Here is a 57,671-nt window from a genome sequence, read left to right on the forward strand (position 1 = left end):
GCCTTCAACCGTCACTATCTGACGCTGCTCACCTGCGGGGTGCTGCTGGCCTCGCTCGCCAATACCGCCATGCCGCAGCTTTTTGCGCTCGCCCGTGAGTACGCGGACAGCTCGGCGCGGGAAGTGGTGATGTTCAGCTCGGTGATGCGTGCACAGCTCTCCCTGGCGTGGGTGATCGGCCCGCCGCTGGCCTTTATGCTGGCGCTGAATTACGGCTTTACGGTGATGTTCTCCATTGCGGCCGGGATTTTTGCCATCAGCCTGGCGCTGATCGCCTTTGTGCTGCCGTCGGTCGCCCGGGTGGAGCAGGCGGCGGATACGCCCGTCACCCAGGTGAGCGGCTGGCACAATAAAAACGTGCGCATGCTGTTTATTGCCTCGACGCTGATGTGGACCTGCAACACCATGTATATCATCGATATGCCCCTGTGGATCAGCAGCGATCTGGGGCTGCCGGATAAGCTCGCCGGGATCTTAATGGGTACCGCCGCCGGGCTGGAAATCCCGGCAATGATCCTCGCGGGCTTTTACGTGAAGCGCTTTGGCAAACGCCGGATGATGGTGGTTGCGGTGGCGGCTGGCGTCCTGTTTTACCTGGGATTAATCCTGTTTCACAGTCGCGAAGCGCTGCTGGCGTTGCAGCTTTTTAACGCGATTTTTATCGGCATTGTCGCCGGGATTGGGATGCTGTGGTTCCAGGATCTGATGCCCGGGCGGGCAGGATCTGCCACGACGTTATTCACCAACAGTATTTCGACAGGGGTGATTCTGGCGGGGGTGATTCAGGGAGCGCTGGCGCAAAGCTATGGTCACTTTGCCGTGTATTGGGTGATTGCGGGGATCTCGCTGGTGACGCTGGCGCTGACGCTTCGCGTCAAAGAGAGTTAAACAAAAAGGCCCGCTTGCGCGGGCCTTTTTCGTTAGCGCATAAACGCCGGTTGTTTGTTTTCGTAGGCCGCAATGGACGCTTCGTGCTGCAGGGTCAAACCAATGCTGTCGAGGCCGTTGATCATGCAGTGACGGCGGAAGTCGTCGATTTTAAAGCTGTAAGTTTTGTCACCCGCTTTCACCACCTGCGCTTCCAGATCCACTTCGAACGAAATGCCCGGATTCGCCTTCACCAGCGCGAACAGTTCATCGACCTGTTCGTCGGTCAGCGTCACCGGCAGCAACTGATTGTTGAAGCTGTTGCCGTAAAAGATGTCGGCAAAGCTCGGGGCGATCACCACTTTAAAACCGTAGTCCGTCAGCGCCCACGGGGCGTGTTCTCGGGACGAGCCACAGCCAAAGTTTTCGCGGGCTAACAGGATCGAAGCGCCTTTAAATTCCGGGAAGTTCAGAACGAACTCGGGATTCGGCTGCTGGCCCTGATCGTCGAGAAAACGCCAGTCGTTAAACAGGTGCGCGCCAAAGCCAGTGCGGGTCACTTTCTGTAAGAACTGCTTGGGAATGATGGCGTCCGTATCAACATTCGCCGCATCCAGCGGGACAACCAGACCCGTATGTTGGGTAAATTTCTCTGCCATGATTGTCTCCTTATTTCAAACCACGAATATCAGCAAAATGGCCGGTCACAGCGGCAGCTGCTGCCATTGCCGGGCTGACCAGATGGGTACGTCCACCGCGGCCCTGACGGCCTTCAAAGTTACGGTTGCTGGTAGAGGCGCAGCGCTCGCCCGGGTTCAGACGGTCGTTGTTCATGGCCAGACACATGGAGCAGCCCGGTAAGCGCCACTCAAAACCGGCTTCGATAAAGATCTTATCCAGCCCTTCAGCTTCAGCCTGGGCTTTTACCGGGCCAGAGCCTGGCACGACCAGCGCCTGCACGCCGGGCGCGACTTTACGGCCTTTGGCAATTTCTGCCGCTGCACGCAAATCTTCGATGCGAGAGTTGGTGCAGGAGCCGATAAACACTTTGTCGATTGCCACGTCGGTCAGCGGAATGCCCGGTTTCAGGCCCATGTACGCCAGCGCTTTTTCGGCGCTTGCGCGTTCCACCGGATCGGCAAAGGAGGCCGGATCGGGAATGTTGTCGTTAACGGAAATCACCTGGCCTGGGTTGGTACCCCAGGTAACTTGCGGTGCGATATCTTCTGCCTGCAGGGTGACAACGGTATCGAATGTCGCGCCGTCGTCGGTTTGCAGGGTTTTCCAGTATTCCACCGCCTCGTCAAAATCGTTGCCTTTCGGCGCGTGCAGACGGCCTTTTACATAGTTGAACGTGGTCTCGTCCGGTGCGACCAGACCGGCTTTAGCACCCATCTCGATCGCCATGTTGCACAGGGTCATACGGCCTTCCATGCTCAATGCACGGATAGCATCGCCGCAAAACTCCACCACGTGACCGGTTCCGCCTGCGCTGCCGGTTTTACCGATAATCGCCAGCACGATGTCTTTCGCGGTGATACCTGCCGCCGCCTGACCTTTGACTTCGATTTTCATGGTTTTCGCGCGGCCCTGTTTCAGGGTTTGCGTCGCCAGAACGTGCTCGACTTCGGAGGTTCCGATACCAAACGCCAGCGCACCGAACGCGCCGTGCGTGGCGGTATGGGAGTCGCCGCAGACGATGGTCATTCCCGGCAGAGTGATGCCCTGCTCAGGACCCATTACGTGGACGATGCCCTGATACGGGTGGTTCAAATCGTACAGCTCAACGCCGAAGGCGTTGCAGTTCTTAATCAGCTCCTGCATCTGGATACGCGCCATCTCGCCCGACGCGTTGATGTCTTTGGTCTGAGTCGACACGTTGTGATCCATCGTGGCGAAGGTTTTACCCGGCTGGCGAACGGGACGATTGTGCGCGCGCAGACCGTCAAAGGCCTGCGGTGACGTCACTTCGTGCACCAGATGACGGTCAATGTACAGCAGCGGGGTTTCGTTTGGTGCCGAGTAAACTACGTGCGCATCAAACAATTTTTCGTATAACGTCTTCGCCATGATTACACCCCTTCAGCGACATAGCGGGCAATGATATCGCCCATTTCATCGGTACTGACGGCCGCCGCGCCGCGCGCTAAATCGCCCGTGCGGATACCTTCTTCTAATGCGCGGTTAATGGCGCTTTCGATTGCATCGGCTGCGTCGTTCGCGTCCAGGCTGTAGCGCAGCAGCAGGGCCAGGGAGAGGATCTGTGCAATCGGGTTCGCGATATTTTTACCGGCGATATCCGGCGCGGAACCGCCCGCAGGCTCGTACAGGCCAAAGCCCTCTTCGTTCAGGCTGGCGGAGGGCAGCATGCCCATGGAGCCGGTGATCATCGCACATTCATCGGACAAAATATCGCCGAACAGGTTGGAACACAGCAGCACGTCGAACTGCGACGGGTCTTTGATCAGCTGCATGGTGGCGTTGTCGATGTACATGTGCGCCAGCTCCACATCCGGGTACTCTTTGGCGATTTCGTTGACGATTTCGCGCCACAGAATCGAGGATTGCAGGACGTTAGCTTTATCAATAGAGGTCACTTTGTGACGACGTTTGCGCGCAGATTCAAACGCGATGCGGGCAATACGTTCGATTTCAAAACGGTGATAAACCTCGGTATCGAACGCTTTCTCGTGCTGACCGCTGCCTTCGCGGCCCTTCGGCTGGCCGAAGTAGATCCCGCCGGTTAATTCACGCACGCACAGAATGTCGAAGCCGTTGGCGGCAATGTCGGCACGCAGCGGGCAAAACTCTTCCAGCCCCTGATACAGTTTCGCCGGACGCAGGTTGCTGAACAGTTTGAAATGCTTACGCAGCGGCAGCAGCGCGCCGCGCTCAGGTTGTTCTGCGGGTGGCAGATGTTCCCATTTCGGGCCGCCGACGGAGCCAAACAGGACCGCATCGGCGTTTTCGCAGCCTTCAACGGTGGCTTTCGGCAGCGGGGTGCCGTGGTTATCAATCGCAATACCGCCCACATCGTAGTGGCTGGTGGTGATTTTCATCGCGAAACGGGCGCGGATTGCTTCCAGGACTTTCAGGGCTTGTGTCATCACTTCCGGGCCAATGCCATCGCCCGGCAACACAGCAATATGGTAATTCTTCGACATTACACGGTTTCCTTATTGTTCTCTTTATTCTGAGCTTTGCGTTGTAACTCTTTTTCGACTTCTGCGGCGCGCCAGATATTGTTCAGGACATGCACCATGGCTTTGGCTGAGGATTCGACGATATCTGTCGCCAGGCCAACGCCGTGGAAACGACGGCCGTTATAGGTGACAACAATGTCGACCTGACCCAGCGCATCTTTGCCGTGACCTTTGGCGCTCAAATCGTATTTGACCAGCTCGATGTTGTAGTCGGTGATGCGGTTGATCGCCTGATAAATCGCATCTACCGGGCCGTTACCGTTGGCGGCTTCGGCTTTAACTTCATCGCCGCAGGCCAGTTTGACCGAGGCGGTCGCGATATCGCTGGAGCCGGACTGCACGCTGAAGTAGTCCAGACGGAAGTGCTCTGGCTCTTCCTGCTGTTTATTAATGAAGGCTAATGCTTCCAGGTCGTAGTCGAAGACCTGGCCTTTTTTATCGGCCAGTTTCAGGAACGCGTCGTACAGGTGATCCATGTTGTAGTCGCTTTCCTTGTAACCCATCTCTTCCATGCGGTGTTTCACCGCCGCACGGCCAGAGCGGGAGGTCAGATTCAACTGCACCTGATTCAGACCGATGGATTCCGGAGTCATGATTTCGTAGTTTTCACGGTTCTTCAGCACGCCGTCCTGATGAATACCGGAGGAGTGGGCGAAGGCGCCAGTGCCGACAATCGCTTTGTTCGCCGGGATAGGCATATTGCAAATCTGGCTGACGGTCTGGCTGGTGCGCCAGATTTCGTTGTGATTAATGCGGGTCTGCACATTCATGATATCTTTGCGCACTTTGATCGCCATGATCACCTCTTCCAGTGAACAGTTACCGGCACGTTCACCGATGCCGTTCATGGCGCCTTCCACCTGGCGAGCCCCGGCGTGGACTGCGGCAATGGCGTTGCCCACGGCCAGGCCCAAATCGTCGTGGGTATGGACAGAAATAATGGCTTTATCAATGTTCGGCACATGTTCATACAGGCCGGTGATGATGTTGGAGAACTCGAACGGCATGGTGTAGCCGACGGTGTCCGGGATGTTGATAGTAGTGGCACCCGCGTTAATCGCGGCTTCTACTACGCGGGCCAGATCGGCAATCGGCGTGCGGCCAGCATCTTCGCAGGAGAATTCGACGTCGTCGGTGTAGTTACGGGCGCGTTTCACCATGTACACCGCGCGTTCGATCACTTCATCCAGGGTGCTACGCAGTTTGGTTGCGATGTGCATCGGGGAGGTGGCAATAAAGGTGTGAATTCGGAAGGCTTCAGCCACTTTCAAGGATTCGGCGGCCACGTCGATATCTTTCTCGACACAGCGGGCCAGACCACACACGCGGCTGTTTTTGATGGTGCGCGCAATGGTCTGGACGGATTCAAAGTCACCCGGTGAAGAGACCGGGAAGCCCACTTCCATTACGTCGACACCCATACGTTCCAGGGCCAGCGCAATCTGCAGTTTCTCTTTCACACTCAGGCTTGCCTGTAACGCCTGTTCACCGTCACGTAAAGTTGTATCGAAAATAACGACTTGCTGGCTCATGGGTTTGGTCCTTGTCTGTCCTGGGGCGCCTTGCTACGAGCATAAAAAAACCCGCGCAATGGCGCGGGTTTTTTGTTTACCGGAGACGATTCAACGTTGAATTTCGCCCGCCAGCCTACCGCGCACAGTGGATGCGTTTAGTAGTAGTAGGCTGAGGAAACGAACGGTACGAATCATGAATCAGGCTCCAGATGAATGCGTTATGCTTTTAGTGGTACTGGATATGCGGAATCAAGTCAACCCCTGAGGCGAAAAACGTCCGCGATCCATGATAACTGTGGTCCTGGTTCTTTAGCGTATTGTGCTAGGTTTTCCCTAAGGCGTTATTTAAATTGTCTAATTTTGGACTTTAAAACCGTTTCCGGAATAAATTTAATATAATTGGTTTCAATTAATTATTTTCTGAAAATTAAAGGGCGTGGTTATTAAATCCATTAAAATCATTAGGTTGGATTCTGTCTGGTTGCGGTAATGGTGAATGAAGATCAAGCAATGATAATGACATGTTAACGGACAACCGTTGAGAGGATGGATTAGTTTAAGAAAACTTAAATAATTGTTTACCTGTAGGCTTGTTGTTTATTCATTGGATTTATGGTTTCATTCCATTCCTAATGTTTTAGTTATTACTTTTAAATTTTTAACGCTTGAGCTTGTGTATACCTGCACCTGTTATTTGGCGTGAATGTTTATATATTCCGAATTTTAAACTTTTCTCTTTGTCTGGTTTTATCTGCATGATAAATAATATTTTTAAAAGTTATTATTGCGCCAAGTCAAAGGGAGTTTAGCGTGACAGTGGAGTTAGATATGTTAGAAAAAACAAATGAACGGCCTCACGCCATTGAAGCAAACAGGCCTCAGCTACGTACGGTGGATCTTAACTTATTAACCGTTTTTGATGCTGTTATGCAGGAACAAAATATTACCAGAGCCGCACAGGCGTTGGGAATGTCCCAGCCTGCAGTGAGTAATGCCGTCGCCAGGCTGAAGCTAATGTTTAACGACGAGCTATTCGTGCGATATGGCCGCGGCATCCAGCCTACGGCAAGGGCTTATCAGCTTTTTGCGTCTGTTCGCCAGGCGTTGCAACTGGTGCAGAATGAGCTGCCGGGGTCCGGTTTCGAACCTTTAAGCAGTGAGCGCGTTTTTCATCTCTGCGTGTGCAGTCCGTTGGATAATTATCTGACTTCCGTTATCTATAATAAAGTGGAAGAAATAGCCCCAAATATTCATCTCATATTTAAGTCCTCCTTAAACCACAATACTGAACATCAGTTACGCTATCAGGAAACGGAATTTGTTCTGGGTTACGAAGAGTTTCGCCGTCCGGAGTTTTCTTGTGTGCCGCTGTTTAACGATGAAATGGTGTTAGTCGCCAGTAAATCTCACCCGCGCATCAACGGGCCATTACTGGAAAATGATGTTTATAATGAGCAGCACGCGGTTGTGGCACTCGACAGATATGCTTCATTTAGCCAGCCGTGGTATGACACACCGGATAAACAAGCCTGCGTGGCGTATCAGGGGATGGCCATGGTGAGCGTATTAAATATTGTTTCGCAGACTCAACTTGTTGCTATTGCTCCGCGCTGGCTGGCGGAAGAATTCTCTGCCCAGCTTAATCTGCAAATATTATCGCTGCCGCTGAAGCTCAATAGCCGAACGTGTTATCTTTCGTGGCACGAAGCGGCCGGGCGAGATAAAGGCCATCAGTGGATGGAAGAGCTGTTAGTCAGTGTTTGTCGGCGCTAATCCACATCAGGATAAATCGGTGCAATGCATCCGGTTTATCCTGTTATTTTTTTAATGGGTAGTATTTTATTCTGAATTGAATTTTTCCTTTCGCTTTTTTCCATGCAAAAATAGATGAATTACTGATTCCCCGCCTATTTAAGCGATGAACCATCATCACAAAAGTGTATTCCAGTGGAATTCACCATATCTTGTCATAATGCCTGTGTATTCTGCTTTTACGCCTCTTTTCGCGCCTCCGTTTGCTGATTGCCTGCCTCATGGGGAGCGGTTAAGGTGAAGGTCACTCTGCAAAAATGAAAGACAGGGGAAACCCTGGAAAGCAAGACGGCGAGGAAATGAGTTCCTCTGTTCGTCTATAACAAGAAGCCTGGAGGCAAACCATGGAGATGTTGTCTGGCGCCGAAATGGTCGTCCGGTCACTTATCGATCAGGGCGTCAAGCAAGTATTCGGTTATCCCGGAGGCGCAGTCCTCGATATTTACGATGCGTTACACACCGTCGGCGGTATCGATCATGTGCTGGTGCGTCATGAGCAAGCCGCTGTGCATATGGCTGATGGTCTGGCACGTGCCACCGGAGAGGTGGGCGTGGTGCTCGTCACCTCAGGGCCTGGGGCAACCAACGCCATTACCGGCATTGCCACCGCCTACATGGATTCCATCCCACTGGTCATTTTATCCGGACAGGTTGCCACCTCGCTGATTGGTTACGACGCCTTTCAGGAGTGCGACATGGTGGGGATCTCCCGCCCGGTGGTGAAGCACAGCTTCCTGGTCAAACAAACGGAAGACATTCCAGGGGTGCTGAAAAAAGCCTTCTGGTTGGCGGCCAGTGGACGTCCAGGCCCGGTGGTGGTTGATTTACCAAAAGATATTTTGAATCCGGCCAATAAACTGCCTTACGTCTGGCCCGATTCCGTGAGCATGCGCTCCTATAATCCAACGACCCAGGGGCATAAAGGCCAAATCAAACGCGCGCTGCAAACGCTGATTGCGGCGAAAAAACCGGTGGTCTATGTCGGCGGTGGTGCTGTGAATGCCCACTGCCATACGCAGCTGTGCGAATTAATCGAAAAATTAAACTTGCCTGTGGCTTCATCGTTGATGGGGCTGGGTGCTTTTCCGGCCACGCATCGTCAGGCGCTGGGTATGTTGGGTATGCATGGCACCTATGAAGCCAATATGACCATGCACAATTCCGATGTGATTTTTGCCGTCGGCGTGCGCTTTGACGATCGCACCACCAACAATCTGGCGAAGTACTGTCCGAATGCGACGGTGCTGCACATTGATATCGACCCGACCTCGATTTCCAAAACGGTTCCTGCCGATGTGCCGATTGTCGGCGATGCGCTGCAGGTGCTGGAACAGATGCTGGATCTGCTGGCGCAAGAGCCTGCCGCGCAGCCGCTGGACGATATTCGCGACTGGTGGCAGCAGATTGAGCAGTGGCGTGGACGTCAATGCCTGAAATATGACACGCAAAGCGAACACATTAAGCCGCAGGCGGTGATCGAAACGATCTGGCGACTGACAAAAGGGGATGCCTACGTCACCTCGGATGTGGGCCAGCATCAGATGTTTGCCGCCCTCTACTACCCGTTTGATAAACCGCGCCATTGGATAAATTCCGGCGGTCTGGGCACCATGGGGTTCGGGCTGCCTGCTGCATTAGGCGTCAAACTGGCGCTCCCGGATGAGATCGTCGTATGCGTGACCGGCGATGGCAGTATCCAGATGAACATTCAGGAGCTTTCTACCGCCTTGCAGTACGATCTCCCGGTGCTGGTCCTGAATCTGAATAACGGCTACCTGGGCATGGTGAAGCAGTGGCAGGACATGATCTATTCCGGTCGTCACTCCCAGTCGTATATGAAATCGCTGCCGGACTTTGTGCGCGTGGCGGAGGCCTATGGCCACGTCGGCATGCGTGTCAGCGATCCGAATGAACTGGAAGCGAAGCTCGGCGAAGCGCTGGAGCACGTCAGGAACAACCGCCTGGTCTTTGTGGATGTGATCGTCGATGGGACGGAGCACGTCTACCCGATGCATATTCGTGGCGGCGGTATGGATGAAATGTGGTTGAGCAAAACGGAGAGAACCTGATGCGCCGGATATTATCTGTACTTCTGGAAAACGAATCGGGCGCGTTATCGCGCGTCATTGGGCTTTTCGCCCAGCGCGGTTACAACATTGAAAGCCTGACCGTGGCACCGACGGACGATCCGACGCTGTCGCGGATGACTATTCAGACCGTGGGTGATGCGAAAGTCCTTGAGCAAATTGAAAAGCAGCTGCATAAATTAGTGGATGTGCTGCGAGTGAGTGAATTAGGGCAGGGGGCGTACGTTGAGCGCGAAGTGATGTTGGTCAAAATTCAGGCCAGCGGATATGGACGCGAAGAGGTCAAACGCAACGCGGATATCTTCCGTGGGCAGATCATCGACGTGACGCCTTCTATCTATACTGTTCAGCTTGCCGGAACCAGCGATAAACTCGATGCGTTTCTGGCCTCCGTGCGTGATGTCGCCAAAATTGTTGAGGTGGCGCGCTCGGGTGTCGTGGGCTTGTCTCGCGGCGATAAAATTATGCGTTAGTCGTCAAAAAAGTTCGCCTCTTTCGACCCGGTCTGCAAAGCCGGGTTTTTTTTTGCCTAAACGGACCCTAAGGGAGAGAAAAGCGGTTGCCGCAACTTCTATTCTGCGTTTAGATGTTAAAAGATATAACCATAAACCTGACAAGGCCATGGACTCTTTTATTTCGTTTAAGGGGCAATTGTGAAACTGGATGAAATCGCCCGGCTAGCCGGCGTGTCACGAACTACGGCGAGCTATGTGATTAACGGTAAAGCAAAGCAGTACCGTGTTAGCGACAAAACCGTTGAAAAAGTCATGGCGGTGGTTCGTGAGCATAACTACCATCCGAATGCTGTTGCGGCCGGGCTACGTGCCGGGCGCACCCGATCTATTGGTCTGGTTATTCCGGATCTGGAAAACACCAGCTACACCCGTATTGCGAACTACCTCGAACGTCAGGCGCGCCAGCGTGGCTATCAACTGCTGATCGCCTGCTCGGAAGATCAGCCCGATAACGAGATGCGCTGCATTGAGCATCTGCTCCAGCGTCAGGTCGACGCGATCATTGTTTCCACCTCTCTGCCACCAGAGCACCCTTTCTACCAGCGCTGGGCGAATGGCTCGTTCCCGATCGTCGCGCTGGATCGTGCGCTGGATCGCGAGCACTTCACCAGCGTCGTGGGCGCCGATCAGGATGATGCCGAGATGCTGGCCGCCGAGCTGCGTACCTTCCCGGCAGAAACCGTGCTCTATCTTGGCGCATTGCCGGAGCTGTCCGTCAGCTTCCTGCGCGAGCAAGGGTTCCGTACTGCCTGGAAAGACGATCCGCGTGAAGTGCACTACCTCTACGCTAACAGCTACGAGCGCGAAGCCGCGGCGCAGCTGTTTGAGAAATGGCTGGAGACGCACCCGATGCCGCAGGCGCTGTTTACCACCTCTTTCGCGCTATTACAGGGCGTGATGGACGTGACGCTTCGTCGCGAAGGGAAACTCCCTTCTGAGCTGGCTATTGCGACCTTTGGGGATAACGAACTGCTCGATTTCCTGCAGTGTCCGGTGCTGGCCGTAGCCCAGCGTCATCGTGACGTGGCTGAGCGCGTATTGGAGATTGTGCTGGCGAGTCTGGATGAACCGCGCAAGCCAAAACCAGGGCTGACGCGTATCAAACGTAATCTCTATCGACGCGGTGTATTGAATCGTCGTTAATTATCATTTTAGGGCAGGTCAACTGCCCTGATTGTTTCTCATTATCACGGCAAATAATATCCGGACTAAAATTAGGATAATTCTCTAAGATTCATAGCCTGCTATTCTTATTAATTCATATTGCTTTCATCGGGGGCTTTTTAAGGTTATTTCGGCAACAGTAAGCGCTCTTTTTTGTATTGTTTTGTTACAAAGCCTCTTCTCATGCTGAATTATCAGCCATTTTTTCTTCTTTGATGCCCACCTGCGTGCCAGGTCTTGTGTATTCACGCTTCTCCGGTGAATCTGGCGCTGTTATCCCCGTGCGTAATGTCTTAAAATGCCGCCCGCGTCGCAAACTGACACTTTATATTTGCCCGTGGTGGTATGGAGTGATTTTTAACATTCGAATGCATATCTGTTTTTTTTCTTACAAATATTCATGACGTTAATTTTGCCTCGCCAGTTGTGCAGTAATTAATCAAGTTGGGTTATGTCCGTAAATAGGGGGCTTTCCGTCCTGTATCGCGGTAGTCCTGGCTTGACAAGCTTTTCCTTCGCTCCGTAAACTCCTTTATGTGGGAATTTGTGGGTTAAAGTGGTGATAAGGGGTGAGGCTGGCATGTTCCGTGGGGCGGCGTTGGTCAATCTCGACAGCAAAGGGCGTTTATCGGTACCAACCCGATATCGCGATCAGCTGATCGAAAACGCGTCTGGTCAAATGGTTTGCACCATTGACATCAACCACCCCTGCCTGCTGCTTTACACCTTGCCCGAATGGGAAATTATTGAGCAAAAGCTGTCGCGACTGTCGAGCATGAATCCGCAGGAACGCCGCGTACAGCGGTTGTTATTGGGACATGCCAGTGAATGTCAGATGGATAACGCAGGGCGATTATTGATAGCGCCTGTGTTGCGCCAGCATGCGGGTCTGACAAAAGAAGTGATGCTGGTCGGGCAGTTCAACAAGTTTGAACTGTGGGATGAAACGACCTGGTATCAACAGGTCAAGGAAGATATCGACGCTGAGCAGTCTGATTCCGCAGTGTTGTCGGATCGATTGCAGGACTTGTCTCTATAAATATGATGGAAAATTATAAACATACAACGGTGCTACTGGATGAGGCTGTCAACGGCCTGAATATTCATCCTGATGGCATCTATATCGATGGAACCTTTGGTCGCGGTGGTCACTCGCGTCTGATCCTCTCCCAACTGGGAGCGGAAGGCCGCTTACTGGCAATCGATCGCGATCCGCAGGCAATTGCCGTGGCGAAGACCATCGATGATCCACGCTTTTCCATCGTCCATGGACCTTTCTCTGCGTTGGCGGACTATGTCGCCGAGCGCGGCCTGACGGGCAAGATCGACGGCATTCTTCTCGATCTTGGCGTCTCTTCACCACAGCTTGATGATGCAGAACGCGGTTTTTCCTTTATGCGTGACGGGCCGCTGGATATGCGTATGGACCCGACTCGCGGTCAGTCTGCGGCGGAATGGCTGCAAACGGCCGACGAAGCTGACATCGCCTGGGTGATCAAAACCTTCGGCGAAGAGCGTTTCGGCAAGCGTATCGCGCGCGGCATCGTGGAGCGTAACCGCATCGAGCCGATGACGCGTACCAAAGAGCTGGCAGAGGTTGTGACCGCGGCAACGCCGGTCAAAGACAAATTCAAACATCCCGCGACCCGTACCTTCCAGGCGGTGCGCATCTGGGTAAACAGTGAACTGGAGGAGATAGAGCAGGCGCTAAAAAGCTCGCTCGGCGTGCTGGCCCCAGGTGGGCGGCTATCCATCATCAGCTTCCACTCGCTGGAAGACCGTATTGTGAAGCGCTTTATGCGTGAACAAAGCCGCGGTCCTCAGGTGCCCGCTGGACTGCCGATGACGGAAGAGCAACTCAGGAAGCTGGGTGGCCGTCAGTTGCGAGTAGTAGGCAAGTTGATGCCGGGCGAAGAAGAGGTGGCAGAGAATCCACGTGCCCGTAGTTCAGTGCTGCGCATTGCAGAGAGGACGAACGCATGATCAGCAGAGTGACAGAGACCTTAAGCAAGGTTAAAGGATCGTTAGGAAGCAACGAGCGCCATGCCTTGCCTGGCGTGATCGGCGACGATCTCTTGCGGTTTGGGAAGCTGCCACTCTGCCTGTTCATTTGCATCATTGTGACGGCTGTGACGGTGGTGACCACCGCGCACCATACCCGTTTATTGACTGCGCAACGCGAGCAGATGGTGCTGGAACGCGATGCGCTGGATATCGAATGGCGAAACCTGATTCTTGAAGAAAACGCGCTCGGCGATCACAGCCGGGTTGAACGGATCGCAACGGAAAAGCTGCAGCTGCAGCATGTTGATCCTTCGCAGGAAAATATTGTAGTACAAAAATAAGGGAACACGCGACGCATGAGAGCAGCGGCGAAAACGCAAAAACCGAAACGTCAGGAAGAACAGGCCAACTTTGTGAGTTGGCGTTTTGCGTTGCTTTGTGGCTGTATTTTACTGGCGCTGGTGTTCCTGCTGGGCCGTGCGGCGTGGTTGCAGATCATTGCACCGGACATGCTGGTGCGTCAGGGCGACATGCGATCCCTGCGCGTGCAGGAGGTCTCCACTTCGCGCGGGCTGATCACTGACCGTTCCGGTCGTCCGCTGGCGGTCAGTGTGCCGGTGAAAGCGATCTGGGCCGATCCGAAAGAGCTGCATGACGCCGGGGGCGTGACCCTCGATAACCGCTGGAAGGCGCTGGCCGATGCGCTGAAAATGCCGCTTGATCAGATGGCGGCCCGCGTTAACGCAAACCCGAAAGGGCGCTTTATTTATCTGGCGCGTCAGGTGAACCCTGATATGGCCGATTACATCAAAAAACTGAAACTGCCGGGCATCCATCTGCGCGAAGAATCACGCCGTTATTACCCGTCGGGAGAAGTGACCGCTCACCTCATTGGCTTCACCAACGTTGATAGCCAGGGGATCGAAGGGGTCGAAAAGAGCTTTGATAAATGGCTGACGGGTCAGCCGGGTGAGCGCGTGGTGCGTAAAGATCGCTATGGCCGCGTGATTGAGGATATCTCCTCAACCGACAGCCAGGCCGCGCACAACCTGGCCCTGAGTATCGATGAACGCCTGCAGGCGCTGGTTTACCGCGAGCTGAACAACGCCGTGGCGTTCAACAAAGCCGAATCCGGCAGCGCCGTGCTGGTGGATGTCAGCACCGGTGAAGTGCTGGCGATGGCCAACAGCCCGTCCTATAACCCAAATAACCTGACGGGGACGCAAAAAGATGTGATGCGTAACCGTACCATCACTGACGTCTTCGAGCCCGGTTCGACCGTCAAACCGATGGTGGTGATGACTGCGCTTCAGCGTGGCATTGTCAACGAAAATACCGTTCTGAATACGATCCCTTACCGAATTAACGGTCACGAAATCAAAGACGTGGCGCGTTACAGCGAATTGACCCTGACCGGGGTTTTACAGAAGTCGAGTAACGTCGGTGTTTCAAAGCTGGCGTTAGCGATGCCGTCCTCAGCGTTAGTAGAGACTTACTCACGTTTTGGGCTAGGAAAGGCGACCAATTTGGGGTTGGTCGGAGAACGCAGTGGCTTATATCCTCAAAAACAACGGTGGTCTGACATAGAGAGGGCCACCTTCTCTTTCGGCTACGGGCTAATGGTAACGCCGTTACAGTTAGCGCGAGTCTACGCAACGATTGGCAGCTACGGGGTCTATCGCCCGCTGTCAATTACCAAAGTTGATCCACCGGTTCCCGGCGAGCGTATCTTCCCGGAAGCTACCGTGCGTACCGTCGTGCACATGATGGAGAGCGTCGCCCTGCCGGGCGGCGGTGGCGTAAAAGCCGCCATCAAGGGCTATCGCATCGCGATTAAAACCGGTACCGCGAAAAAAGTGGGGCCGGACGGCCGCTACATCAACAAATACATTGCTTACACCGCAGGCGTCGCGCCTGCCAGCAATCCGCGTTTTGCGCTGGTGGTCGTCATTAACGATCCACAGGCGGGTAAATACTACGGCGGCGCCGTCTCCGCGCCAGTGTTCGGTGCCATCATGGGCGGTGTGTTACGCACCATGAACATCGAGCCTGATGCGCTGGCCACGGGCGATAAAAATGAATTTGTAACTAATCAAGGCGAGGGAACAGGTGGCAGATCGTAATTTGCGCGACCTTCTTGCTCCGTGGGTGCAAACGCTGCCCGCGCGAGAACTGCGGGAGATGGTACTCGACAGCCGTATGGCTGCGTCGGGCGATCTTTTTGTAGCAGTAGTCGGTCATCAGGCGGACGGGCGTCGGTATATCCCGCAGGCGATAGCGCAAGGTGTAGCTGCCATTATTGCTGAGGCAAAAGATGAGGCAACCGACGGCGAAGTCCGTGAAATGCACGGCGTACCGGTCATCTATCTCAGCCAGTTAAACGAGCGTCTCTCGGCCCTTGCGGGACGTTTTTATGATGAGCCGTCCGATCGGCTGCGTCTGGTTGGCGTCACGGGCACCAACGGTAAAACCACCACCACGCAGCTGATGGCGCAGTGGGCCGAGCTGCTGGGTGAAACCAGTGCAGTGATGGGTACCGTCGGCAACGGTCTGTTGGGAAAAGTGAACCCGACGGAAAACACCACCGGTTCTGCGGTAGACGTGCAGCATGTGCTTGCCGGTCTGGCAGGGCAGGGCGCGACCTTCGCTGCGATGGAAGTCTCTTCTCACGGTCTGGTCCAGCACCGCGTGGCCGCCCTGAAATTTGCGGCATCGGTCTTTACCAACCTGAGCCGCGATCACCTTGATTATCACGGCGACATGGAAAGCTACGAAGCTGCGAAATGGCTGCTTTATTCCACGCACCACTGCGGTCAGGCGATTGTTAACGCTGACGATGAAGTGGGCCGCCGCTGGCTGGCTAAGCTGCCGGATGCGGTGGCTGTGTCGATGGAAGACCACATTAATCCGAACTGTCATGGCCGCTGGCTGAAAGCGACGGACGTGAAGTATCACGATAGCGGCGCAACGATTCGCTTTGACTCCACCTGGGGCGAAGGCGAAATCGAAAGCCGCCTGATGGGCGCGTTTAACGTCAGCAATCTGCTGCTGGCGCTGGCGACGCTGCTGGCGTTGGGTTATCCGCTGGCCGATCTGCTGAAAACCGCCGCGCGTTTGCAACCCGTTTGTGGCCGCATGGAAGTGTTTAGCGCACCGGGCAAACCAACGGTTGTCGTCGATTACGCTCACACCCCGGATGCGCTGGAAAAAGCGCTGCAGGCGGCCCGTCTGCACTGCACTGGTAAACTGTGGTGCGTGTTTGGCTGTGGCGGGGATCGAGACAAAGGTAAGCGCCCACTGATGGGGGCGATTGCCGAGCAGTTCGCGGATATTCCGGTGGTAACAGATGACAACCCGCGTACCGAAGAGCCGCGCGCGATTATCAACGATATTCTCGCGGGTATGCTCGATGCCGGGCGTGCACGTGTGATGGAAGGCCGCGCTGAAGCGGTGACGAATACCATCATGCAGGCTAAAGAGAACGACGTCGTGCTGCTGGCCGGTAAAGGCCACGAAGATTACCAGATCGTCGGCGCACGTCGCCTGGATTACTCGGATCGCGTCACAGCGGCACGCCTGCTGGGAGTGGTGGCATGATTAGCTTAACGCTAAGCCAGGCTGCTTCTTTACTCAAGGGCGAGCTGCTGGGCCAGGATCTGACTATTGATGCCGTAACTACCGACACCCGCAAAATCACTGCGGGCTGTCTGTTTGTGGCGCTGAAAGGCGAGCGCTTCGACGCCCATGATTTTGCCGATCAGGCGAAAGAAAACGGGGCCGGCGCCCTGCTGGTCAGCCGTAAGTTGGATATCGACCTGCCGCAGATTGTGGTGAAAGACACCCGTCTGGCGTTTGGCGAGCTGGCGGCCTGGGTGCGTCAGCAGGTTCCGGCACGCGTTGTGGCACTGACCGGCTCTTCCGGTAAAACCTCTGTAAAAGAGATGACGGCGGCCATTCTGAGCCAGTGCGGCAATACGCTCTACACCGCAGGCAATCTGAACAATGATATCGGCGTACCGATGACGCTCCTGCGTCTGACGAAAGAATACGATTACGCCGTGATCGAATTAGGCGCCAATCACCAGGGCGAAATTGCCTGGACCGTCAGCCTGACGCGTCCTGAAGCGGCGTTAGTAAATAACCTCGCTGCCGCACATCTTGAAGGCTTTGGCTCGCTGGAAGGCGTGGCAAAAGCCAAAGGTGAGATCTACACCGGTCTGCCGAAAGACGGCATCGCCATTATGAATGCCGATAACAACGACTGGCTGAACTGGAAAAGCGTGATTGGTTCTCGCAAAACGTGGCGTTTCTCGCCAAATGCGGCCAACAGCGATTTCACCGCGACCAACATCCACGTGACCTCTCACGGGACCGAATTTACGCTGCAGACCCCGACGGGTGGCGTGGACGTTTTACTGCCACTGCCGGGACGCCACAACATCGCTAACGCACTGGCGGCTGCCGCGCTGTCGATGGCGGTGGGCGCCACGCATGAGGCGATCAAAGCGGGTCTTGCTAATTTGAAAGCGGTGCCGGGGCGTCTGTTCCCGGTTCAGCTCGCAGAAAACAAACTGCTGCTGGATGACTCCTACAACGCTAACGTCGGTTCCATGACTGCCGCTGTGCAGGTGTTGGCAGAGATGCCGGGCTACCGCGTGATGGTGGTGGGCGACATGGCTGAGCTTGGTGTTGAGAGCGAAGCCTGTCACATCCTGGTCGGTGAAGCGGCAAAAGCGTCTGGCATCGATCGGGTATTGAGCGCCGGGACGCTGAGCCAGGCAATTAGCCAGGCGAGCGGTGTCGGTGAGCATTTCGTAGAAAAAATAGCGCTGATTGAGCGCCTTAAAACGCTTGTTAAAGAACACCAAATTGTGACGGTTTTAGTGAAAGGTTCACGTAGTGCCGCCATGGAAGAGGTCGTGCACGCATTACAGGAGAACGGAACATGTTAGTTTGGCTGGCCGAACATTTGGTCAAATATTATTCAGGCTTTAACGTCTTTTCCTATCTGACGTTTCGCGCCATCGTCAGCCTGCTGACCGCGTTGTTCATCTCTTTGTGGATGGGCCCGCGCATGATCGCCCGTCTGCAAAAACTCTCCTTTGGCCAGGTCGTGCGTAACGACGGTCCGGAATCACACTTCAGCAAACGCGGCACGCCGACTATGGGGGGGATCATGATCCTCACCGCGATTGTCGTTTCTGTTCTGCTGTGGGCTTACCCGTCAAACCCTTACGTCTGGTGCGTGCTGACAGTTCTTATCGGCTACGGCATTATCGGTTTTGTCGATGACTATCGCAAAGTGGTGCGCAAAGACACCAAGGGCCTGATTGCCCGCTGGAAATATTTCTGGATGTCGGTCATTGCCCTCGGCGTGGCGTTTGCGCTCTATCTGGCAGGGAAAGACACGCCGGCGACCGAGCTGGTGGTGCCGTTCTTTAAAGATGTGATGCCGCAGCTGGGCCTGTTCTACATCCTGTTGGCCTACTTCGTGATTGTCGGAACGGGTAACGCCGTTAACCTGACCGACGGTCTCGATGGCCTGGCGATTATGCCAACCGTGTTTGTCGCCGGTGGTTTTGCGCTGGTGGCATGGGCGAGCGGTAACATGAACTTTGCCAGCTACCTGCACATTCCTTATCTGCGTCACGCCGGTGAGCTGGTGATTGTCTGCACGGCAATTGTCGGCGCGGGCCTCGGTTTTTTATGGTTCAACACCTATCCGGCGCAGGTCTTTATGGGCGACGTCGGTTCGCTGGCCCTGGGCGGGGCGCTCGGCATTATCGCCGTACTGCTGCGTCAGGAGTTCTTGCTGGTGATTATGGGCGGCGTGTTTGTGGTTGAAACTCTTTCGGTAATTTTGCAGGTCGGCTCCTTCAAGCTGCGCGGTCAGCGCATCTTCCGCATGGCGCCGATTCACCACCACTATGAACTGAAAGGCTGGCCGGAACCGCGCGTGATTGTGCGCTTCTGGATTATTTCGCTGATGCTGGTCCTGATTGGCCTGGCCACGCTGAAGGTACGTTAATCATGGCAGATTACCAGGGTAAAAAAGTCGTTATCATCGGGTTAGGCCTTACGGGCCTTTCCTGCGTGGACTTTTTCCTCGGGCGCGGCGTTACGCCGCGTGTGATGGATACGCGTGTTTCTCCGCCTGGTCTGGACAAGCTGCCAGAACAGGTTGAACGCCACCTTGGTGGTCTGAATGATACCTGGCTGCTCGATGCCGATCTGATTGTCGCCAGCCCTGGGATGGCGCTGGCGCATCCGTCATTAAGCGCGGCTGCGGATGCGGGCGTTGAAATTGTCGGCGATATTGAACTGTTTTGCCGTGAAGCTCAGGCGCCGATTGTGGCGATTACCGGCTCTAACGGCAAAAGTACGGTTACGACGCTGGTCGGCGATATGGCGAAAGCGGCGGGCGTTAACGTCGGCGTCGGCGGCAATATTGGCCTGCCTGCACTGATGCTGCTCGATCCGGCTCGCGAGCTGTATGTACTTGAACTTTCCAGCTTCCAGCTGGAAACCACCTCTAGTCTGCAGGCCGTGGCAGCCACGATCCTGAACGTGACTGAAGATCATATGGATCGCTATCCGTTTGGCCTGCAGCAGTACCGCGCTGCCAAACTGCGTGTCTATGAAAATGCGAAAGTCTGTGTGGTGAACGCAGACGATGCGCTGACCATGCCAGTGCGTGGTGCGGACGAACGTTGCATCAGCTTCGGCGTGAATATGGGTGACTATCACCTGAATCACCAGCAGGGCGAAACCTGGCTGCGTGTGAAGGGCGAAAAAGTGTTGAATGTGAAAGAGATGATCCTTTCCGGGCAGCACAACTACACCAATGCGCTCGCGGCGCTGGCGCTGGCCGATGCCGCAGGTTTACCGCGTGCCTCCAGCCTCAAAGCGCTGACAACCTTTACCGGTCTGGCGCACCGCTTCCAGCTGGCGCTGGAGCACAACGGCGTGCGCTGGATTAACGACTCAAAAGCAACCAACGTGGGCAGCACCGAAGCTGCACTGAAAGGATTACGCGTCGATGGCACGCTGTATCTGTTGCTAGGCGGCGATGGAAAATCGGCGGATTTCTCGTCCCTGAAACCGTATCTGATGAGCGATAACATCCGCCTGTACTGCTTTGGCCGTGACGGCGCTGAGCTGGCGGAGCTGCGCCCGGAAATTGCTGAACAAACTGAAACGATGGAACAGGCTATCCGCCTCATCGCGCCTCAGGTTAAACCGGGTGATATGGTGCTGCTCTCTCCGGCATGTGCCAGCCTCGACCAGTTTAAGAATTTCGAACAGCGTGGTGATCTGTTTACCCGCCTCGCGAGGGAGTTAGGCTGATGCGTTTATCTCTCCCTCGCCTGAGAATGCCGCGCATGCCGGGATCCCGAATCCTGGGCTGGCTGTTTGCGGCGCTGAAAGGCTGGGTGATGGGCTCGCGGACGAAAGATTCCGATAGCCTGGTCATGTACGACCGTGCGCTCCTGTGGTTCACGCTGGGTCTGGCGGCCGTCGGTTTTATCATGGTGACCTCGGCTTCTATGCCCGTTGGGCAGCGTCTGGCGAACGATCCTTTCCTGTTCGCCAAGCGTGACGGTTTGTACATCATCCTGGCATTCTGCCTGGCGCTGATTACGCTGCGTCTGCCGATGGAGTTCTGGCAGCGCCACAGTACCGCGATGCTGATCGCCTCCATTATTATGCTGTTGATCGTGCTGGTGGTGGGTAGCTCCGTTAACGGTGCATCGCGCTGGATCGCCTTTGGCCCGCTGCGTATTCAGCCTGCGGAATTCACCAAGCTGTCGCTATTTTGCTATCTCGCTAACTACCTTGTGCGCAAGGTTGATGAAGTGCGAAATAACCTGCGCGGCTTCTTAAAACCGATGGGTGTGATTCTGGTGCTGGCAGTGCTTCTGCTGGCGCAGCCGGACCTCGGTACGGTGGTGGTACTGTTCGTCACCACGCTGGCGATGCTGTTCCTGGCGGGTGCCAAGCTGTGGCAGTTCATCGCGATTATCGGCATGGGCATCTCGGCCGTGGTCCTGCTGATCCTCGCCGAGCCGTATCGTATCCGCCGTGTGACCTCTTTCTGGAACCCCTGGGAAGATCCGTTCGGCAGCGGTTATCAGCTCACTCAGTCTCTGATGGCCTTTGGTCGCGGTGAAGTGTGGGGCCAGGGTTTAGGCAATTCAGTTCAAAAACTGGAGTATCTGCCCGAGGCGCATACGGACTTCATCTTCTCCATTATTGGGGAAGAACTGGGTTATATCGGTGTGGTACTGGCACTTTTAATGGTATTCTTCGTCGCTTTCCGTGCTATGTCGATTGGCCGAAAAGCGCTGGAAATCGATCACCGCTTCTCAGGTTTCCTGGCCTGCTCAATTGGTATCTGGTTTAGCTTCCAGGCATTGGTCAACGTTGGCGCCGCAGCAGGTATGCTGCCGACGAAGGGCCTGACGTTGCCGTTGATCAGTTACGGTGGTTCGAGTCTGTTGATTATGTCGACGGCAATTATGTTCTTGTTACGCATAGATTATGAGACGCGTCTGGAAAAAGCCCAGGCGTTTACACGAGGTTCACGATGAATCAACCGAAGCGGTTAATGGTGATGGCAGGCGGTACCGGCGGACATGTTTTCCCGGGGCTTGCGGTTGCGCACCATTTAATGGATCAAGGCTGGCAAGTGCGCTGGCTGGGAACCGCCGATCGCATGGAAGCCGATCTGGTGCCGAAGCACGGTATCGAGATCGACTTTATTCGGATTTCAGGCTTACGTGGCAAAGGCATCAAAGCGCAGCTGCTGGCTCCGGTGCGTATCTTCAACGCCTGGCGTCAGGCGCGTGCAATCATGAAGCGCTTTAAGCCTGATGCGGTGCTGGGGATGGGCGGGTATGTTTCCGGTCCGGGTGGACTGGCGGCCTGGTCGCTCGGGATCCCGGTTGTGCTCCATGAGCAGAACGGTATCGCCGGGCTGACCAACAAATGGCTGGCAAAAATTGCCACCAAAGTGATGCAGGCTTTCCCGGGGGCGTTTCCTGACGCAGACGTAGTGGGTAATCCGGTGCGCGTCGATGTGCTGGCGCTCCCGTTGCCGCAGGAACGCCTGATCGGGCGCGAAGGCCCGGTGCGGGTGCTGGTTGTCGGCGGCTCTCAGGGCGCGCGGATTTTGAACCAGACCCTGCCACAGGTGGCGGCAAAACTGGGCGATAGCGTGACGATCTGGCATCAGAGCGGCAAAGGTGCGCAGCCAATGGTCGAACAGGCGTATGCCGAAGCCGGTCAGTCTCAGCATAAAGTTACTGAATTTATTGACGATATGGCAGCGGCCTATGCCTGGGCCGATGTCGTGGTGTGCCGTTCCGGCGCACTGACGGTGAGTGAAATCGCCGCAGCGGGATTGCCAGCAGTGTTTGTGCCTTTTCAGCACAAAGATCGCCAGCAGTACTGGAATGCGTTGCCGCTTGAGAAAGCGGGTGCCGCAAAGATTTTTGAACAGCCACAGTTTACCGCAGACGCCGTCGCTACCACCCTCGCGGGCTGGGACAGAGCGACTCTGCTGGAGATGGCCGAACGCGCACGCGCGACGGCTATTCCGGATGCGACCGAGCGGGTGGCAAATGAAGTGAGCCTGGCAGCAAAGGCTTAACCCTTGCAGCGCGTTTTGCGTTGCACGAATTTTTAGAAGTATCGATGGCGGTTAGAGAATGAATACACAACAACTGGCGAAACTGCGTTCAATCGTGCCCGAGATGCGTCGCGTCCGGCACATCCACTTCGTTGGCATCGGCGGCGCAGGTATGGGCGGTATTGCCGAAGTTTTAGCGAACGAAGGTTACCAGATCAGCGGTTCCGATCTGGCGCCGAACCCTGTTACGCAACAGTTGGCGTCGCTTGGGGCGACCATCTATTTCAACCATCGTCCTGAAAACGTACTTGATGCGAGTGTTGTTGTGGTCTCAAGCGCGATCTCCTCTGATAACCCGGAGATTGTTGCCGCGCACGAAGCGCGTATCCCGGTGATTCGCCGCGCAGAGATGCTGGCTGAGCTGATGCGCTTTCGTCACGGTATTGCCGTTGCGGGTACCCACGGTAAAACGACGACCACGGCGATGGTCTCCAGTATTTATGCAGAAGCCGGTCTTGATCCGACCTTCGTCAACGGTGGTCTGGTAAAAGCGGCGGGCGTTCACGCGCGTCTGGGCCATAGCCGTTATCTCATTGCTGAAGCGGATGAGAGCGACGCGTCGTTCCTGCATCTGCAGCCGATGGTGGCGATTGTCACCAACATCGAAGCCGACCACATGGATACGTACCAGGGCGACTTCGAAAATTTAAAGCAGACGTTTATTAATTTCCTGCACAATTTGCCGTTTTATGGTCGTGCGGTGATGTGTGTGGACGATCCGGTGATTCGTGAATTGCTGCCGCGTGTGGGTCGTCAGATTACGACTTACGGTTTCAGCGAAGATGCGGACGTGCGGGTGGAAGATTACACGCAAATCGGTGCGCAGGGCCATTTCACCCTGGCACGTCAGGACAAACCGCTGCTGCGCGTTACCTTGAATGCACCGGGACGCCACAATGCGCTCAATGCTGCGGCTGCGGTGGCTGTCGCCACTGAAGAGGGCATTGAGGACGAGGCAATTTTACACGCGCTGGAAGGTTTCCAGGGCACAGGGCGTCGTTTCGACTTCCTCGGTGAATTCCCGCTGGAGCCGGTAAACGGCAAAGCAGGTACCGCGATGCTGGTGGATGATTATGGTCACCATCCGACAGAAGTGGATGCAACCATTAAAGCGGCACGTGCGGGCTGGCCGGACAAAAATCTGGTGATGATTTTCCAGCCACACCGCTACACACGTACGCGCGATCTTTATGACGACTTCGCAAACGTGCTGTCGCAGGTGGATACGCTGCTGATGCTGGATGTTTATTCAGCGGGTGAAACTCCGATTCCGGGCGCGGACAGCCGTTCTTTGTGTCGTACGATACGCGGACGCGGTAAGGTAGACCCGATTCTGGTTTCCGATCCGGCTCAGGCGGCTGAAATTCTGGCGCCAGTGCTGACCGGTAACGATTTGATTCTGATTCAGGGCGCGGGAAATATCGGCAAAATCGCGCGTAACTTAGCGCAAATCAAACTGACGCCGCAAACCTCAGAGGACGAACGCAATGGCTGATAAGATTGCGGTCCTCTTTGGCGGAACCTCTGCTGAGCGTGACGTCTCACTGAACTCCGGCGCCGCCGTGCTGGCGGGTCTGCGTGAGGGGGGAGTCAACGCCCACCCAGTTGATCCTAAAGAGACGGACATCACCCGTCTCAAGGAGATGGGGTTTCATAAAGTCTTTATCGCTTTACACGGTCGTGGCGGTGAAGACGGTACGCTGCAAGGGCTATTGGATTTAATCGGTTTGCCTTACACCGGTAGTGGTGTAATGGCCTCCGCCATTTCCATGGACAAATTACGCAGTAAATTACTGTGGCAGGGCGCGGGTTTACCCGTTGCGCCATGGGTTGCGCTGACGCGCCGCGAGTTTGAAGCGGGCGTTGACGAGAGCGTCAATGCGCGCATTGCGCAGTTGGGTTTGCCGGTTATTGTCAAACCCAGCCGTGAAGGCTCAAGCGTCGGTATGTCCAAAGTTGATCAAGCTGGTGATTTAACCCAGGCGTTAGCACTGGCTTTTCAACATGATGAAGAAGTTCTGATTGAAAAATGGCTCAGCGGTCCGGAATTTACCGTGGCGATGCTCGGCGAAGAAATTTTGCCGTCAATTCGTATCCAACCCGCTGGAACCTTCTATGATTATGAAGCGAAGTATCTCTCTGATGAGACGCAATATTTCTGCCCAAGTGGTCTGGAAGCAGAGCGTGAAGCAGATTTACAGGACCTGGTGCTTAAAGCCTGGACTGTTTTGGGTTGCCGTGGCTGGGGACGCATCGATGTGATGCAGGACAGCGACGGAGAATTTTACCTGCTGGAAGCGAATACCTCACCGGGTATGACCAGCCACAGCCTGGTGCCGATGGCGGCGCGTCAGGCGGGCATGAGCTTCTCGCAGTTAGTCGTACGTATTCTGGACCAGGCGGGCTGATATGTCGCAGGCTGCACTAAACACGCGCAACCGCGAAGAAGAGGAAGAATATTCCTCTTCAGGACGGAGTAATGGAACGCGTCTTGCAGGGATCTTGTTCCTGCTCGGTGTGCTGTGTACCGTGTTTATCAGCGGCTGGATGGTGTTGGGCTGGATGGAAGATGCGCAACGGTTACCGCTGTCAAAACTGGTGGTCACCGGCGAGCGTCACTACACGCGTAACGATGATATCCGTCAGTCGATCCTTGCGTTGGGATCGCCTGGCACTTTCATGACCCAGGACGTCAACATTATCCAGAGCCAGATTGAACGTCTGCCATGGATAAAACAGGCGAGCGTCAGAAAGCAATGGCCTGATGAATTGAAGATTCATCTGGTTGAATATGTGCCCATTGCGCGTTGGAATGATCAGCATATGGTCGACGTAGACGGAAATTCGTTCAGCGTCCCGGCAGATCGTGTCAGCAAGCAAAGTTTACCGATGTTGTCTGGCCCGGAAGGCAGTGAAAACGAAGTGCTACAAGGTTTTCGCGAGATGGGGCAGGTGCTGGCTAAGGACAGATTTGCGTTAAAAGATGCGTCAATGACGGCTCGCCGCTCCTGGCAGCTGACGTTGACGAATGGGATTAAGCTCAATCTTGGTCGCGGCGACACGATGAAGCGTTTGGCGCGTTTTGTAGAACTGTACCCCGTTTTACAGCAGCAGGCGCAGACCGACGGCAAACGGATAAGCTACGTTGATTTGCGCTATGACTCAGGCGCAGCAGTCGGTTGGGTACCGGCTCCGGTTGAGGAACCTAATCAGCAACAGAATCAGGCACAGGTACAGGCAGAACAACAATGATCAAGGCGACGGACAGAAAACTGGTAGTTGGACTGGAGATTGGCACCGCTAAGGTTGCCGCTTTAGTAGGGGAAGTTCTGCCCGACGGTATGGTCAATATCATTGGTGTGGGCAGTTGCCCGTCCCGTGGTATGGATAAAGGTGGGGTAAACGACCTCGAGTCGGTGGTGAAATGCGTACAGCGCGCCATCGATCAGGCAGAATTAATGGCAGATTGCCAGATTTCCTCCGTCTATCTGGCCCTCTCTGGTAAGCACATTAGCTGCCAGAACGAAATCGGGATGGTGCCGATTTCCGAAGAGGAAGTGACGCAGGAAGACGTTGAAAACGTAGTGCACACGGCTAAATCCGTGCGCGTGCGGGATGAACACCGCGTGCTGCACGTGATTCCGCAGGAATATGCGATCGACTACCAGGAAGGTATCAAAAATCCGGTCGGTCTTTCCGGCGTGCGTATGCAGGCAAAAGTGCACTTGATCACATGTCACAACGACATGGCGAAAAACATCGTCAAAGCCGTTGAACGTTGTGGGCTGAAAGTTGACCAACTTATTTTTGCAGGCCTGGCAGCAAGCTACTCGGTTCTGACTGAAGACGAACGTGAATTGGGCGTCTGTGTGGTTGATATCGGTGGTGGTACAATGGATATGGCCGTGTATACGGGCGGTGCATTGCGTCACACTAAAGTCATCCCTTATGCCGGGAATGTCGTGACCAGCGATATCGCTTACGCCTTTGGTACGCCTCCGAGCGATGCAGAGGCGATTAAAGTGCGCCATGGTTGTGCATTAGGCTCCATCGTCGGCAAAGATGAGAGCGTTGAAGTGCCAAGCGTGGGCGGTCGTCCGCCGCGCAGTCTGCAGCGTCAGACGCTGGCAGAGGTGATTGAGCCGCGTTATACCGAGCTGCTCAATCTCGTCAACGAAGAGATTTTACAGTTACAAGAACAGCTTCGTCAGCAGGGTGTGAAACACCATCTCGCGGCGGGGATTGTATTAACCGGTGGTGCAGCGCAAATTGAAGGTCTTGCCGCCTGTGCCCAGCGAGTGTTCCATACGCAAGTCCGTATTGGTGCGCCGCTGAATATTACCGGGTTAACGGATTACGCTCAGGAGCCGTATTATTCAACGGCCGTGGGCCTGCTGCACTACGGGAAAGAGTCCCATTTGAGTGGTGAAGCAGAAGTGGAAAAACGTACGTCGGTCGGTTCCTGGGTCAAACGACTCAATTCCTGGCTGAGAAAAGAATTTTAATTTTTAAAGAGACCGGAGAGAATTAGCGGTCTCAGGCGACAGGCACATACGCAAAAGCACTCTTTTGCCCAGGCAGGCGTGAGTGATGAAGCGTAAAAACGGAGAGAAACCATGTTTGAACCAATGGAATTAACCAACGACGCGGTGATTAAAGTCATCGGCGTCGGTGGCGGCGGCGGTAACGCTGTCGAGCATATGGTGCGCGAACGCATCGAAGGTGTTGAATTCTTTGCAGTTAACACCGATGCTCAGGCACTGCGAAAGACAGCTGTAGGCCAGACTATCCAGATCGGTGGTGGTATCACTAAAGGTCTGGGCGCTGGGGCTAACCCAGAAGTCGGTCGTAACGCGGCTGAAGAAGACCGTGAAGCACTGCGTGCTGCACTTGATGGCGCCGATATGGTGTTTATCGCAGCGGGCATGGGCGGTGGTACCGGTACGGGTGCTGCTCCGGTCGTTGCTGAAGTGGCAAAAGATTTGGGTATCCTGACCGTTGCTGTCGTGACGAAGCCTTTCAACTTTGAAGGCAAGAAGCGTATGGCTTTCGCGGAGCAGGGTATCACTGAGCTGTCCAAACACGTGGACTCTCTGATTACCATCCCGAACGACAAACTGCTGAAAGTGCTGGGTCGCGGTATCTCCCTGCTGGACGCTTTTGGCGCAGCAAACGACGTGCTGAAAGGCGCGGTTCAGGGTATCGCTGAGCTGATTACTCGTCCGGGTCTGATGAACGTCGACTTCGCCGACGTCCGCACCGTAATGTCCGAAATGGGCTATGCGATGATGGGCTCTGGCGTGGCAAGCGGTGAAGACCGTGCGGAAGAAGCGGCTGAAATGGCGATCTCTTCTCCATTGTTGGAAGACATCGATCTGTCCGGCGCGCGCGGCGTACTGGTCAACATTACCGCTGGCTTCGATCTGCGTCTGGATGAGTTCGAAACCGTGGGTAACACCATTCGTGCGTTCGCGTCTGATAACGCCACCGTGGTTATCGGTACTTCCCTTGATCCGGAAATGAACGATGAGCTGCGTGTGACCGTTGTTGCCACCGGTATCGGCATGGACAAACGTCCAGAGATCACCCTGGTCACCAACAAACAGACCCAGCAACCGGTAATGGATCGCTACCAGCAGCACGGCATGGCGCCGCTGACGCAGGAGCAAAAACCAGCTGCGAAAGTGGTGAACGACAATACGCCACAAACCGCGAAAGAACCGGATTATCTGGATATCCCAGCGTTCCTGCGTAAGCAAGCTGACTAAGAATTGGCTGGAATTTGGGGATTTTCGCTCTTTGTGCTAAACTGGCCACCCGTTAGTGATATACACTCTCGGTTGGATAAGTAATTTGGCGAGATTATACGATGATCAAACAAAGGACACTTAAACGTATCGTTCAGGCGACTGGCGTCGGTTTACATACCGGCAAAAAAGTCACACTGACGCTGCGCCCTGCGCCGGCCAATACCGGGGTCATCTATCGTCGCACCGACTTGAATCCACCGGTAGATTTTCCGGCCGATGCCAAATCTGTGCGTGATACTATGCTCTGTACTTGCCTGGTGAACGAGCATGACGTGCGGATTTCTACCGTAGAGCACCTGAACGCCGCCCTGGCGGGTCTGGGTATCGACAACATCGTTATTGAAGTCGATGCGCCAGAAATCCCAATCATGGATGGCAGTGCTGCTCCGTTCGTTTATCTGCTGCTTGATGCGGGCATTGATGAACTGAACTGCGCGAAGAAATTTGTACGCATTAAAGAGACTGTTCGCGTGCAAGATGGCGACAAGTGGGCTGAATTCAAACCGTTTAATGGTTTCTCGTTGGACTTTACCATCGACTTTAACCATCCGGCGATTGACGGCAGCAACCAGCGCTATGCGATGAACTTCTCTGCTGATGCGTTTATGCGTCAGATTAGCCGTGCACGTACTTTCGGTTTCATGCGTGATATCGAATATCTGCAGTCCCGTGGCCTGTGCCTGGGCGGCAGCTTCGATTGTGCCATCGTTGTTGACGATTATCGCGTACTGAACGAAGACGGCCTGCGTTTTGAAGATGAATTCGTTCGTCACAAAATGCTGGACGCGATCGGCGACCTCTTCATGTGTGGTCACAACATCATTGGTGCATTTACCGCGTTTAAATCCGGTCATGCACTGAACAACAAATTGTTGCAGGCAGTCCTCGCAAAACAGGAAGCTTGGGAATTTGTGACCTTCGAAGATGAAGCTGAATTGCCACTGGCATTCAAAGCGCCGAGCACGGTTCTGGCGTAACGGTTAATTCCGTATCGTAAAATCGACTGGTTGACCTGGTACTCTCTCCGGCCAGGAAGACCAGTCGTTTTTGTTTTTGCACGTCTGATTTTCTTCCCCGCATGATTATTGCCCGCTAAGCACAGAATGTGCGCGCGTTCGCTGCATTCTTGACCGTTTTTACCCGTGGCAATCTGTCATTCCTGCTGATGTATTATCGCTTTAGTGATAATATCTGTGCGCTAAATAATATCTGAACGCATGCCTGAACGGGCCTGCATACGATGGTGGATTAGGTGAGCGGAATACTAACGCGCTGGCGACAATTTGGCAGACGTTACTTCTGGCCGCATCTCTTATTAGGGATGGTTGCGGCGAGCCTCGGCTTGCCTGTACTCAGCCACACCTCAGAAGCGGCAACGCCTGCGAACACCACCACCGCCAAACACGATCTCTCCACGCGGGTTAATTTCACTCATCTCGCGCTGCTGGAAGCCAGTCGCCGTCCGAACTTTACGGTCGATTACTGGCATCAACATGCTATTCGCACCGTCATCCGTCATCTTTCGTTTGCCATGGCGCCACAAGCTGTGCCTGCTGCGGAAGAGTCGCTGCCGGTTCAGGCGCAACATCTTGCGCTGCTGGATACGCTCAATGCGCTGCTGACGCAGGAGAGCAAACCGCCGGTCATCGTTCGTCAGATGGCTCAGACCGCCTTGATCCCACACGCCGCCTTTTCGGTGTCCGCCTGGATTAGTCAGGTGCAGGGCATCCGCGCCGGGCCACAACGCCTCAGCTAAATTAACTTTTTTCAATACCTTAATTTATCTGCCCATGATGGGGCGTGTGAGAATTTATTATGCTAATCAAATTATTAACCAAAGTTTTCGGTAGCCGTAACGATCGTACCCTGCGCCGTATGCGCAAAGCGGTCACCGTCATTAATGGTATGGAACCGGAGATGGAAAAACTCTCCGATGACGAACTGAAAGCGAAAACGGGCGAGTTCCGTGAGCGTCTGGAAAAAGGCGCAACCCTGGAAAGCCTGATTCCAGAAGCTTTCGCCGTGGTTCGCGAAGCGAGTAAACGCGTGTTTGGCATGCGTCACTTCGACGTTCAGCTGCTCGGCGGTATGGTTCTGAACGAACGTTGCATCGCAGAAATGCGTACCGGTGAAGGTAAAACCCTGACTGCAACGCTGCCTGCGTATCTGAACGCGTTGACCGGTAAAGGCGTTCACGTCGTGACCGTCAACGATTACCTGGCACAGCGTGACGCCGAAAATAACCGTCCCCTGTTCGAATTCCTCGGTATGTCCGTCGGCATCAACATGTCCGGCCTGCCCGCTCCGGCGAAGCGTGAAGCGTATGGCGCAGACATCACCTACGGTACCAACAACGAATACGGTTTTGACTACCTGCGCGACAACATGGCGTTTAGCCCGGATGAGCGCGTACAGCGTAAACTGCACTACGCGCTGGTGGATGAGGTCGACTCAATCCTCATCGATGAAGCCCGTACTCCGCTGATCATCTCTGGCCCGGCTGAAGACAGCTCCGAGATGTACCGTAAAGTCGACAAAATCATCCCGCACCTGATTCGTCAGGAGAAAGAAGATTCCGATACTTTCCAGGGCGAAGGCCACTTCTCCGTGGATGAAAAAGCGCGTCAGGTGAACCTGACCGAGCGCGGTCTGGTCCAGATTGAAGAGCTGCTGGTTGAGCAGGGCATTATGGAAGAGGGCGAGTCACTTTACTCCCCGACCAACATTATGCTGATGCACCACGTTACTGCGGCATTGCGCGCTCACGTCCTGTTCACCCGCGATGTGGATTACATCGTGAAAGACGGCGAAGTGATCATCGTTGATGAACACACTGGCCGTACCATGCAGGGCCGTCGCTGGTCTGATGGTCTGCACCAGGCTGTGGAAGCGAAAGAAGGCGTCGATATTCAGAACGAAAACCAGACGCTGGCTTCTATCACCTTCCAGAACTACTTCCGTTTGTATGAAAAACTGGCGGGCATGACCGGTACAGCGGATACCGAAGCGTTCGAATTTAGCTCTATCTACAAACTGGATACCGTTGTCGTTCCAACGAACCGCCCAATGATCCGTAAAGATATGCCGGATCTGGTCTACATGACCGAAGCGGAAAAAATTCAGGCGATCATCGAAGATATCCGCGAGCGTACCGCTGCAGGCCAGCCGGTGCTGGTGGGTACTATCTCTATCGAAAAATCCGAAGTGGTCTCTCACGAGCTGGATAAAGCGGGCATTAAGCACAACGTGCTGAACGCTAAATTCCACGCCAAAGAGGCCGATATCGTTGCGCAGGCGGGTTATCCGGCTGCGGTTACCATCGCTACAAACATGGCGGGGCGTGGTACCGATATTATGCTGGGCGGTAGCTGGCAGGCCGAAGTGGCCGAGCTGGAAAACCCAACGCCAGAACAAATTGCGCAGATCAAAGCTGACTGGCAGGTGCGTCACGATGCGGTGCTGGCCTCCGGTGGTCTGCACATCATTGGTACCGAGCGTCACGAATCTCGTCGTATAGATAACCAGCTGCGTGGCCGTGCGGGTCGTCAGGGTGATGCCGGTTCTTCCCGCTTCTACCTGTCAATGGAAGATGCCCTGATGCGTATTTTCGCCTCTGACCGTGTGTCTGGCATGATGCGTAAACTGGGGATGAAACCGGGCGAAGCGATTGAGCACCCTTGGGTGACCAAAGCGATTGCCAACGCACAGCGTAAAGTGGAGAGCCGCAACTTCGATATTCGTAAGCAGCTGCTTGAGTATGATGATGTTGCCAACGATCAGCGTCGTGCTATCTACACCCAGCGTAACGAACTGCTGGATGTGTCCGATGTGAGCGAAACCATCAACAGCATTCGCGAAGATGTCTTTAAAGTGACTATCGATGCGCACATTCCACCGCAGTCTCTGGAAGAGATGTGGGATGTTGAAGGCCTGCAGGAACGTCTGAAAAACGACTTCGATCTCGAACTGCCGGTTAAAGAGTGGCTGGACAAAGAGCCAGAGCTGCACGAAGAGACGCTGCGCGAACGTATTCTGGAAACTGCGGTTGCCGTTTACAAGCAGAAGGAAGAAGTGGTTGGCACCGAGATGATGCGTCACTTCGAGAAAGGCGTCATGTTGCAGACCCTGGACTCTCTGTGGAAAGAGCATCTGGCAGCGATGGATTACCTGCGTCAGGGTATTCACCTGCGCGGCTATGCGCAGAAAGATCCTAAGCAGGAGTACAAACGTGAATCCTTCGCCATGTTCGCCTCTATGCTGGAGTCACTGAAATACGAAGTGATCAGTACCCTGAGCAAAGTTCAGGTACGTATGCCAGAAGAAGTGGAAGCGATGGAACAACAGCGTCGTGAAGAGGCTGAGCGTCTGGCACAGATGCAGCAGCTGAGCCACCAGACTGACGAAGACGAAGCGGCAGCGGCGATTGCAGCCCAGACGGGCGATCGCAAAGTGGGCCGTAACGATCCGTGCCCATGTGGTTCCGGTAAAAAATACAAAGCGTGTCATGGCCGTCTGAGCTAAACACGTATCACCAGTTGAAAAGGCGCAGACATCTGCGCCTTTTTTATGGAAGTCACAATATGAAAGTACTGCAAATCGCTGTCGGGATTATTCGCAACCCGCAAAACCAGATCTTCATTACTCAACGCGCCGCTGATGCCCATATGGCGAATAAATGGGAGTTTCCTGGCGGTAAAATCGAATCAGGTGAAACGCCGGAACAGGCGCTGATTCGGGAACTTCAGGAAGAGGTGGGGATCACCCCGAGTGGCCCGACGTTGTTCGATAAGCTCGAATACCAGTTCCCGGATCGCCACATTACGCTGTGGTTCTGGGTGGTGGAAAGCTGGGAGGGGGAACCCTGGGGCAAAGAGGGACAGCCTGGCAACTGGGTTGAATTAGAAGCGCTGGACGCCGATAAATTCCCGCCAGCCAATGCGCCTGTCATTGCAAAACTGATTGAGGAATGGAAGGCCTGCTAAGCCGATTGTCAGCAGGCGCTGCGGAGAACGGGTTATTGCTGTTCTTCGCTCCAGTCGTCGCTGTCGGACAGATCGCCCGCGCTCGGGATGCGTTTCTCTTCCACAGCCCATTCACCCAGATCGATTAACTGGCAGCGTTTGCAGCAGAACGGGCGAAACGGGCTGATTTCGCCCCAGATCACGGCTTTCCCACAGGTCGGGCAACTGACGGTAATAATTTCAGACATCAATACTCCTTAGCAACAAGCCAGTTCGAAATCGAGACGTTCTGGCACGGTGCCATTTTCACTGTCCAGCGGCATAAAGCGAATCGCAAAGCGGCTTTTATGCCCGGAAATCTGCGGATAAAGCTGCTCGCCGAGCGCAATATTCAGACGCAGCAGATCGGCATCGTCGCCGTTGTCCTGGTAAAAACCGTTAAGGCTGGTCTGTTTGCGAAACGGCGATGAGTGGCGCACGAGATCGAGGATCAGCGTCAACGCCTGATTCATCGGCTCCAGACTTTCCATCCAGCTCGTCACCTGCGCATCGCGTTGTTGTTGCTGCATATGCAGCCACATGTGCAACGTTGGCAGGTCGAAACTGCAACAGCCACCCGGAATACTCAGACGCTGGCGCACCAGGGCAATCAGTCGGTCTTCGCGCAGAAACTGCCCCACGCGAGGCGCAGCCATCAGAATGCTACTGCTTTGTTTCAGCTGAAGACGCAGGGAGTCAATGCGGCTCTGATCGACACCGGGGACTTCAGTCCAGGCCTGCAGTTTACGCTGCTGGCGCTCAAGTTCTTTCAGTAATTCGGTACGAACGTCACCGCGCTCAATGACATCCAGCAGATCGCCGACATTGCGAAAAAAATGCAGCGCCGTAGCGTGATCGGCGATAGGACGATGGTGCGACATCTGCTGAATGAGAAATTCTATGCGCAACCAGGTGCGCATTTTTTCATTGAGTGGGTGCTCAAAAAGGATGTGCGTATTCATTATGGTTTTTCCTGTGCTACGGCCTGCGCCGCGTAGATCAGATACTGGGCGTGCAGGCGGGCAACATCCGATTCAATTGTGTCGGGTGCGCCATCATTATCAATAACATCATCTGCGACGGCAAGGCGCGCTTCACGCGTTGCCTGCGCAGCAAGAATTTGTTCAGCGTGCTGGCGAGTGACATTATCGCGCAGCATCGTTCGCTGAAGTTGTGTCTCAGGCGATACATCGACGACCAGAACACGATCGGCTTTGTGCTGCAGCTGATTTTCAACAAGCAAAGGAACAACCCATAGCACATAAGGTGATGTGGACGCAGCGATCTGGCGCTGAGTTTCCTGGTGAATCATGGGGTGCAGGAGGGCATTGAGCCAGGTTTTCTCAGCGGGCTGCGCAAAGATACGTTCCCGCAGCAGACGTCTGTTCAAGGTGCCATCGGCATTGATGATGTGATGTCCGAAATGCCCGGCAATCGCATTGAGGCCGGGTGTATGAGGCTCTACCACCTGACGGGCAATAATATCCGCATCAATAATCGCGATACCCCGACGTGAAAAAGCATCGGCCACGGTGCTTTTGCCACTGCCAATACCGCCCGTTAACGCTACGACGTACCCCATTAAATCAGATCCTGGGAATTATTCATTTTTAAAATCAGCTGCTTAGAAATTGAACTTACAGTAGCGAATGGTTAATTCTGTTTACCTGATTTTGACCAGGTAAATTTATAGGATTGTAGCGTAAAAAAAGAGAAATTCGCAGTCTTGCGGAGCACGTATTAGTGCGTATGATAACGTCACTGGAGTTGTGCTTTTAACATATTTGCCTCTAACCCCAGGAATCCGCACATGCGTATCGAAGAAGATCTGAAGTTAGGTTTCAAAGACGTTCTCATCCGCCCTAAACGCTCTACGCTGAAAAGCCGCTCAGACGTTGAACTCGAACGTCAATTCACCTTTAAGCATTCCGGTCAGACATGGTCTGGCGTGCCTGTTATTGCCGCTAACATGGATACCGTCGGTACCTTTGCTATGGCTACCGCGCTGGCGACTTTCGATATTCTGACTGCGGTGCATAAGCATTACAGCATTGAAGAGTGGAGCGCTTTTGCCGCTTCAGCGTCTGATGATGTGAAGAAACACATCATGGTATCTACCGGTACCTCCGATGCGGATTTCGAAAAAACCAAACAAATCCTGGTCGCAAATCCCGAGTTTAATTTTGTCTGCATCGACGTTGCGAATGGCTATTCCGAGCATTTTGTTCAGTTCGTCAGCAAAGCGCGTGCAGCCTGGCCGACCAAGACCATCATTGCGGGTAACGTCGTGACTGGCGAGATGTGCGAAGAGCTGATTCTGTCTGGTGCAGATATCGTGAAAGTCGGTATCGGTCCAGGCTCTGTTTGCACCACGCGTGTTAAAACAGGTGTTGGCTATCCACAGCTGTCCGCCGTGATTGAGTGTGCCGATGCGGCCCACGGTCTGGGCGGTCAGATCATCAGTGACGGTGGCTGCACCACCCCTGGCGATGTGGCGAAAGCCTTTGGTGGCGGCGCTGATTTCGTGATGCTGGGCGGTATGCTGGCAGGGCACGAAGAGAGCGGTGGTGCTGTGGTTGAAGAAAACGGCGAGAAATTTATGCTGTTCTACGGCATGAGCTCTGAATCTGCCATGAACCGCCACGTTGGCGGCGTTGCACAGTATCGTGCAGCAGAAGGCAAAACCGTGAAACTGGCTCTGCGCGGCCCGGTCGAAAATACCGCTCGCGACGTTCTGGGTGGGCTGCGTTCTGCATGCACGTATGTCGGCGCATCACGCCTGAAAGAGCTGACCAAACGCACTACCTTTATCCGCGTTCAGGAACAAGAAAACCGCGTTTTCAATAGCCTGTAATCGCTTTGTCGCTGGTGCGCACCTGCGTGCCAGCGCTATCCCGCACTCATGGCGTCCCCCAGATGGAAAATGGGCAGATACATCGCCACCACCAACGTTCCGATTATCACTCCCGTCACAATCAATAGCAGCGGTTCTAACAGCGACGCCAGATTATCCGCATGCTGAAACGTCTGCTCGTTATGATGACGCGCCAGATTGGTCAGCATCATATCCAGGGCTCCAGAGACCTCACCCGTTCGCACCAGCTGGATGCATAATGGGGTGAAAATTCCTGCGCCACTCAGCGACGACCAGATAGATGCTCCCTGCACCACACGCTGCCTGACATCCCGCAGCACCTCTTGCCAGAACACCCCCTCGACCGACTCTTGGGCGCTTTCCAGCCCTTGTAAAAAAGCGATGCCTGCCTGCTGTGTTAGCGATAACACGGTAAATATTTGGCTCAGCTTTTGCCCACGAATCAGCGAGCCCATAATGGGCACACGCAACCCAAATCTTTGATGAAAACGCTGCCAGCCTTCATGCCGCCTTAGGAAACGCATGACGAGCACCGGGGACAGTCCGATGCATATCAGCGCGGTGAGATGCTGACCAACAAAGTCAGCAAACCCGATAACCAGCTTTGTTAGCAGCGGTAAGGGCGTATTAAACGTCTTATAGATAGCAGCAAACTCGGGCAATACCAGCGTGACCATTGCCATCACCACGACAACGGCGAGGGCCAAAATGATCGTGGGGTATCGCAGGGCCTTTTTTACTTTCGCACTAAGTTGCTGCTGTGAATGCTGCTGCTGTGCTAACTCGCGACAGCACTCTTCCAGTTTTCCGGTGAGTTCACCGGTTTTCATCATCGAAACATAGAGCGGAGAAAACACCTCCGGCCATTTCTTTAATGCGTCGGAGAATGCACAACCCGCGCTGAGATCATCTGCCAGACTGGCCAGTAGCGCCTGCCACTGCTTAACGGGATGCTGCTCGGCCAACATTTGCAGGCTCCAGGCGAGCGTCAGTCCAGCCTGAAGCAGGGCAGCAAGTTGTCGGAATATTTCATAACAGTGCTGTGCCTGCCATTTTTGCTGCATAAGATTGCGTTTCAAGGCCAGCGGACAGAGCGCCTTTTGCGACAGCTGACCCCAGGCGGCCTCGCGATCGGCAGCCCAAAGTGTGCCCTGCTGCAGTTCCCCCTCAACCGTGAGCGCGCGCCAGCGCCAGAGATATTTAGCAGCCATCAGGCATCCCCAGTACGCGAAGTAGCTCTTCGAGCGTGGTGTGCCCACGCTCTACGGCCAGGCACCCGTGTTCAAATAGCGTGGTCATACCCGTTCGTCGGGCTGTTTTTTCGATCTCTTCAATTGATGCACCACTGGCGATAGCCTGGCGAATATCATTGTTCACTGGCAGCACTTCAAACAGAGCAACGCGGCCATAAAATCCGTGATAGCAACGGTCACAGCCCACCGGCTGCCAGTGCGGTAGCTTGCGTGGCCAGACTGTTTTAGGGATTCTCGCCTCCTGGTAGCTCTCTTTTCGACAATGGGGGCAGAGGCGGCGTACCAGCCTCTGTGCAATGACCAGCGTCAGAGCAGAAGAGACCATCCAGCGGGCAACCCCCATCTGCTGAAGACGGATCAGGGTCTCTGTCGTGGAATTTGTATGCAGCGTGGAGAGCACTAAATGGCCCGTCTGCGCGGCTTTGATGGCGATTTCTGCCGTTTCACCGTCGCGGATCTCACCCACCATGATGATGTCCGGATCCTGGCGCAATAGTGCCCGCAGCACAGTTTGAAACGTCAGGCCCGCACGCGGGTTGATTTGCGTCTGGTTCAGCCCGGCCAGGGGGATCTCAATCGGATCTTCAACGCTGCAAATATTCACATCCTCCGCGTTACGGGCCTGAAGTGCGCTATAAAGCGTGACAGTTTTCCCGCTGCCGGTCGGACCGGTGACCAACAACAGCCCCTGCGGCTGGTTGAGCACCTCGGCAAAAAGCCTGTGCTGGGCGTCTGTCATACCTAATGCGTCAAGCTCCAGAGCCTGCTGCACCTGATGCAGCAAACGCAGCACGATTTTTTCACCACCCCGGCAGGGGAGGGTCGCAATGCGAAAAGAGACCGAAGCGCCCGCCAGTTCAACGGTAAACTGTCCATCCTGCGGCAGGCGGCGCTCGGCGATATCCAGATCGCCCAGCACCTTTAAACGGGCAATCAGGGTGGTTGCCAGCGCAGCCGCCAGCGGAGGCTGTGGATAAAGCACGCCATCAATACGTAAGCGGATTTGCCAGGCCTCTTCGGCAGGCTCAATGTGAATATCCGAGGCGCGCTGACTGAGCGCCTGCAGCAGCGTGCGGTTAAGAATATCGACAGCAGAACTGGCAATAGGAGTCACAACCGGCAAGTTTGACGGCGATGACGACTGCTGGTACTTCTCCATCCGCTCTTTGGTCCAGCATTCAATGTCGATTCGCTTTTGCGTCGCGAACCGCAGGGCTTCCATCATTTGGGATGCCGGCGTGTCCACCACGGCAATGCTGACCATCTCGTCGTTGCTGGTTAGTAGTAGCGCATGATGTCGCTGACAAAGCAGTCTCAGTTGTTCTGAATTCATGTTCCGCCCCCTGTTATTTGCTGTCGAAGCGGAAAACGTCTTCACACGCTTGTTGAAGGGTGCTGTCGTTTGCAATGTTGCAATCACGCGTCCAGCCGGTAATGCCGTCGCCATCGCTCCATAGCGGGGCTAAAACCACTTCAAGTCCGTTCAGACTCTCCTGGCCGGTGAGTGCCACTGCGCCTTTGGCAATGCTCATGGCAGAGACATAACGCGTAGTCGTGGGCGAGGGAATGCCGTTGGTTCCGCCATCGCAAGTCCCGACACCGCCATGATCGAGCGCGCAAAGCTCAATCGCCGTGCGGTAGGGGACAAAAGTTTGCAGCATGTCGGTCAGTGCGGCTTTGCGCAGATAGTTTTGGTAAGCCGGAACGCCGATGGCGCTCAGAATGGCGATGATGCCAATCACCACCATCAGTTCAATGAGGGTAAATCCATGTTGTCTGTTCATATCTGCTCCTTGAGTTTCGTGGCGCAACTGTGGCAGCGGCAAAAAGCAAACACGAGGAGCAAAAAGAGAATTGTGAAAGGGGATTCAGAGAATTTTAATGTGGTTGCAGGAGAGCATCAGAATTTTGCGAGAAGGGTCGTAATCACGGAATTTTCTTCCCCCTCACTGTCATGAGAGGGGGAAGAGTCGCGTATTATTTGAAACGCATCGAGAGGTCAAGGGCCTGCACATGCTTGGTAAGCGCCCCAACGGAGATGAAATCCACGCCGGTTTCAGCGAACTCACGCAGGGTTTCATGCGTCACGTTGCCCGACACTTCAAGCTGCGCCTGGCCGTTGGTGCGTTTGACCGCTTCACGCATCAGTTCCGTCTCGAAGTTATCGAGCATGATGATATCGGCTCCGGCTTTCAGCGCGGCATCAAGCTCTTCGAGGTTTTCGACTTCAACCTCGACAGGGACGTCCGGATGCAGCCAGAAGGCTTTTTCGACCGCCTGGCGCACAGAGCCAGACGCAATAATGTGGTTCTCTTTAATCAGGAAGGCATCGGATAACCCCAAACGATGGTTCGCTCCACCACCGCACAGCACCGCGTATTTCAGTGCAGTACGCAGGCCGGGCAGCGTTTTACGGGTATCCAGCAGTTGGGTTTTGGTGCCTTCCAGCAGATCGACGTAGCGACGAACGGCGCTCGCGACGCCGGATAATGTCTGGACGAAGTTCAGCGCGGTACGCTCACCCGTTAACAGCACGCGGGCAGGGCCGTCGAGTTCAAAAAGGGGCTGATTGGCGCTAATGCTGTCGCCATCCTGAACATGCCAGGTTATCTGAACGTCATCGCCGGCGAGCTGGGTAAAAACCTCCTCAACCCAGCGTTTGCCACAGAACACGCCGTCTTCGCGGGTGATAATTACCGCGTGGGAGCGCGTCTCTTTTGGCAATAATTGTGCGGTAATATCGTTGTCCGCATTGACCTCGCCGCCCAGATCTTCGCGCAGCGCATGGGCGACGCTTGCCGGGATATCGAGGTTAATACGTTCCAGAAGCGCGTCACGTCGGTGGTCGGGGTTATAACGGCGAGGCGGCATGATAAAACTCCAAATTGGTAACGAATCATAAGATTGAAACATGCTACTCTGAACCGAGAATCTGCACCATATATAAGGAGAGCCAGCATGCAGTTACAAGATGGATGGCTGGTTGATGCGCGGCACGTACCGTCGCCGCACCATGATTGCCGCCCGGAGGACGAAACGCCCTCACTGCTGGTAGTCCACAATATTAGCCTGCCGCCGGGTGAATTTGGTGGTCCGTGGATCGATGCATTATTCACCGGAACAATCGATCCCGATGCCCATCCTTTTTTTGCTGAGATTGCGCACCTGCGCGTTTCTGCTCATTGTCTGATTCGCCGCGACGGTGAAATCGTCCAGTATGTTCCTTTCGATAAACGCGCATGGCATGCAGGTGTGTCGGTGTACCAAGGGCGTGAACGCTGCAACGATTTTTCGATTGGTATTGAGCTGGAAGGGACGGACACAACGCCTTACACGGATGCGCAGTATCAGGCGCTGGTGGCGGTGACGCGTGAACTCACCGCGTTGTACCCTAAAATTGCTGATAACATCACCGGGCATAGCGATATTGCGCCAGTGAGAAAAACCGATCCTGGCCCGGCGTTTGACTGGTCCCGGTTTCGCGCCATGCTTACCGCTTCGTCAGATAAGGAGATGACATGACGTTGTTTACCATGCTGCTGGTGATGATCGCTGAACGGTTGTTCAAACTGGGCGAACACTGGCATTTGGATCACCGGATGGAAGTGCTGTTCCGCCGGATTAAACATTTCTCGATGCTGCGCACCCTGCTGATGACCGCAGTGGTAATGTGCGTGGTGTATCTGCTGCTGCGTGCGCTGCACGGCCTCTTTTTCAACGTGCCGCTGCTGGTGGTGTGGATCCTGCTCGGCGTGCTGTGCATCGGTGCCGGAAAGGTGCGGTTGCACTATCACGCCTATCTGAAAGCCGCATCGCGAGACGACAGCCACGCGCGCGGCGCGATGGCAAGCGAATTGACGCTCATCCACGGTGTGCCGCCGGACTGCAACGAGCGCGATTACCTGCGCGAACTGCAAAATGCACTGCTGTGGATTAACTTCCGCTATTATCTCGCGCCGCTGTTCTGGTTTGTGGTCGGCGGCCCGTGGGGACCTGTGTTCCTGATGGGATATGCGTTCCTGCGCGCCTGGCAAACCTGGCTTGCCCGCTATTTGACGCCGCATGAGCGTCTGCTGTCAGGAATCGATGCGATTTTACATGTGCTGGACTGGCTGCCGGTTCGCCTGGTCGGCGTGGTATATGCGCTTATTGGTCACGGTGAGAAGGCGCTTCCGGCCTGGTTTGCGTCACTGGCCGAACGACACACTTCTCAGTATCAGGTGCTGACGCGTCTGGCGCAGTTCTCCCTGGCGCGTGAGCCGCACACGGACAAAGTCGAAACCCCGAAAGCGGCGGTGTCGATGGCGAAGAAAACCTCATTTGTGATTGTGGTGCTGGTCGCGCTTCTTACGATTTACGGTACGCTGGTGTAAGCCAGCGCACCGCACGTCTCACTCAGTATCCGCAGGCGGGATGCCAAACTCTGGCATCCCGTTTTCGTTCCAGTGGACAAGCTTCAGACGGGTGTGACGGTTCGGATCGTACAGCGGATCGCCCTCGATTTCGGTGTAGTTACGCGCGTGATACACCAGCACATCCTCACCGTCCGGCGTTTGCGTAAAGCTGTTATGCCCAGGTCCGTACTGACGATTTTCATAGCTTGTGGTAAACACCGGGCGCGGCGCTTTGTGCCAGTTGGCGGGGTTACGCAGGTCAGCGCTTTTATCAATCCACAGCAGCCCCATGCAGTAATTCTCATCCGTCGCGCTGGCAGAGTAGCTGATAAACAGCCTGTCTCCGTGCTCCAGCACCGCCGGGCCTTCGTTGACCCAGAATCCGCGGCACTCCCAGTCATACTCGGGTTTACTGAGCAGGACAGGCTCACCCGTCAGCGTCCATGGGTTTTCCATCTCGCAGAGATAGAGATTAGAGTTCCCTGAGATATCCGGCGCTTTTTGCGCCCACAGATACCAGCGTTTGCCCTGATGAACAAAGGTCGTGGCATCGAGGGCAAAGGTATCAAACGGCGTCGTTATCTGCCCTTTTTCAACCCATTTCCCGGTCAGGGGATCGCTATCGGCACATTCCAGCGCGTACATCCGGTGCTGGAACATATTGAGCTGATCGAGCGCTTTCGTGTGCGCGGCGGCAAAGTAGATGTACCACTTGCCGTCAATGTGATGCAGCTCCGGTGCCCAGATAAGCTCGCTCATCGGGCCGCTCTCCGGCTTACGCCAGACCACCACTTCGGGTGCGTGGCGTAACGCTTCCAGCGAGTCGGCGCGGCGAATCGCCAGCCTGTCGTACTCTGGCACGGAAGCGATAAAGTAGTATTGCCCCTCGTGATGCAGAATAAACGGGTCGGCACGTTGTTCGATAAAGGGATTGGGCCAGTGACGCATTGGGCTTTCCTTATTTGGTTTCAGCGGCTTTGAGTTCCTGGTAATCATTCAGCTCGCGATAGTTTATGCGGCGTTTCTCCAGATCTTCCTGAATCTGCTTCATCAGTTCACGATCGACTTTCAGCAGACGAACCACACCCGCAGTGATCAGATAACCGACGCCCGGAATCAGGGTGAACAGCAGGACGATCCCGTTGATGGCATCGGCGCTTTGCGCTTTGGCTCCCGCATCGTAACCGTACCAGGAGAGCAGGAATCCGACCATCGCACCAGCAATCGCCAGACCCAGCTTGAGGAAGAAAATATTGCCGGAGAAGCTGATCCCGGTGATGCGTTTACCGGTTTTCCACTCGCCGTAGTCGTCCACGTCGGCCATCAGCGACCAGTGCAGCGGGGAAGGGATCTGATGCAACACGTTGAGCAGGAAGTAGAGCACCACAATGGTGGTGGTGGCTTTTGGATCGAAGAAGTAGAACGCGCTGGAGAAAATGGCCAGGGCGATGTTGGTCCAGAAGAAGACTTTCAGCTTACACCAGCGGTCGGTCAGGGGTTTGGCGAGGATGCTACCGAGCATCATGCCCACCACGCCGAGACTGATAAACAGCGTGGCGAAATGGGTGCTTTGCCCCATTACCCAGGTGACGTAGTACATGGTCGCTGCCATGCGAATAAAGCCAGGGCAGACGTTACAGATTGTCAGCAGCAGAATGCGCACCCACTGATCGTTCTTCCACACATCCTTGAGATCGTTTTTCAGTTCGTCATTGGTCTGGACCGCCGGGCGAATACGTTCCCGTACGGTTGAGAAACTAAACAGGAACATGCAGGTGCCAATCAGCGCCAGCACGGTCATCGCCATTTGATAGCCTTTGGCTTTGTTGTCACCGCCAAAATACTCCACCATCGGCAGCAGGGTTAAGGAGAGCAGCAGCGTCGCAATCCCTACCATGACAAAGCGATACGACTGGCAGGCCACGCGCTCTTTCGGGTCGTTAGTGATTACCCCGCCCAGCGAGCAGTAAGGGATATTGATCGCGGTGTAAGTGAGTGACAGCAGGAAATAGGTGACGAACGCATAGATAACTTTGCTGTTGTACGTCCACTCTGGGGTGGTGAACATCAGAATACTGAACAGGGCATACGGGAAGGCAATCCACAGCAGCCATGGACGAAATCGCCCATATTTACTGCGGGTACGGTCAGCAATGGCTCCCATTATGGGGTCGGTGATGGCGTCAATCACCCTCACTGACAGCAATAGCACCCCTACCAGAGCGGGGGCGAGCCCAAAGATATCCGTATAAAAGTAGTTAACAAACAACATAATGGCGCCGAAGATGATGTTACATCCCGCGTCGCCCATGCCATAGCCGATCTTTTCTTTTACAGACAGTTTATTGTTATCCATCGACAGCTCTCCGGGTTTCGGTATGGAGAGAATTATTCGCTGGCAAATGAATATTTGCGTTGCAGTATCAGGGCGGTGATATGGATGATTTGGCTGTTGGTGAGAATTTGTGAGGCAGGTAACACGCTCTGTGCCGCAGCCGGCACAGAGCGAGAAGTGATTAATGCGCTTTTACGGTTTTGGCATTTTTCTGTTTAAACAGATAGCCCACGCCGAGGATCACAATCCACACAGGAATGAGATACACGGAGATCGCCATGCCTGGGGTCATCAGCATAATCACCAGCACCGCCGCCATAAAGATCAGGCATACCCAGTTGCCCAGCGGATAGAACAGGGCTGGGAAGCGCGTTTTCACGCCTTGCTGCTGTTTCGCGCGGCGGAACTTGATGTGCGCCAGGCTAATCATCGCCCAGTTGATCACCAGTGCGGACACGACCAGCGCCATCAGCAGACCGAATGCAGATTCCGGTGCCAGATAGTTAATCAGCACGCACAGGGCGGTCACCACTGCGGACACCATAATGGAGTTCACCGGCACGCCGCGTTTATCAACGTTCAGCAGGGCTTTCGGAGCGTTACCCTGCTGTGCCAGGCCGAACAGCATACGGCTGTTGCAGTAGACGCAGCTGTTATACACGGACAGCGCCGCGGTCAGCACCACGATGTTCAGCGCGTTTGCCACGAGGGTATCGCCCAGTTCATGGAAGATCAGGACAAACGGGCTGGTGTCAGCGGTGACGCGCGTCCACGGCAGCAGGGAGAGCAGAACCGCCAGTGAACCCACATAGAAGATCAGAATACGGTAGATAACCTGGTTGGTGGCTTTCGGGATGCTTTGCTCAGGATTATCGGCTTCTGCGGCGGTAATCCCCACCAGCTCCAGCCCACCAAACGAGAACATAATGATTGCCATCATCATTACCAGCCCGGTCATGCCGTGAGGCAAGAACCCGCCTTGCTCCCACAGGTTGCGCACGGTCGCCTGCGGGCCACCGTTGCCGCTGAACAGCAGCCAGCCGCCGAAGATGATCATCGCCACAACCGCGATCACTTTGATGATCGCGAACCAGAACTCCATCTCACCGAACACTTTGACGTTAGTCAGATTGATGGCGTTGATGATCACAAAGAAAGCCGCTGCTGATGCCCAGGTTGGGATCTCCGGATACCAGAACTGGATGTATTTCCCGACGGCAGTCAGCTCAGCCATGGCAACCAGAACGTACAGGACCCAGTAGTTCCAGCCCGACGCGAAACCGGCAAAGCCGCCCCAGTACTTATAGGCAAAGTGGCTGAAGGAGCCGGCTACCGGCTCTTCAACCACCATTTCACCGAGCTGGCGCATAATAAGGAAGGCGATAAAGCCCGCGATGGCATAGCCCAGAATAATCCCCGGACCTGCCGACTGAATGACGGATGCGCTGCCCAGAAACAGGCCGGTACCGATAGCGCCACCCAACGCGATGAGCTGTATATGGCGGTTTTTAAGGCCGCGCTTTAGCTGATCGCCATGCTGTTGAGCTTCCATTTGAAACCTCGTGTGTGGTTGTTATGTTCACGCTCGGGCGTGTGTAATTATGAAAGTCCATTTTCTGTATTTATTTCTTTACGGTGAAGTTGACCGAAAAAAGCGGATATGGCTTCCGTTGACGCAAGAATAGTGGTAAGCGCCAGCGAATGCACCTGCTTTATGAAGGGATGTCGATCGCTTGAATAAAAAGAAAGCATTTGTAAATGCCTGCGCGTCGCTCCCTCACCCCATCTATAGAATAAAAATGCTCCATAAGTGGGCGAATTTTCATTATTTACCTTGTTGAATCGCTTCAGATTGCAAATTCCCTCGTTTCAATAAGGTTAAAACTACCTTTTTAGTGGTAACCAGTTCATTTGTGCAAAGTTACATTTCTGAAACGTTATTTCTGTAAGGTTGTTAAAATGTGCAGGGTTTACTGATTTCAATCAAAACCAATATGGACAGAAGGTGAATACTTTGTTACTTTAGCGATACGAACATGAAATTGGTAAGACCAATTTACTCCGGGCAAAAAGGCGTAAGACAGGGAATATGGCCTACAGCAAAATTCGCCAACCAAAACTATCGGATGTGATAGAGCAGCAGCTGGAGTTTTTAATCCTCGAAGGGACTCTGCGCCCCGGTGAAAAACTCCCGCCTGAACGCGAGCTGGCAAAACAGTTCGACGTTTCCCGTCCCTCTCTGCGTGAGGCGATTCAACGTCTCGAAGCGAAGGGCTTGCTGCTTCGTCGTCAGGGCGGTGGAACGTTTGTGCAAAATAGCCTGTGGCAGAGCTTCAGCGATCCGCTGGTCGAGCTTTTGTCTGACCACCCAGAATCCCAGTTTGACCTGCTTGAAACCCGTCACGCGCTTGAAGGTATCGCTGCTTATTACGCGGCCCTGCGCAGCAATGATGAAGATCGCGTGCGTATTCGCGAACTGCATCAGGCCATTGAACGGGCACAGCAGTCAGGCGATCTCGACGCCGAGTCCAATGCCGTCGTCCAGTATCAAATTGCCGTCACCGAAGCAGCGCACAATGTCGTGCTTCTCCACCTGCTTCGCTGTATGGAGCCGATGCTGGCCCAGAATGTTCGACAAAATTTTGAATTGTTGTACGCCCGCCGGGAGATGCTCCCGCTGGTCAGCAATCATCGCACCCGTGTATTCGAGGCGATAATGGCCGGGGAACCGGAGCAGGCGCGTGAAGCGTCGCACCGTCACCTGGCTTTCATTGAGGAAATCTTGCTGGACCGCAGCCGTGAACAGAGTCGTAGAGAACGTTCACTCCGCCGCATACAGCAACGAAAGGATTAAGCGCCAGAGTTTTTTTAGAGCGCGGCAACTAAACGCAGAACCTGTCTTATTGTGTTCTTTGCTGAGAGCACAATGGGACAGGTTCCAGACAAATCAACGTATTAGATAGATAAGGAATACCCCCATGTCAGAACGTCTCCAAAATGACGTGGATCCGATCGAAACTCGCGACTGGCTACAGGCGATCGAATCGGTCATCCGTGAAGAAGGTGTTGAGCGCGCTCAGTATCTGATTGATCAGCTGCTTTCAGAAGCCCGTAAAGGTGGCGTGAAAGTAGCTTCAGGTGCAGGGGCTAGCAACTACGTAAACACGATTGCCGTCGAAGACGAACCGGAATACCCGGGCAATCTGGATCTGGAACGTCGTATCCGTTCTGCAATTCGCTGGAACGCGATCATGACCGTTCTGCGCGCATCCAAGAAAGACCTGGAACTGGGCGGCCACATGGCTTCCTTCCAGTCTTCTGCGACCGTTTATGAAGTGTGCTTTAACCACTTCTTCCGCGCACGCACCGAGAAAGACGGCGGCGACCTGGTTTACTTCCAGGGCCATATCTCTCCGGGCGTTTACGCACGTGCGTTCCTGGAAGGTCGTCTGACTGAAGAGCAGATGAACAACTTCCGTCAGGAAGTTCACGGTAAAGGTCTGTCTTCTTACCCGCACCCTAAACTGATGCCTGAGTTCTGGCAGTTCCCGACCGTTTCTATGGGTCTGGGTCCAATCGGTGCGATTTACCAGGCTAAATTCCTGAAATATCTGGAACACCGTGGCCTGAAAGATACCTCTCAGCAGACCGTTTACGCCTTCCTGGGCGACGGCGAGATGGATGAGCCAGAATCTAAAGGTGCGATTACCATCGCTACCCGTGAGAAACTGGACAACCTGTGCTTCATCATCAACTGTAACCTGCAGCGTCTGGATGGTCCGGTAACCGGCAACGGCAAGATCATCAACGAACTGGAAGGCATCTTCAGCGGTGCTGGCTGGAACGTCGTTAAAGTGATGTGGGGCGGTCGTTGGGATGAGCTGCTGCGTAAAGATACCAGCGGTAAACTGATTCAGCTGATGAACGAAACCGTTGACGGCGACTATCAGACCTTCAAATCCAAAAACGGTGCCTACGTTCGTGAGCACTTCTTCGGTAAATACCCTGAAACCGCAGCGCTGGTTGCAGACTGGTCTGACGATCAGATCTGGGCTCTGAACCGTGGCGGCCACGATCCGAAGAAAGTCTACGCAGCACTGAAAAACGCGCAAGAAACCAAAGGCAAAGCAACAGTTATCCTGGCTCATACCATCAAAGGTTATGGCATGGGTGACACCGCCGAAGGTAAAAACATTGCGCACCAGGTGAAGAAAATGAACATGGACGGCGTGCGTTATATCCGCGACCGCTTCAACGTTCCTGTCACCGACGAGCAGGTTGAAAACCTCTCTTACATCACCTTCCCGGAAGGTTCTGAAGAACACACCTACCTGCACGCACAGCGTCAGAAACTGAACGGCTACCTGCCGTCCCGTCAGGTGAACTTCACTGAGAAACTGGAACTGCCGGTTCTGGAAGACTTCTCCCAGCTGCTGGAAGAGCAGAACAAAGAGATCTCTACCACTATCGCTTTCGTTCGTGCCCTGAACGTGATGCTGAAGAACAAGTCGATCAAAGATCGCCTGGTTCCAATCATCGCCGATGAAGCGCGTACCTTCGGTATGGAAGGTCTGTTCCGTCAGATCGGTATTTACAGCCCGAACGGCCAGCAGTACACCCCGCAGGACCGTGAGCAGGTTGCATACTACAAAGAAGACGAGAAAGGCCAGATTCTGCAGGAAGGGATCAACGAGCTGGGCGCAGGCGCATCCTGGCTGGCTGCTGCGACCTCTTACAGCACCAACAACCTGCCGATGATTCCGTTCTACATCTACTACTCCATGTTCGGTTTCCAGCGTATCGGTGACCTGTGCTGGCAGGCTGGCGACCAACAGGCTCGCGGCTTCCTGGTCGGTGGTACTTCCGGTCGTACGACTCTGAACGGTGAAGGTCTGCAGCACGAAGATGGTCACAGCCACATTCAGTCTCTGACTATCCCGAACTGTATCTCTTATGACCCGTCTTACGCGTACGAAGTGGCAGTCATCATGCATGACGGTCTGGTTCGTATGTACGGTGAAGCGCAAGAGAACATTTACTACTACATCACCACTCTGAACGAAAACTACCACATGCCGGCTATGCCAGCAGGTGCCGAGGAAGGTATCCGTAAAGGTATCTACAAACTCGAAACCATCGCGGGTAGCAAAGGTAAAGTTCAGCTGCTGGGCTCCGGTTCTATCCTGCGTCACGTACGTGAAGCAGCGCAGATCCTGGCGAACGACTACGGCGTTGGCTCTGACGTGTACAGCGTAACATCCTTCACTGAACTGGCACGTGATGGCCAGGATTGTGAGCGCTGGAACATGCTGCACCCAATGGAAACGCCACGCGTACCGTACATCGCTCAGGTGATGAACGACGCTCCGGCAGTCGCATCTACTGACTATATGAAACTGTTCGCCGAGCAGGTTCGTACTTATGTACCGGCTGATGATTACCGCGTACTGGGTACCGACGGCTTCGGTCGCTCTGACAGCCGCGAAAACCTGCGTCACCACTTCGAAGTTGACTCTTCTTACGTGGTCGTTGCAGCGCTGGGCGAACTGGCTAAACGTGGCGAAATCGATAAGAAAGTGGTTGCGGAAGCAATCACCAAATTCAACATCGATGCAGATAAAGTTAACCCGCGTCTGGCGTAAGAGGTAAAAGAATAATGGCTATCGAAATCAATGTACCGGACATCGGGGCTGATGAAGTTGAAATCACCGAGATCCTGGTCAAAGTAGGCGACAAAGTTGAAGCTGAACAGTCGCTGATCACCGTAGAAGGCGATAAAGCCTCTATGGAAGTCCCGTCTCCTCAGGCTGGCATCGTTAAAGAGATCAAAGTCTCTGTTGGCGATAAAACCGAGACTGGCAAACTGATCATGATTTTCGATTCCGCCGACGGTGCAGCAGCTGCTGCACCTGCGCAGGAAGAGAAGAAAGAAGCAGCTGCTCCGGCGGCTGCACCAGCGGCTGCGGCTGCAAAAGACGTTAACGTGCCTGACATCGGCGGTGACGAAGTCGAAGTGACTGAGATCATGGTGAAAGTGGGCGACACTGTTGCTGCTGAACAATCCCTGATCACCGTAGAAGGCGACAAAGCCTCTATGGAAGTCCCGGCTCCGTTCGCGGGCGTGGTGAAAGAGATCAAAATCAACACCGGCGACAAAGTGTCTACCGGCTCCCTGATTATGGTCTTCGAAGTGGCGGGTGCTGCACCGGCTGCGGCTCCAGCACTGGCGGCTGCTCCGGCGGCGGCTGCTGCACCAGCAGCGTCTGGTGCGAAAGACGTTAACGTTCCGGATATCGGCGGTGACGAAGTTGAAGTGACTGAAGTGATGGTGAAAGTGGGCGACAAAGTTGCCGCTGAGCAGTCACTGATCACCGTAGAGGGCGACAAAGCCTCTATGGAAGTCCCGGCTCCATTCGCAGGTACCGTTAAAGAAATCAAAATCAGCACCGGCGACAAAGTGTCTACCGGCTCTCTGATCATGGTCTTCGAAGTAGAAGGCGCTGCGCCTGCTGCGGCTCCGGCTGCTGCGCCAGCACCTGCTGCCGCCGCTCCGGCGCCTGCTGCGAAAGCCGCTGCACCGGCCGCGAAAGCAGAAGGCAAATCTGAGTTTGCTGAGAACGACGCGTACGTTCACGCGACTCCGCTGATTCGTCGCCTGGCGCGCGAATTCGGCGTGAATCTGGCGAAAGTGAAAGGGACGGGCCGTAAAGGTCGTATCCTGCGCGAAGACGTTCAGACTTACGTGAAAGAAGCTGTGAAACGCGCTGAAGCGGCACCAGCTGCTGCTGCCGGTGGCGGTATTCCGGGCATGCTGCCATGGCCGAAAGTCGACTTCAGCAAGTTTGGCGAAATCGAAGAAGTGGAACTGGGCCGTATCCAGAAAATCTCTGGTGCTAACCTGAGCCGTAACTGGGTGATGATCCCGCACGTTACTCACTTCGACAAAACCGATATCACCGATCTGGAAGCGTTCCGTAAACAGCAGAACGCCGAAGCCGAGAAACGTAAACTGGACGTGAAATTCACCCCAGTGGTCTTCATCATGAAAGCTGTTGCGGCAGCTCTTGAGCAGATGCCTCGTTTCAACAGCTCCCTGTCTGAAGATGCACAGCGTCTGACGCTGAAGAAATACATCAACATTGGTGTTGCGGTTGATACGCCAAATGGTCTGGTTGTTCCGGTCTTCAAAGACGTGAACAAGAAGAGCATCACTGAGCTGTCCCGTGAACTGACGGTGATCTCCAAGAAAGCGCGTGATGGTAAGCTGACTGCCGGCGAAATGCAGGGCGGTTGCTTCACTATCTCCAGCATCGGCGGCCTGGGTACTACCCACTTCGCGCCGATTGTTAACGCGCCGGAAGTGGCGATCCTCGGTGTGTCCAAGTCCGCGATGGAACCAGTGTGGAATGGTAAAGAGTTTGTGCCGCGTCTGATGATGCCAATCTCTCTCTCCTTCGACCACCGCGTGATCGACGGTGCTGATGGTGCGCGCTTCATTACCATCATCAATAACACCCTGAGCGATATTCGCCGCCTGGTGATGTAATCGCAAAAGCCGGCCAGTCGGCCGGCTTTTTGTCTTGTAATCTCATGAAAATTGTGAGGTTATTGGTAAAGACAAGAATTCATGAGCCGTTTGTTGTTTCAAAATTGTTAACAATTTTGTAAAATACGGGCGGATAGAACGTCCCGGTGGATGAAGGGCGACAAGTACCTGGACCGCCGGAAATCAATAAGAGGTCATGATGAGTACTGAAATCAAAACTCAGGTCGTGGTACTTGGGGCAGGCCCGGCAGGTTACTCTGCTGCCTTCCGTTGCGCTGATTTAGGTCTGGAAACCGTTATCGTAGAACGTTACAACACCCTCGGCGGTGTTTGTCTGAACGTCGGCTGTATCCCTTCTAAAGCACTGCTGCACGTTGCAAAAGTTATCGAAGAAGCCAAAGCACTGGCTGACCACGGTATTGTCTTCGGCGAGCCGAAAACCGATATCGACAAGATTCGTACCTGGAAAGAGAAAGTGATCACTCAGCTGACCGGCGGTCTGGCGGGTATGGCCAAAGGCCGTAAAGTGAAAGTGGTCAACGGTCTGGGTAAATTCACCGGGGCTAACACCCTGGAAGTGGAAGGCGAGAACGGCAAAACCGTGATCAACTTCGACAACGCGATCATCGCGGCGGGCTCCCGTCCGATCGAACTCCCGTTCATTCCGCATGAAGATCCTCGCGTGTGGGATTCCACCGACGCACTGGAACTGAAAACCGTACCAAAACGCCTGCTGGTTATGGGTGGCGGTATCATCGGTCTGGAAATGGGTACCGTATACCATGCGCTGGGTTCAGAGATTGACGTGGTTGAGATGTTCGACCAGGTTATCCCGGCTGCCGATAAAGATATCGTTAAAGTCTTCACCAAACGCATCAGCAAGAAATTCAACCTGATGCTGGAAACCAAAGTCACTGCCGTTGAAGCAAAAGAAGACGGTATTTACGTTTCCATGGAAGGCAAAAAAGCCCCTGCTGAAGCGCAGCGTTACGACGCCGTGCTGGTGGCGATTGGCCGTGTGCCAAACGGTAAAAACCTCGATGCAGGCGCTGCTGGCGTTGAAGTGGACGACCGTGGCTTTATCCGTGTGGACAAACAGCTGCGTACCAACGTGCCGCACATCTTTGCTATCGGCGATATCGTCGGTCAGCCAATGCTGGCGCACAAAGGTGTTCACGAAGGTCACGTTGCCGCTGAAGTTATCGCGGGAATGAAGCACTACTTCGACCCGAAAGTCATTCCATCAATCGCGTACACCGAGCCGGAAGTTGCCTGGGTCGGTCTGACCGAGAAAGAAGCGAAAGAGAAAGGCATCAGCTACGAAACCGCCACCTTCCCGTGGGCAGCTTCTGGCCGTGCGATCGCTTCCGATTGCGCCGATGGCGTGACCAAACTGATCTTCGACAAAGAGACTCACCGTGTGATCGGTGGTGCGATTGTCGGTACCAACGGCGGCGAGCTGCTGGGTGAGATCGGTCTGGCTATCGAAATGGGCTGTGACGCTGAAGACATCGCGCTGACCATCCACGCGCACCCGACTCTGCACGAGTCCGTGGGCCTGGCTGCAGAAGTGTTTGAAGGTAGCATCACCGACCTGCCAAACGCGAAAGCCAAGAAGAAGTAATCTCTCGAACCGTAAAAAAGCCGCTCAACTGAGCGGCTTTTTTTATTTACGGCGCAACGGGCTGCCACTCTTTATCAGGATGATAAGCCGTTATCTCTTTCGCTTTCTTCTGCGATTCACTTCCCAGGTTCGTCTGATACACCTGATCATCACCGTTCACCACAAAACTCATCACGCCAGTCTGCCCATAGCTGACGGGCCAGGCGATCATCGCAAAGCCGTTGTCTTTATCCTGCAGAATGCGGAAGTGATAGCCGTGATAACCGGTTCCCGGCACCTGCGGGCTGAATGCTGGCCCTAGCGGGCTGGGCGCTTCACCCGGCGCGGCTGGCCAGTATAAACCGTCTTTTTTCCCTTCAGCGCTGATCACTTTTTCCGCATAGCGATGGTTGAGTGCGAAGAAACTCTTCTGTGCATCCACGTAGGCGTGGAGCGCTTCAATAGCGGCCAGCTCGTTGCGACCGATCTCCCGTGTCAGGATCTCCTCTGCGGCTTTTTGCATATCAAACTGCCAGCCAGCGGCGCGTTTCACCGCCGGGATGGGCAATTGCCAGTCGCTGTCGCCCACGTTGAGGTGCGCCACATCGCCGTTGATCACCGTGTGGTGGCTGACTTTCCAGTCGCGCAGAAAACGGTCGACCGCCTCCGGATCGACGCCTTCGGGCGGCAGAAAATCACGCCAGTCATCGCCGAGCAGATTTTTCATCTCGGCTTCGTTTTGCCCGCTGATGGCTTTCGCCAGCGCGCTGGTCGCCTCGTCCGGCGTGGCAAAATGCTGCTGTGCGAGGGCGAAGGTTGAGACCATGAACAACATCATCCCACTGAGTAATTTCGTTTTCATTTCGATTCCCTTAGCGGTGACGGAATTCACGGTGTTCGTTGCGGCCTGCCGGCATTTGCCGTGACTGCTGACGATTCTGGTGCTGCGCGGTGAACTGACGGCTTTGCGCCCCGCGCTGTTGCTGCGCCTGCCAGTTGGCTGAGCGGCTGTCGTTGCCGCTTAACGCATTGGCTCGCGGTTGCGTATTTCGCTGGCGGGTTGGCTGTGAGGCCGGTCGATCCTGTCGTTGTGACAGATTCTGATGATTCTCGCGCTGCGCTTTGTTATTCGCTCGCTGGGCGGTGTTTGGTTTACTGGTGTCGTACCCGCGATAGTTATTACGCTGGGAAATCTGCTTCAGCTGATTGTTCGCCGCCTGACGCTGCACGTCTTTGGTTGCCGGGCGCTGGGTTTGTGAAAGGGTTTTCCCGGTTGATTGCTGGACCTGCGCCATCGCCGCCTGACGCTGGCTGTCGCGATTGACCGGTTGATGCTGAGTGGCACTCAGACCCGTCGCGCTGTTCGTCGAGTGGAAGCGGTTGTTCAGCTGATTATTCGGATACGGAACCCCTTCGCGATAGGCCGGATTATGCTGCCAGGTGCGGTTGTTATCCGTCAGGCGCTGTCCGCTGATTTTGTTGAAATTATCCACGTTGATATTGATGTTATTATCACCATTGCGGTTATAGCCACCGTTGTGGTGATCGTAGTCATCGTGATCATGATGGTGGTAATCGTCGTCATCGTCCCAGTCGATATTGCTGAAAATCGCGTAAGTCGTGGCGACCCCAAGGCTAAACCCAAGGCCTTTCACCAGGCTATTGGTAAACTGCTCGCCAGGGGAAGGGGGCAGGTATACCGGCGGATAGCTGGCGCTGGGCCAGGTGCCGTAAACCGTGTTGGGATTGTAGGTCGGGACGTAAACCACCTGCGGATCGGCGGACTCGATTTTGATCACCGTTGGACTGGTCGTCGTGGCAGCGGTCGTTGACGCTGAGAAGGACGCTGTGGTGGCAGCCGGGGCCGCTTTCTTCACGCTGGTGACCGTTTGCTGTGGCGTGGACTGCAGCGCACCCGTCTGCTGGGCCAGGAGCCGCAGACGCTGGACGGAGTCCATCACATCTTTCGGCTGAGCCAGAAACGCATCGCCGAGATTCTGTATCCATGGCGGATTTTCCCCCATCAGGGACATCAACTGAGGGAAGGCCACCAGGGATTTAACGCTGGGGTCCCACGGCTGATTGCTCACCGCCTGAATGGCGGCATCACCCTGCATTTTAGGGTTATCTTTCGACCACTGCGCGGCCTGAATCACGTTTGCCGGGTAGGTTGAGGCCATCAGGATCTGTGAGAGCAGTGCGTCAGGGTAGAGCGCGATGGGCGCGGTCCACTGATCGATTTGCGCGGCGGTATAGGTCGGGGTGACCACCGGGGCGGGTATCGGGGAAACAGGTTGAGGTGCGGTGGGCGCCACAGCGGGCGGAGGCGTTGAAACCGTTTCGGGCGCTCGACTTTTCACATACATGACGCCGGATGCGGCTAACAGCCCGGCACTGCACAGCAAGACAAGCAGATGTGGCTTAAAGGGCAACTTCATAGTGTGACTCCAGCGTAAGCAGTGTCGATGAGCGTTCTTGTTGCCGCGAGTATATTCACCCGTATTTTGTGGTTTTGATTAATGTTGGGAAACGGCCCGCTGTATCCGGATAAAGAGTGTGAGCATTTATTACACAAATTATATCCGATGGGGAAAAAGGCGTGAGATATTCAGAAGGCCGCTCTTGCGAGCGGCCAGCAATAAACCGCTGAAAGGCGGTTTTTTTGTGCCCGAAAAATCCCGCTCTCCGCGCGCTATACCATCCTTAACGATTCAGCAAACTATTTAATGTTGCTTTTTTGTAAACGGATTAACACTGTGCAGAAATCCTGCTATGCTGCCCGACGCGGTATCGGGCATTTACCCTACAAACTGCTGTCTCACAGGAGCGTGAAGAGAACGCCGACCGCATATGACAATGAGAGCGAGGAGAACCGTCGTGCTAGAAGAATACCGTAAGCACGTAGCAGAACGTGCCGCCGAGGGAATTGTACCGAAACCCTTAGATGCAACCCAGATGGCCGGCCTCGTCGAGCTGCTGAAGAATCCGCCTGCGGGCGAAGAAGAATTCCTGTTAGATCTGTTGATCAACCGTGTTCCGCCAGGCGTCGATGAAGCCGCGTATGTGAAAGCCGGATTCCTTGCTGCCGTTGCCAAAGGCGAAGCAACCTCCCCACTGGTTACTCCTGAAAAAGCGATTGAACTGCTCGGCACCATGCAGGGCGGCTACAACATCCATCCGTTAATTGATGCACTGGACAGCGACGCGCTGGCACCGATTGCCGCAAAAGCGCTGGCACAGACGCTGCTGATGTTTGATAACTTCTACGATGTGGAAGAGAAGGCGAAAGCAGGCAACGTCTATGCGAAACAGGTGATGCAATCCTGGGCTGATGCCGAATGGTTCCTGAACCGTCCTCAGCTTGCTGAAAAAATTACCGTTACGGTCTTCAAAGTGACCGGCGAAACCAACACCGATGACCTGTCTCCGGCCCCGGATGCCTGGTCCCGCCCGGATATCCCACTGCACGCCCTGGCGATGCTGAAAAACGCCCGCGAAGGCATTAATCCCGATCAGCCGGGCGTTGTCGGCCCGATCAAACAGATCGAAGAATTAAATAAGAAAGGCTTCCCGCTGGCGTATGTCGGTGACGTGGTCGGTACCGGTTCTTCGCGTAAATCCGCAACCAACTCTGTGCTGTGGTTCATGGGCGATGACATCCCTCATGTCCCGAACAAGCGCGGCGGCGGTCTGTGTCTCGGCGGCAAAATTGCACCTATCTTCTTTAACACCATGGAAGATGCGGGCGCACTGCCGATCGAAGTGGATGTGAGCGACCTGAACATGGGTGACGTGATTGACGTTTATCCGTTCAAAGGCGAAGTCCGCAACCATGAAACCGGCGAACTGCTGGCCAGCTTCGAGCTGAAAACCGATGTGCTGATTGACGAAGTCCGCGCCGGTGGCCGTATTCCGCTGATCATCGGTCGTGGCCTGACCACCAAAGCGCGTGAAGCGCTGGGCCTGCCGCACAGCGATGTGTTCCGTCAGGCGAAAGA

The 57,671-nt window shown here is 54.6% G+C and carries 49 protein-coding genes (2 of these 49 running past the window's edge); 32 read left to right on the forward strand and 17 right to left on the reverse strand.

Annotation, left to right across the window (positions count from 1 at the left end):
• Positions 1-888 carry the 3' portion of a sugar efflux transporter gene (locus tag ACB496_RS03500; RefSeq protein ID WP_102104589.1) on the forward strand. The gene continues 291 nt to the left of window position 1, outside the view, so only the last 888 of its 1,179 coding nucleotides appear in the window; the start codon falls outside the window, past its left edge; the stop codon is at positions 886-888.
• A 32-nt stretch (positions 889-920) separates the two neighbouring features.
• Here the strand turns inward: ACB496_RS03500 and leuD are convergent, their stop codons facing one another.
• The 5 genes from leuD to leuL form a co-directional block, all read right to left on the reverse strand.
• On the reverse strand, positions 921-1,526 hold the full coding sequence (gene leuD / locus ACB496_RS03505; RefSeq protein ID WP_102104590.1) for a 3-isopropylmalate dehydratase small subunit: 606 nt from the start codon (positions 1,524-1,526) through the stop codon (positions 921-923).
• Positions 1,527-1,536: 10 nt separating this feature from the next.
• Entirely contained in the window at positions 1,537-2,937 is a 1,401-nt protein-coding gene (leuC, locus tag ACB496_RS03510) for a 3-isopropylmalate dehydratase large subunit (protein ID WP_100777638.1), read from the reverse strand.
• Positions 2,938-2,939: 2 nt separating this feature from the next.
• On the reverse strand, positions 2,940-4,031 hold the full coding sequence (gene leuB / locus ACB496_RS03515; protein ID WP_100777637.1) for a 3-isopropylmalate dehydrogenase: 1,092 nt from the start codon (positions 4,029-4,031) through the stop codon (positions 2,940-2,942).
• On the reverse strand, positions 4,031-5,602 hold the full coding sequence (gene leuA, locus ACB496_RS03520; RefSeq protein WP_100777636.1) for a 2-isopropylmalate synthase: 1,572 nt from the start codon (positions 5,600-5,602) through the stop codon (positions 4,031-4,033). The genes leuB and leuA overlap by 1 nt, the downstream gene beginning before the upstream one ends.
• Positions 5,603-5,692: 90 nt before the next feature.
• Complete coding sequence (gene leuL / locus ACB496_RS03525) at positions 5,693-5,779, reverse strand: leu operon leader peptide (RefSeq protein WP_100777635.1); 87 nt, start codon at positions 5,777-5,779, stop codon at positions 5,693-5,695.
• A 633-nt stretch (positions 5,780-6,412) separates the two neighbouring features.
• On the opposite strand from leuL, the gene leuO reads away from it, so the two are divergent.
• The 23 genes from leuO to mutT all read left to right on the forward strand — a co-directional run bounded on the left by leuO (position 6,413) and on the right by mutT (position 33,649).
• A complete protein-coding gene (leuO, locus tag ACB496_RS03530; RefSeq protein WP_100777634.1) occupies positions 6,413-7,357 on the forward strand; it encodes a transcriptional regulator LeuO in 945 nt (314 codons plus the stop codon).
• A 383-nt stretch (positions 7,358-7,740) separates the two neighbouring features.
• Entirely contained in the window at positions 7,741-9,465 is a 1,725-nt protein-coding gene (gene ilvI / locus ACB496_RS03535; RefSeq protein ID WP_312069996.1) for an acetolactate synthase 3 large subunit, read from the forward strand.
• Positions 9,465-9,956: an acetolactate synthase small subunit gene (ilvN, locus tag ACB496_RS03540; RefSeq protein WP_100777632.1), complete on the forward strand. Its 492-nt coding sequence runs from the start codon at positions 9,465-9,467 to the stop codon at positions 9,954-9,956. Before ilvI ends, ilvN begins: the two co-directional genes overlap by 1 nt.
• 180 nt (positions 9,957-10,136) lie before the next feature.
• The gene (gene cra / locus ACB496_RS03545) at positions 10,137-11,141 is read left to right on the forward strand and encodes a catabolite repressor/activator (protein ID WP_100777631.1); all 1,005 of its coding nucleotides are present in this window, start codon (positions 10,137-10,139) and stop codon (positions 11,139-11,141) included.
• 601 nt (positions 11,142-11,742) lie between these two features.
• Complete coding sequence (mraZ, locus tag ACB496_RS03550) at positions 11,743-12,201, forward strand: division/cell wall cluster transcriptional repressor MraZ (protein WP_107702261.1); 459 nt, start codon at positions 11,743-11,745, stop codon at positions 12,199-12,201.
• 2 nt (positions 12,202-12,203) lie between these two features.
• Positions 12,204-13,145 (forward strand): 16S rRNA (cytosine(1402)-N(4))-methyltransferase RsmH, encoded by a 942-nt coding sequence (gene rsmH / locus ACB496_RS03555; protein WP_371974460.1) that lies wholly within the window; start codon positions 12,204-12,206, stop codon positions 13,143-13,145.
• Positions 13,142-13,507, forward strand: a complete 366-nt coding sequence (ftsL, locus tag ACB496_RS03560) for a cell division protein FtsL (RefSeq protein WP_014068894.1) — start codon at positions 13,142-13,144, stop codon at positions 13,505-13,507. Before rsmH ends, ftsL begins: the two co-directional genes overlap by 4 nt.
• A gap of 15 nt (positions 13,508-13,522) precedes the next feature.
• Positions 13,523-15,289, forward strand: coding sequence for a peptidoglycan glycosyltransferase FtsI (locus ACB496_RS03565; RefSeq protein WP_100777628.1), 1,767 nt, complete (start codon positions 13,523-13,525; stop codon positions 15,287-15,289).
• Complete coding sequence (gene murE / locus ACB496_RS03570) at positions 15,276-16,763, forward strand: UDP-N-acetylmuramoyl-L-alanyl-D-glutamate--2,6-diaminopimelate ligase (RefSeq protein WP_100777627.1); 1,488 nt, start codon at positions 15,276-15,278, stop codon at positions 16,761-16,763. Before ACB496_RS03565 ends, murE begins: the two co-directional genes overlap by 14 nt.
• Positions 16,760-18,118, forward strand: a complete 1,359-nt coding sequence (gene murF / locus ACB496_RS03575) for a UDP-N-acetylmuramoyl-tripeptide--D-alanyl-D-alanine ligase (RefSeq protein WP_371974461.1) — start codon at positions 16,760-16,762, stop codon at positions 18,116-18,118. The genes murE and murF overlap by 4 nt, the downstream gene beginning before the upstream one ends.
• Positions 18,112-19,194: a phospho-N-acetylmuramoyl-pentapeptide-transferase gene (mraY, locus tag ACB496_RS03580; protein ID WP_095280770.1), complete on the forward strand. Its 1,083-nt coding sequence runs from the start codon at positions 18,112-18,114 to the stop codon at positions 19,192-19,194. The genes murF and mraY overlap by 7 nt, the downstream gene beginning before the upstream one ends.
• A gap of 2 nt (positions 19,195-19,196) precedes the next feature.
• On the forward strand, positions 19,197-20,513 hold the full coding sequence (murD, locus tag ACB496_RS03585; protein ID WP_371974462.1) for a UDP-N-acetylmuramoyl-L-alanine--D-glutamate ligase: 1,317 nt from the start codon (positions 19,197-19,199) through the stop codon (positions 20,511-20,513).
• Positions 20,513-21,757 carry a cell division protein FtsW gene (gene ftsW / locus ACB496_RS03590; protein WP_102104595.1) on the forward strand — a complete coding sequence of 415 codons (1,245 nt, stop codon included), beginning with the start codon at positions 20,513-20,515 and terminating at the stop codon, positions 21,755-21,757. The genes murD and ftsW overlap by 1 nt, the downstream gene beginning before the upstream one ends.
• A complete protein-coding gene (gene murG / locus ACB496_RS03595) occupies positions 21,754-22,818 on the forward strand; it encodes an undecaprenyldiphospho-muramoylpentapeptide beta-N-acetylglucosaminyltransferase (protein WP_371974464.1) in 1,065 nt (354 codons plus the stop codon). Before ftsW ends, murG begins: the two co-directional genes overlap by 4 nt.
• Before the next feature lie 58 nt (positions 22,819-22,876).
• Complete coding sequence (murC, locus tag ACB496_RS03600; RefSeq protein WP_107702258.1) at positions 22,877-24,352, forward strand: UDP-N-acetylmuramate--L-alanine ligase; 1,476 nt, start codon at positions 22,877-22,879, stop codon at positions 24,350-24,352.
• A complete protein-coding gene (locus ACB496_RS03605; RefSeq protein WP_181827336.1) occupies positions 24,345-25,265 on the forward strand; it encodes a D-alanine--D-alanine ligase in 921 nt (306 codons plus the stop codon). The genes murC and ACB496_RS03605 overlap by 8 nt, the downstream gene beginning before the upstream one ends.
• Before the next feature lies 1 nt (position 25,266).
• A complete protein-coding gene (gene ftsQ / locus ACB496_RS03610) occupies positions 25,267-26,109 on the forward strand; it encodes a cell division protein FtsQ (RefSeq protein WP_100777620.1) in 843 nt (280 codons plus the stop codon).
• Entirely contained in the window at positions 26,106-27,362 is a 1,257-nt protein-coding gene (gene ftsA / locus ACB496_RS03615; protein WP_095280777.1) for a cell division protein FtsA, read from the forward strand. Before ftsQ ends, ftsA begins: the two co-directional genes overlap by 4 nt.
• 111 nt (positions 27,363-27,473) lie before the next feature.
• Positions 27,474-28,625, forward strand: a complete 1,152-nt coding sequence (ftsZ, locus tag ACB496_RS03620; RefSeq protein WP_006173842.1) for a cell division protein FtsZ — start codon at positions 27,474-27,476, stop codon at positions 28,623-28,625.
• A 101-nt stretch (positions 28,626-28,726) separates the two neighbouring features.
• Entirely contained in the window at positions 28,727-29,644 is a 918-nt protein-coding gene (gene lpxC / locus ACB496_RS03625) for a UDP-3-O-acyl-N-acetylglucosamine deacetylase (RefSeq protein ID WP_100777619.1), read from the forward strand.
• Between the two features lie 275 nt (positions 29,645-29,919).
• Entirely contained in the window at positions 29,920-30,423 is a 504-nt protein-coding gene (gene secM, locus ACB496_RS03630) for a secA translation cis-regulator SecM (protein WP_371974466.1), read from the forward strand.
• Positions 30,424-30,482: 59 nt separating this feature from the next.
• Positions 30,483-33,188, forward strand: coding sequence for a preprotein translocase subunit SecA (gene secA / locus ACB496_RS03635; RefSeq protein WP_371974468.1), 2,706 nt, complete (start codon positions 30,483-30,485; stop codon positions 33,186-33,188).
• Positions 33,189-33,247: 59 nt separating this feature from the next.
• Positions 33,248-33,649 (forward strand): 8-oxo-dGTP diphosphatase MutT, encoded by a 402-nt coding sequence (mutT, locus tag ACB496_RS03640; protein WP_102104600.1) that lies wholly within the window; start codon positions 33,248-33,250, stop codon positions 33,647-33,649.
• 32 nt (positions 33,650-33,681) lie between these two features.
• On the opposite strand, the gene yacG is transcribed toward mutT, so the two are convergent.
• The 3 genes from yacG to coaE are packed head-to-tail and all read right to left on the reverse strand — an operon-like array spanning position 33,682 to position 35,249.
• Positions 33,682-33,876 (reverse strand): DNA gyrase inhibitor YacG, encoded by a 195-nt coding sequence (gene yacG, locus ACB496_RS03645; RefSeq protein ID WP_371974469.1) that lies wholly within the window; start codon positions 33,874-33,876, stop codon positions 33,682-33,684.
• A gap of 9 nt (positions 33,877-33,885) precedes the next feature.
• The gene (gene zapD / locus ACB496_RS03650; RefSeq protein WP_107702253.1) at positions 33,886-34,629 is read right to left on the reverse strand and encodes a cell division protein ZapD; all 744 of its coding nucleotides are present in this window, start codon (positions 34,627-34,629) and stop codon (positions 33,886-33,888) included.
• Positions 34,629-35,249, reverse strand: coding sequence for a dephospho-CoA kinase (gene coaE, locus ACB496_RS03655; RefSeq protein WP_371974471.1), 621 nt, complete (start codon positions 35,247-35,249; stop codon positions 34,629-34,631). Before coaE ends, zapD begins: the two co-directional genes overlap by 1 nt.
• Before the next feature lie 228 nt (positions 35,250-35,477).
• On the opposite strand from coaE, the gene ACB496_RS03660 reads away from it, so the two are divergent.
• On the forward strand, positions 35,478-36,521 hold the full coding sequence (locus ACB496_RS03660) for a GMP reductase (RefSeq protein WP_100777612.1): 1,044 nt from the start codon (positions 35,478-35,480) through the stop codon (positions 36,519-36,521).
• Positions 36,522-36,556: 35 nt separating this feature from the next.
• Here the strand turns inward: ACB496_RS03660 and hofC are convergent, their stop codons facing one another.
• From hofC to nadC, 4 genes are all read right to left on the reverse strand, one after another.
• On the reverse strand, positions 36,557-37,753 hold the full coding sequence (hofC, locus tag ACB496_RS03665; RefSeq protein ID WP_371974473.1) for a protein transport protein HofC: 1,197 nt from the start codon (positions 37,751-37,753) through the stop codon (positions 36,557-36,559).
• Positions 37,743-39,128 (reverse strand): type II secretion system protein GspE, encoded by a 1,386-nt coding sequence (gspE, locus tag ACB496_RS03670; RefSeq protein WP_371974475.1) that lies wholly within the window; start codon positions 39,126-39,128, stop codon positions 37,743-37,745. Before gspE ends, hofC begins: the two co-directional genes overlap by 11 nt.
• 13 nt (positions 39,129-39,141) lie before the next feature.
• Positions 39,142-39,579 carry a prepilin peptidase-dependent pilin gene (ppdD, locus tag ACB496_RS03675; RefSeq protein ID WP_107702249.1) on the reverse strand — a complete coding sequence of 146 codons (438 nt, stop codon included), beginning with the start codon at positions 39,577-39,579 and terminating at the stop codon, positions 39,142-39,144.
• A gap of 193 nt (positions 39,580-39,772) precedes the next feature.
• Entirely contained in the window at positions 39,773-40,666 is an 894-nt protein-coding gene (gene nadC, locus ACB496_RS03680) for a carboxylating nicotinate-nucleotide diphosphorylase (RefSeq protein WP_371974477.1), read from the reverse strand.
• An 87-nt stretch (positions 40,667-40,753) separates the two neighbouring features.
• Between nadC and ampD the strand changes: the two genes are divergently transcribed.
• Together ampD and ampE are read left to right on the forward strand one after the other, a co-directional pair.
• Complete coding sequence (ampD, locus tag ACB496_RS03685; RefSeq protein WP_107702247.1) at positions 40,754-41,317, forward strand: 1,6-anhydro-N-acetylmuramyl-L-alanine amidase AmpD; 564 nt, start codon at positions 40,754-40,756, stop codon at positions 41,315-41,317.
• A complete protein-coding gene (ampE, locus tag ACB496_RS03690) occupies positions 41,314-42,168 on the forward strand; it encodes a beta-lactamase regulator AmpE (RefSeq protein WP_371974480.1) in 855 nt (284 codons plus the stop codon). The genes ampD and ampE overlap by 4 nt, the downstream gene beginning before the upstream one ends.
• An 18-nt stretch (positions 42,169-42,186) precedes the next feature.
• Here ampE and ACB496_RS03695 read toward each other — a convergent pair whose 3' ends face one another.
• The 3 genes from ACB496_RS03695 to aroP form a co-directional block, all read right to left on the reverse strand.
• The gene (locus ACB496_RS03695) at positions 42,187-43,137 is read right to left on the reverse strand and encodes a family 43 glycosylhydrolase (RefSeq protein WP_371974482.1); all 951 of its coding nucleotides are present in this window, start codon (positions 43,135-43,137) and stop codon (positions 42,187-42,189) included.
• A gap of 10 nt (positions 43,138-43,147) precedes the next feature.
• Positions 43,148-44,545 carry a glycoside-pentoside-hexuronide (GPH):cation symporter gene (locus tag ACB496_RS03700; protein ID WP_100777604.1) on the reverse strand — a complete coding sequence of 466 codons (1,398 nt, stop codon included), beginning with the start codon at positions 44,543-44,545 and terminating at the stop codon, positions 43,148-43,150.
• Positions 44,546-44,705: 160 nt separating this feature from the next.
• Positions 44,706-46,076, reverse strand: coding sequence for an aromatic amino acid transporter AroP (gene aroP / locus ACB496_RS03705; RefSeq protein ID WP_371974485.1), 1,371 nt, complete (start codon positions 46,074-46,076; stop codon positions 44,706-44,708).
• A gap of 537 nt (positions 46,077-46,613) precedes the next feature.
• Between aroP and pdhR the strand changes: the two genes are divergently transcribed.
• The 4 genes from pdhR to lpdA all read left to right on the forward strand — a co-directional run bounded on the left by pdhR (position 46,614) and on the right by lpdA (position 53,694).
• Entirely contained in the window at positions 46,614-47,378 is a 765-nt protein-coding gene (gene pdhR / locus ACB496_RS03710) for a pyruvate dehydrogenase complex transcriptional repressor PdhR (protein WP_100777602.1), read from the forward strand.
• A 124-nt stretch (positions 47,379-47,502) separates the two neighbouring features.
• Positions 47,503-50,166: a pyruvate dehydrogenase (acetyl-transferring), homodimeric type gene (gene aceE, locus ACB496_RS03715; protein ID WP_100777601.1), complete on the forward strand. Its 2,664-nt coding sequence runs from the start codon at positions 47,503-47,505 to the stop codon at positions 50,164-50,166.
• A gap of 14 nt (positions 50,167-50,180) precedes the next feature.
• A complete protein-coding gene (gene aceF / locus ACB496_RS03720) occupies positions 50,181-52,070 on the forward strand; it encodes a pyruvate dehydrogenase complex dihydrolipoyllysine-residue acetyltransferase (protein ID WP_371974488.1) in 1,890 nt (629 codons plus the stop codon).
• A gap of 199 nt (positions 52,071-52,269) precedes the next feature.
• The gene (lpdA, locus tag ACB496_RS03725; RefSeq protein ID WP_100777599.1) at positions 52,270-53,694 is read left to right on the forward strand and encodes a dihydrolipoyl dehydrogenase; all 1,425 of its coding nucleotides are present in this window, start codon (positions 52,270-52,272) and stop codon (positions 53,692-53,694) included.
• A gap of 46 nt (positions 53,695-53,740) precedes the next feature.
• Here lpdA and ACB496_RS03730 read toward each other — a convergent pair whose 3' ends face one another.
• Positions 53,741-54,535: a DUF2950 family protein gene (locus tag ACB496_RS03730; protein WP_371974490.1), complete on the reverse strand. Its 795-nt coding sequence runs from the start codon at positions 54,533-54,535 to the stop codon at positions 53,741-53,743.
• 10 nt (positions 54,536-54,545) lie between these two features.
• A complete protein-coding gene (locus tag ACB496_RS03735; protein WP_371974492.1) occupies positions 54,546-56,111 on the reverse strand; it encodes a DUF3300 domain-containing protein in 1,566 nt (521 codons plus the stop codon).
• Positions 56,112-56,550: 439 nt separating this feature from the next.
• Between ACB496_RS03735 and acnB the strand changes: the two genes are divergently transcribed.
• Positions 56,551-57,671: the 5' end (the start) of a bifunctional aconitate hydratase 2/2-methylisocitrate dehydratase gene (gene acnB, locus ACB496_RS03740; RefSeq protein WP_100777596.1), read on the forward strand. Its footprint extends 1,477 nt past the window's final position; 1,121 of the gene's 2,598 nt are visible here — the first part of the coding sequence; its start codon is at positions 56,551-56,553; its stop codon lies off the right edge, out of view.

It is taken from the genome of Lelliottia nimipressuralis, assembly GCF_041464075.1.
GTDB classification, from domain to species: Bacteria; Pseudomonadota; Gammaproteobacteria; order Enterobacterales; family Enterobacteriaceae; genus Enterobacter; species Enterobacter nimipressuralis.

What these genes read in the sequence shown, in the direction of transcription:
- ftsL (WP_014068894.1), top strand. Translation starts at nt 13,142, where the DNA reads ATGATCAGCAGAGTGACAGAGACCTTAAGCAAGGTTAAAGGATCGTTA.
- lpxC (WP_100777619.1), top strand. Translation starts at nt 28,727, where the DNA reads ATGATCAAACAAAGGACACTTAAACGTATCGTTCAGGCGACTGGCGTC.
- rsmH (WP_371974460.1), top strand. Translation starts at nt 12,204, where the DNA reads ATGATGGAAAATTATAAACATACAACGGTGCTACTGGATGAGGCTGTC.
- murF (WP_371974461.1), top strand. Translation starts at nt 16,760, where the DNA reads ATGATTAGCTTAACGCTAAGCCAGGCTGCTTCTTTACTCAAGGGCGAG.
- mutT (WP_102104600.1), top strand. Translation starts at nt 33,248, where the DNA reads ATGAAAGTACTGCAAATCGCTGTCGGGATTATTCGCAACCCGCAAAAC.
- ACB496_RS03735 (WP_371974492.1), bottom strand. Translation starts at nt 56,111, where the DNA reads ATGAAGTTGCCCTTTAAGCCACATCTGCTTGTCTTGCTGTGCAGTGCC.
- lpdA (WP_100777599.1), top strand. Translation starts at nt 52,270, where the DNA reads ATGAGTACTGAAATCAAAACTCAGGTCGTGGTACTTGGGGCAGGCCCG.
- secA (WP_371974468.1), top strand. Translation starts at nt 30,483, where the DNA reads ATGCTAATCAAATTATTAACCAAAGTTTTCGGTAGCCGTAACGATCGT.
- leuA (WP_100777636.1), bottom strand. Translation starts at nt 5,602, where the DNA reads ATGAGCCAGCAAGTCGTTATTTTCGATACAACTTTACGTGACGGTGAA.
- nadC (WP_371974477.1), bottom strand. Translation starts at nt 40,666, where the DNA reads ATGCCGCCTCGCCGTTATAACCCCGACCACCGACGTGACGCGCTTCTG.
- ACB496_RS03730 (WP_371974490.1), bottom strand. Translation starts at nt 54,535, where the DNA reads ATGAAAACGAAATTACTCAGTGGGATGATGTTGTTCATGGTCTCAACC.
- coaE (WP_371974471.1), bottom strand. Translation starts at nt 35,249, where the DNA reads ATGGGGTACGTCGTAGCGTTAACGGGCGGTATTGGCAGTGGCAAAAGC.
- leuL (WP_100777635.1), bottom strand. Translation starts at nt 5,779, where the DNA reads ATGATTCGTACCGTTCGTTTCCTCAGCCTACTACTACTAAACGCATCC.
- murD (WP_371974462.1), top strand. Translation starts at nt 19,197, where the DNA reads ATGGCAGATTACCAGGGTAAAAAAGTCGTTATCATCGGGTTAGGCCTT.
- leuC (WP_100777638.1), bottom strand. Translation starts at nt 2,937, where the DNA reads ATGGCGAAGACGTTATACGAAAAATTGTTTGATGCGCACGTAGTTTAC.
- leuB (WP_100777637.1), bottom strand. Translation starts at nt 4,031, where the DNA reads ATGTCGAAGAATTACCATATTGCTGTGTTGCCGGGCGATGGCATTGGC.
- mraZ (WP_107702261.1), top strand. Translation starts at nt 11,743, where the DNA reads ATGTTCCGTGGGGCGGCGTTGGTCAATCTCGACAGCAAAGGGCGTTTA.
- ampE (WP_371974480.1), top strand. Translation starts at nt 41,314, where the DNA reads ATGACGTTGTTTACCATGCTGCTGGTGATGATCGCTGAACGGTTGTTC.
- ftsQ (WP_100777620.1), top strand. Translation starts at nt 25,267, where the DNA reads ATGTCGCAGGCTGCACTAAACACGCGCAACCGCGAAGAAGAGGAAGAA.
- leuO (WP_100777634.1), top strand. Translation starts at nt 6,413, where the DNA reads ATGTTAGAAAAAACAAATGAACGGCCTCACGCCATTGAAGCAAACAGG.
- yacG (WP_371974469.1), bottom strand. Translation starts at nt 33,876, where the DNA reads ATGTCTGAAATTATTACCGTCAGTTGCCCGACCTGTGGGAAAGCCGTG.
- ACB496_RS03565 (WP_100777628.1), top strand. Translation starts at nt 13,523, where the DNA reads ATGAGAGCAGCGGCGAAAACGCAAAAACCGAAACGTCAGGAAGAACAG.
- aceE (WP_100777601.1), top strand. Translation starts at nt 47,503, where the DNA reads ATGTCAGAACGTCTCCAAAATGACGTGGATCCGATCGAAACTCGCGAC.
- ftsA (WP_095280777.1), top strand. Translation starts at nt 26,106, where the DNA reads ATGATCAAGGCGACGGACAGAAAACTGGTAGTTGGACTGGAGATTGGC.
- hofC (WP_371974473.1), bottom strand. Translation starts at nt 37,753, where the DNA reads ATGGCTGCTAAATATCTCTGGCGCTGGCGCGCGCTCACGGTTGAGGGG.
- ftsZ (WP_006173842.1), top strand. Translation starts at nt 27,474, where the DNA reads ATGTTTGAACCAATGGAATTAACCAACGACGCGGTGATTAAAGTCATC.
- pdhR (WP_100777602.1), top strand. Translation starts at nt 46,614, where the DNA reads ATGGCCTACAGCAAAATTCGCCAACCAAAACTATCGGATGTGATAGAG.
- aceF (WP_371974488.1), top strand. Translation starts at nt 50,181, where the DNA reads ATGGCTATCGAAATCAATGTACCGGACATCGGGGCTGATGAAGTTGAA.
- murG (WP_371974464.1), top strand. Translation starts at nt 21,754, where the DNA reads ATGAATCAACCGAAGCGGTTAATGGTGATGGCAGGCGGTACCGGCGGA.
- aroP (WP_371974485.1), bottom strand. Translation starts at nt 46,076, where the DNA reads ATGGAAGCTCAACAGCATGGCGATCAGCTAAAGCGCGGCCTTAAAAAC.
- ftsW (WP_102104595.1), top strand. Translation starts at nt 20,513, where the DNA reads ATGCGTTTATCTCTCCCTCGCCTGAGAATGCCGCGCATGCCGGGATCC.
- zapD (WP_107702253.1), bottom strand. Translation starts at nt 34,629, where the DNA reads ATGAATACGCACATCCTTTTTGAGCACCCACTCAATGAAAAAATGCGC.
- ampD (WP_107702247.1), top strand. Translation starts at nt 40,754, where the DNA reads ATGCAGTTACAAGATGGATGGCTGGTTGATGCGCGGCACGTACCGTCG.
- gspE (WP_371974475.1), bottom strand. Translation starts at nt 39,128, where the DNA reads ATGAATTCAGAACAACTGAGACTGCTTTGTCAGCGACATCATGCGCTA.
- murC (WP_107702258.1), top strand. Translation starts at nt 22,877, where the DNA reads ATGAATACACAACAACTGGCGAAACTGCGTTCAATCGTGCCCGAGATG.
- ACB496_RS03700 (WP_100777604.1), bottom strand. Translation starts at nt 44,545, where the DNA reads ATGGATAACAATAAACTGTCTGTAAAAGAAAAGATCGGCTATGGCATG.
- ACB496_RS03695 (WP_371974482.1), bottom strand. Translation starts at nt 43,137, where the DNA reads ATGCGTCACTGGCCCAATCCCTTTATCGAACAACGTGCCGACCCGTTT.
- leuD (WP_102104590.1), bottom strand. Translation starts at nt 1,526, where the DNA reads ATGGCAGAGAAATTTACCCAACATACGGGTCTGGTTGTCCCGCTGGAT.
- ACB496_RS03605 (WP_181827336.1), top strand. Translation starts at nt 24,345, where the DNA reads ATGGCTGATAAGATTGCGGTCCTCTTTGGCGGAACCTCTGCTGAGCGT.
- ACB496_RS03660 (WP_100777612.1), top strand. Translation starts at nt 35,478, where the DNA reads ATGCGTATCGAAGAAGATCTGAAGTTAGGTTTCAAAGACGTTCTCATC.
- ilvI (WP_312069996.1), top strand. Translation starts at nt 7,741, where the DNA reads ATGGAGATGTTGTCTGGCGCCGAAATGGTCGTCCGGTCACTTATCGAT.
- ppdD (WP_107702249.1), bottom strand. Translation starts at nt 39,579, where the DNA reads ATGAACAGACAACATGGATTTACCCTCATTGAACTGATGGTGGTGATT.
- mraY (WP_095280770.1), top strand. Translation starts at nt 18,112, where the DNA reads ATGTTAGTTTGGCTGGCCGAACATTTGGTCAAATATTATTCAGGCTTT.
- ilvN (WP_100777632.1), top strand. Translation starts at nt 9,465, where the DNA reads ATGCGCCGGATATTATCTGTACTTCTGGAAAACGAATCGGGCGCGTTA.